47 protein-coding genes and 1 tRNA gene (2 of these 48 running past the window's edge) are annotated in these 57,671 nt (G+C 72.8%); 38 read left to right on the forward strand and 10 right to left on the reverse strand.

The window, feature by feature from the left end:
* The 17 genes from J5Y05_RS03885 to J5Y05_RS03965 form a co-directional block, all read left to right on the forward strand.
* On the forward strand, window positions 1–32 hold the final stretch of the coding sequence (locus J5Y05_RS03885; protein WP_210868307.1) for a GntR family transcriptional regulator. 646 nt of this gene lie to the left of the window's left edge; only the last 32 of its 678 coding nucleotides appear in the window; the start codon falls outside the window, past its left edge; it ends in the stop codon at window positions 30–32.
* 233 nt (window positions 33–265) lie between these two features.
* Window positions 266–1,447: an ROK family transcriptional regulator gene (locus J5Y05_RS03890; RefSeq protein ID WP_210868308.1), complete on the forward strand. Its 1,182-nt coding sequence runs from the start codon at window positions 266–268 to the stop codon at window positions 1,445–1,447.
* A gap of 388 nt (window positions 1,448–1,835) precedes the next feature.
* Complete coding sequence (locus tag J5Y05_RS03895) at window positions 1,836–3,353, forward strand: sugar ABC transporter ATP-binding protein (protein WP_210868309.1); 1,518 nt, start codon at window positions 1,836–1,838, stop codon at window positions 3,351–3,353.
* Window positions 3,350–4,369 (forward strand): ABC transporter permease, encoded by a 1,020-nt coding sequence (locus tag J5Y05_RS03900; protein WP_210868310.1) that lies wholly within the window; start codon window positions 3,350–3,352, stop codon window positions 4,367–4,369. Before J5Y05_RS03895 ends, J5Y05_RS03900 begins: the two co-directional genes overlap by 4 nt.
* A gap of 17 nt (window positions 4,370–4,386) precedes the next feature.
* Window positions 4,387–5,427 carry a substrate-binding domain-containing protein gene (locus J5Y05_RS03905; protein ID WP_210868311.1) on the forward strand — a complete coding sequence of 347 codons (1,041 nt, stop codon included), beginning with the start codon at window positions 4,387–4,389 and terminating at the stop codon, window positions 5,425–5,427.
* Between the two features lie 83 nt (window positions 5,428–5,510).
* Entirely contained in the window at window positions 5,511–6,788 is a 1,278-nt protein-coding gene (locus tag J5Y05_RS03910) for a Gfo/Idh/MocA family protein (protein ID WP_210868312.1), read from the forward strand.
* Window positions 6,789–6,804: 16 nt separating this feature from the next.
* A complete protein-coding gene (locus J5Y05_RS03915; protein ID WP_210868313.1) occupies window positions 6,805–7,803 on the forward strand; it encodes a sugar phosphate isomerase/epimerase family protein in 999 nt (332 codons plus the stop codon).
* 87 nt (window positions 7,804–7,890) lie between these two features.
* On the forward strand, window positions 7,891–10,401 hold the full coding sequence (locus J5Y05_RS03920) for a PQQ-dependent sugar dehydrogenase (protein ID WP_210868314.1): 2,511 nt from the start codon (window positions 7,891–7,893) through the stop codon (window positions 10,399–10,401).
* 17 nt (window positions 10,402–10,418) lie between these two features.
* Window positions 10,419–11,861 carry a ThuA domain-containing protein gene (locus J5Y05_RS03925; protein WP_210868315.1) on the forward strand — a complete coding sequence of 481 codons (1,443 nt, stop codon included), beginning with the start codon at window positions 10,419–10,421 and terminating at the stop codon, window positions 11,859–11,861.
* 107 nt (window positions 11,862–11,968) lie between these two features.
* Window positions 11,969–13,279: an inositol-3-phosphate synthase gene (locus J5Y05_RS03930; RefSeq protein ID WP_210868316.1), complete on the forward strand. Its 1,311-nt coding sequence runs from the start codon at window positions 11,969–11,971 to the stop codon at window positions 13,277–13,279.
* 542 nt (window positions 13,280–13,821) lie between these two features.
* The gene (locus J5Y05_RS03935; protein ID WP_210868317.1) at window positions 13,822–14,793 is read left to right on the forward strand and encodes an SCO3242 family prenyltransferase; all 972 of its coding nucleotides are present in this window, start codon (window positions 13,822–13,824) and stop codon (window positions 14,791–14,793) included.
* Window positions 14,790–15,716: a sugar phosphate isomerase/epimerase family protein gene (locus J5Y05_RS03940; RefSeq protein WP_210868318.1), complete on the forward strand. Its 927-nt coding sequence runs from the start codon at window positions 14,790–14,792 to the stop codon at window positions 15,714–15,716. Before J5Y05_RS03935 ends, J5Y05_RS03940 begins: the two co-directional genes overlap by 4 nt.
* A complete protein-coding gene (locus J5Y05_RS03945) occupies window positions 15,713–16,507 on the forward strand; it encodes an EboA domain-containing protein (RefSeq protein WP_210868319.1) in 795 nt (264 codons plus the stop codon). The genes J5Y05_RS03940 and J5Y05_RS03945 overlap by 4 nt, the downstream gene beginning before the upstream one ends.
* Window positions 16,507–17,358: a TatD family hydrolase gene (locus tag J5Y05_RS03950; RefSeq protein ID WP_210868320.1), complete on the forward strand. Its 852-nt coding sequence runs from the start codon at window positions 16,507–16,509 to the stop codon at window positions 17,356–17,358. The genes J5Y05_RS03945 and J5Y05_RS03950 overlap by 1 nt, the downstream gene beginning before the upstream one ends.
* Before the next feature lie 2 nt (window positions 17,359–17,360).
* Complete coding sequence (gene eboE, locus J5Y05_RS03955; RefSeq protein WP_210868321.1) at window positions 17,361–18,530, forward strand: metabolite traffic protein EboE; 1,170 nt, start codon at window positions 17,361–17,363, stop codon at window positions 18,528–18,530.
* The gene (locus J5Y05_RS03960) at window positions 18,527–19,915 is read left to right on the forward strand and encodes an alkaline phosphatase family protein (protein WP_210868322.1); all 1,389 of its coding nucleotides are present in this window, start codon (window positions 18,527–18,529) and stop codon (window positions 19,913–19,915) included. The genes eboE and J5Y05_RS03960 overlap by 4 nt, the downstream gene beginning before the upstream one ends.
* A gap of 174 nt (window positions 19,916–20,089) precedes the next feature.
* Window positions 20,090–21,331 (forward strand): sugar phosphate isomerase/epimerase family protein, encoded by a 1,242-nt coding sequence (locus tag J5Y05_RS03965; RefSeq protein WP_210868323.1) that lies wholly within the window; start codon window positions 20,090–20,092, stop codon window positions 21,329–21,331.
* 173 nt (window positions 21,332–21,504) lie between these two features.
* Here the strand turns inward: J5Y05_RS03965 and J5Y05_RS03970 are convergent, their stop codons facing one another.
* A complete protein-coding gene (locus J5Y05_RS03970) occupies window positions 21,505–22,896 on the reverse strand; it encodes an OFA family MFS transporter (protein WP_210868324.1) in 1,392 nt (463 codons plus the stop codon).
* A gap of 298 nt (window positions 22,897–23,194) precedes the next feature.
* Between J5Y05_RS03970 and J5Y05_RS03975 the strand changes: the two genes are divergently transcribed.
* The 12 genes from J5Y05_RS03975 (at window position 23,195) to J5Y05_RS04030 (ending at window position 31,640) form a co-directional block, all read left to right on the forward strand.
* Window positions 23,195–24,355 (forward strand): ATP-grasp domain-containing protein, encoded by a 1,161-nt coding sequence (locus J5Y05_RS03975; RefSeq protein WP_210868325.1) that lies wholly within the window; start codon window positions 23,195–23,197, stop codon window positions 24,353–24,355.
* 133 nt (window positions 24,356–24,488) lie between these two features.
* Window positions 24,489–24,573 (forward strand) — tRNA-Leu (locus J5Y05_RS03980).
* A 361-nt stretch (window positions 24,574–24,934) separates the two neighbouring features.
* On the forward strand, window positions 24,935–25,357 hold the full coding sequence (locus J5Y05_RS03985) for a WXG100 family type VII secretion target (RefSeq protein ID WP_210868326.1): 423 nt from the start codon (window positions 24,935–24,937) through the stop codon (window positions 25,355–25,357).
* Window positions 25,358–25,419: 62 nt separating this feature from the next.
* Window positions 25,420–25,734, forward strand: coding sequence for a WXG100 family type VII secretion target (locus tag J5Y05_RS03990; RefSeq protein WP_210868327.1), 315 nt, complete (start codon window positions 25,420–25,422; stop codon window positions 25,732–25,734).
* The gene (locus J5Y05_RS03995; protein ID WP_210868328.1) at window positions 25,734–27,482 is read left to right on the forward strand and encodes an RNase A-like domain-containing protein; all 1,749 of its coding nucleotides are present in this window, start codon (window positions 25,734–25,736) and stop codon (window positions 27,480–27,482) included. Before J5Y05_RS03990 ends, J5Y05_RS03995 begins: the two co-directional genes overlap by 1 nt.
* 66 nt (window positions 27,483–27,548) lie before the next feature.
* Window positions 27,549–28,175, forward strand: a complete 627-nt coding sequence (locus J5Y05_RS04000; protein WP_210868329.1) for a hypothetical protein — start codon at window positions 27,549–27,551, stop codon at window positions 28,173–28,175.
* On the forward strand, window positions 28,168–28,887 hold the full coding sequence (locus tag J5Y05_RS04005; protein ID WP_210868330.1) for a Fic family protein: 720 nt from the start codon (window positions 28,168–28,170) through the stop codon (window positions 28,885–28,887). The genes J5Y05_RS04000 and J5Y05_RS04005 overlap by 8 nt, the downstream gene beginning before the upstream one ends.
* The gene (locus tag J5Y05_RS04010) at window positions 28,880–29,197 is read left to right on the forward strand and encodes an RNase A-like domain-containing protein (protein ID WP_210868331.1); all 318 of its coding nucleotides are present in this window, start codon (window positions 28,880–28,882) and stop codon (window positions 29,195–29,197) included. Before J5Y05_RS04005 ends, J5Y05_RS04010 begins: the two co-directional genes overlap by 8 nt.
* Before the next feature lie 22 nt (window positions 29,198–29,219).
* A complete protein-coding gene (locus J5Y05_RS04015; RefSeq protein ID WP_210868332.1) occupies window positions 29,220–29,885 on the forward strand; it encodes a contact-dependent growth inhibition system immunity protein in 666 nt (221 codons plus the stop codon).
* 274 nt (window positions 29,886–30,159) lie between these two features.
* On the forward strand, window positions 30,160–30,303 hold the full coding sequence (locus tag J5Y05_RS04020) for a hypothetical protein (RefSeq protein WP_210868333.1): 144 nt from the start codon (window positions 30,160–30,162) through the stop codon (window positions 30,301–30,303).
* A gap of 194 nt (window positions 30,304–30,497) precedes the next feature.
* Window positions 30,498–30,713, forward strand: coding sequence for a hypothetical protein (locus J5Y05_RS04025; protein ID WP_210868334.1), 216 nt, complete (start codon window positions 30,498–30,500; stop codon window positions 30,711–30,713).
* Window positions 30,714–31,034: 321 nt separating this feature from the next.
* On the forward strand, window positions 31,035–31,640 hold the full coding sequence (locus tag J5Y05_RS04030) for a class I SAM-dependent methyltransferase (protein ID WP_210868335.1): 606 nt from the start codon (window positions 31,035–31,037) through the stop codon (window positions 31,638–31,640).
* A 21-nt stretch (window positions 31,641–31,661) separates the two neighbouring features.
* Here the strand turns inward: J5Y05_RS04030 and J5Y05_RS04035 are convergent, their stop codons facing one another.
* The 4 genes from J5Y05_RS04035 to J5Y05_RS04050 all read right to left on the reverse strand — a co-directional run bounded on the left by J5Y05_RS04035 (window position 31,662) and on the right by J5Y05_RS04050 (window position 36,116).
* Window positions 31,662–32,951 carry an MFS transporter gene (locus tag J5Y05_RS04035; RefSeq protein ID WP_210868336.1) on the reverse strand — a complete coding sequence of 430 codons (1,290 nt, stop codon included), beginning with the start codon at window positions 32,949–32,951 and terminating at the stop codon, window positions 31,662–31,664.
* Between the two features lie 115 nt (window positions 32,952–33,066).
* Window positions 33,067–33,219, reverse strand: coding sequence for a hypothetical protein (locus J5Y05_RS04040; protein ID WP_210868337.1), 153 nt, complete (start codon window positions 33,217–33,219; stop codon window positions 33,067–33,069).
* Window positions 33,220–33,426: 207 nt separating this feature from the next.
* Window positions 33,427–34,053 (reverse strand): DUF4291 domain-containing protein, encoded by a 627-nt coding sequence (locus tag J5Y05_RS04045; RefSeq protein ID WP_210869685.1) that lies wholly within the window; start codon window positions 34,051–34,053, stop codon window positions 33,427–33,429.
* 239 nt (window positions 34,054–34,292) lie between these two features.
* Window positions 34,293–36,116 carry a pectate lyase-like domain-containing protein gene (locus tag J5Y05_RS04050; protein WP_210868338.1) on the reverse strand — a complete coding sequence of 608 codons (1,824 nt, stop codon included), beginning with the start codon at window positions 36,114–36,116 and terminating at the stop codon, window positions 34,293–34,295.
* 265 nt (window positions 36,117–36,381) lie between these two features.
* On the opposite strand from J5Y05_RS04050, the gene J5Y05_RS04055 reads away from it, so the two are divergent.
* From J5Y05_RS04055 to J5Y05_RS04070, 4 genes are all read left to right on the forward strand, one after another.
* The gene (locus tag J5Y05_RS04055; RefSeq protein WP_210868339.1) at window positions 36,382–37,494 is read left to right on the forward strand and encodes a DUF1996 domain-containing protein; all 1,113 of its coding nucleotides are present in this window, start codon (window positions 36,382–36,384) and stop codon (window positions 37,492–37,494) included.
* A 185-nt stretch (window positions 37,495–37,679) separates the two neighbouring features.
* Window positions 37,680–39,431 (forward strand): discoidin domain-containing protein, encoded by a 1,752-nt coding sequence (locus J5Y05_RS04060; RefSeq protein WP_210868340.1) that lies wholly within the window; start codon window positions 37,680–37,682, stop codon window positions 39,429–39,431.
* 112 nt (window positions 39,432–39,543) lie between these two features.
* Entirely contained in the window at window positions 39,544–42,051 is a 2,508-nt protein-coding gene (locus tag J5Y05_RS04065; protein ID WP_210868341.1) for a glycoside hydrolase family 3 C-terminal domain-containing protein, read from the forward strand.
* 462 nt (window positions 42,052–42,513) lie between these two features.
* Window positions 42,514–43,554 carry a LacI family DNA-binding transcriptional regulator gene (locus tag J5Y05_RS04070; RefSeq protein WP_210868342.1) on the forward strand — a complete coding sequence of 347 codons (1,041 nt, stop codon included), beginning with the start codon at window positions 42,514–42,516 and terminating at the stop codon, window positions 43,552–43,554.
* A 37-nt stretch (window positions 43,555–43,591) separates the two neighbouring features.
* Here the strand turns inward: J5Y05_RS04070 and J5Y05_RS04075 are convergent, their stop codons facing one another.
* From J5Y05_RS04075 to J5Y05_RS31540, 3 genes are all read right to left on the reverse strand, one after another.
* Window positions 43,592–43,969: a hypothetical protein gene (locus J5Y05_RS04075; protein WP_210868343.1), complete on the reverse strand. Its 378-nt coding sequence runs from the start codon at window positions 43,967–43,969 to the stop codon at window positions 43,592–43,594.
* A gap of 42 nt (window positions 43,970–44,011) precedes the next feature.
* Window positions 44,012–44,686, reverse strand: a complete 675-nt coding sequence (locus tag J5Y05_RS04080) for a chloramphenicol phosphotransferase CPT family protein (RefSeq protein ID WP_210868344.1) — start codon at window positions 44,684–44,686, stop codon at window positions 44,012–44,014.
* A gap of 251 nt (window positions 44,687–44,937) precedes the next feature.
* Complete coding sequence (locus tag J5Y05_RS31540; RefSeq protein ID WP_247614021.1) at window positions 44,938–46,449, reverse strand: ROK family protein; 1,512 nt, start codon at window positions 46,447–46,449, stop codon at window positions 44,938–44,940.
* Window positions 46,450–46,636: 187 nt separating this feature from the next.
* Between J5Y05_RS31540 and J5Y05_RS04095 the strand changes: the two genes are divergently transcribed.
* The 5 genes from J5Y05_RS04095 to J5Y05_RS04115 all read left to right on the forward strand — a co-directional run bounded on the left by J5Y05_RS04095 (window position 46,637) and on the right by J5Y05_RS04115 (window position 53,648).
* Window positions 46,637–47,956, forward strand: coding sequence for an ABC transporter substrate-binding protein (locus tag J5Y05_RS04095; protein WP_210868345.1), 1,320 nt, complete (start codon window positions 46,637–46,639; stop codon window positions 47,954–47,956).
* Between the two features lie 32 nt (window positions 47,957–47,988).
* Entirely contained in the window at window positions 47,989–48,987 is a 999-nt protein-coding gene (locus J5Y05_RS04100; protein ID WP_210868346.1) for a carbohydrate ABC transporter permease, read from the forward strand.
* Window positions 48,980–49,885 (forward strand): carbohydrate ABC transporter permease, encoded by a 906-nt coding sequence (locus J5Y05_RS04105; protein ID WP_210868347.1) that lies wholly within the window; start codon window positions 48,980–48,982, stop codon window positions 49,883–49,885. Before J5Y05_RS04100 ends, J5Y05_RS04105 begins: the two co-directional genes overlap by 8 nt.
* A 255-nt stretch (window positions 49,886–50,140) precedes the next feature.
* Window positions 50,141–51,499 (forward strand): GH1 family beta-glucosidase, encoded by a 1,359-nt coding sequence (locus J5Y05_RS04110; protein ID WP_210868348.1) that lies wholly within the window; start codon window positions 50,141–50,143, stop codon window positions 51,497–51,499.
* Window positions 51,500–51,665: 166 nt separating this feature from the next.
* Window positions 51,666–53,648, forward strand: a complete 1,983-nt coding sequence (locus J5Y05_RS04115; protein WP_210868349.1) for a discoidin domain-containing protein — start codon at window positions 51,666–51,668, stop codon at window positions 53,646–53,648.
* A 137-nt stretch (window positions 53,649–53,785) separates the two neighbouring features.
* On the opposite strand, the gene J5Y05_RS04120 is transcribed toward J5Y05_RS04115, so the two are convergent.
* Together J5Y05_RS04120 and J5Y05_RS04125 are read right to left on the reverse strand one after the other, a co-directional pair.
* A complete protein-coding gene (locus J5Y05_RS04120; protein ID WP_247614251.1) occupies window positions 53,786–56,620 on the reverse strand; it encodes a DUF5682 family protein in 2,835 nt (944 codons plus the stop codon).
* A 104-nt stretch (window positions 56,621–56,724) separates the two neighbouring features.
* Window positions 56,725–57,671, reverse strand: partial view of an ATP-binding protein gene (locus J5Y05_RS04125; protein WP_210868351.1) — the 3' portion only. It continues 178 nt past the right edge of the window; 947 of the gene's 1,125 nt are visible here — the last part of the coding sequence; its start codon lies off the right edge, out of view; the stop codon is at window positions 56,725–56,727.

Raw genomic sequence — 57,671 nt, forward strand, 5'->3', positions numbered from 1 at the left:
GCCGCTCGTACCACGCCCGGTCCACGGCGTAACGCACCAGAACACCCCAGGCCGCCCGGCATCCGCGCCGGGCGGCCTCGTCGTGCCCGCACCGCTCCGCCACGCGAGGCTTTGTCCACTCAGTGGAGAAAGTCGGCACCGATTCATGCGCTACTTCTTCCCCTCCCCGGCGTCCACTGCTACGTTCCCTCCGAAAGCAGGCCACCGAAGGCGGCCGGAGACCGGCGCCGCGGCCGATCGAGGCGGGGAGGGGATCGTGAGACGCATGACCGCACGACCCGCCAACTCCCATCAGGCCCGGCTGCTGCGCCTGTTGCGCGACGGCGGCCCCAACTCCCGTGCCCAGCTCGGCGACCAGGTCGACCTGTCCCGGTCCAAGCTGGCCGTGGAGGTGGACCGGCTGCTGGAGACGGGCCTCGTGGTGGCCGACGGACTCGCCGCCTCGCGCGGCGGACGCCGCTCCCACAACGTCCGGCTCCACCCCGAACTCCGCTTCCTCGGCGTCGACATCGGCGCGACCTCGGTCGACGTCGCGGTCACCAACGCCGAACTGGAGATCCTCGGACACATCAACCAGCCCCTCGACGTCCGCGAGGGACCGGTCGCCGTCTTCGAGCACGTGCTCTCCATGACGGCGAAGCTGCGGGCCTCGGGCCTCGCGGACGGTTTCGACGGCGCCGGCATCGGCGTCCCGGGACCGGTCCGCTTCCCCGAGGGCGTCCCCGTGGCCCCGCCGATCATGCCGGGCTGGGACGGCTTCCCCGTCCGGGAGGCGCTCAGCCAGGAACTGGGCTGCCCGGTCATGGTCGACAACGACGTGAACCTGATGGCGCTGGGGGAGCAGCACGCGGGCGTCGCCCGCACCGTCGCCGACTTCCTCTGCGTCAAGATCGGCACCGGCATCGGCTGCGGCATCGTCGTCGGCGGCGCCGTCTACCGGGGGACCACGGGCAGCGCCGGCGACATCGGGCACATCCAGGCCGTGCCCGACGGTCGCCCGTGCGCCTGCGGCAACCGGGGGTGCCTGGAGGCCCACTTCAGCGGCGCCGCGCTCGCCCGCGACGCCGTGGAGGCCGCCCGGCAGGGCCTCTCACCCGAACTGGCGCACCGGCTGGAGGCGAACGGGGCCCTGAGCGCCGTCGACGTCGCCGCCGCTGCCGCCGCCGGCGACGCCACCGCCCTGGAGCTGATCCGGGAGGGCGGCCGGAGCACCGGCCAGGTCATCGCCGGACTCGTCAGCTTCTTCAACCCCGGCCTGGTGGTGATCGGCGGCGGGGTGACCGGCCTCGGCCACAACCTGCTCGCCGCGATCCGTACCCAGGTGTACCGCCAGTCGCTCCCGCTGGCGACCGGCAACCTCCCCATCGTCCTCGGCGAACTGGGCCCCACCGCCGGCGTCATCGGCGCGGCCCGGCTCATCAGCGACCACCTGTTCTCCCCCGCGTAACCGGCCCCACCGCACCCGTACGACGTACGACAGCACCGCCGCAACGCCCCGCTCGACGCGGTGAGTTCCCGTGCACCGCCGTAATACCCGGTACCCGCCGGTGAGTTCCGACGCACCGCCGTAACAACCCGCATCGCCCTGCGAGTTCCAGCGCACTGCCGCAACACCCGGCTCCATTCAGCGAGTTCCGCCGCACCGCCGCACCGCCGCACCGCCGCACCCCCGGGGACACCCCCGCGCCACCCCACGACCCGTCAGCCCCCCCACGTACGCGACACAGCGCCACCCCCACCCCGTCCACCGCGCCGCGCCGTACCGCCCGCATCGCCCGCCCCCGTGCTCCGCCCTGCCCTGACACCGGCCCGCACGCCCGCCGAGGGGACCTCACATGGCACCTGAACCACCGCTGCTCAGCATGACCGGCATCACCAAGTCCTTCCCCGGAGTCCGGGCCCTGGACGGCGTCGACCTCGACGTCCAGGCCGGTGAGGTGCACTGCCTGCTCGGCCAGAACGGCGCCGGCAAGTCCACCCTCATCAAGGTGCTGGCCGGCGCCCACCAGCCCGACACCGGCACCATCCGCTGGCGCGGCGACGACGTCACCCTGCGCTCGCCGATCGCCGCCATGCGCCTCGGCATCGCCACCATCTACCAGGAACTCGACCTGGTGGAGCACCTGTCCGTCGCCGAGAACGTCCACCTGGGCCACGAGCCGACCGCCGCGGGCTTCGTCGTCCGCACCCGTGCCGCCCGGGAGTCGACGGCCGCGCTGCTCGCACGGCTCGGCCACCCCGAGATCGACCCGGGCCGGCTGGTCGGCGAACTCTCCGCCGCCCAGCAGCAGATCGTCTCCATGGCGCGCGCCCTCTCGCACGACGTCCGGCTGATCGTGATGGACGAACCCTCCGCCGCGCTCGACCCCGACGAGGTCGACAACCTCTTCCGCATCGTCGGCGACCTCACCGCCGCCGGGGTCGCCGTCGTCTACATCTCGCACCGCCTGGAGGAGATCCGCCGCATCGGCGACCGGGTCACCGTCCTCAAGGACGGCCGCGCCGTCGCCGGCGGACTACCCGCGCGGTCCACCCCCACCCGCGAGGTGGTCGCGCTGATGACCGGCCGCACCGTCGAGTACGTCTTCCCCGAGCGGCCGTCCGCCCCGCCGCCCGGCGAACCGGTCCTCAGCGTGCGCGGGCTCTCCCGCGCGGGCGAGTTCGCCCCCCTCGACCTGGACGTGCGCGGCGGCGAGATCGTCGGCCTCGCCGGACTCGTCGGCTCCGGCCGCTCCGAGATCCTGGAGACCGTCTACGGCGCCCGCCGCCCCGACACCGGCCGCGTGTACGTCGACGGAAGCCCGCTGCGGACCGGCAGCGTCCGCGCCGCCGTCCGCGCCGGACTCGGCCTCGCCCCCGAGGAACGCAAGGCCCAGGCCCTGCTGATGCTGGAATCCGTCACCCGCAACGTCTCGGTCTCCGCGCTCTCCCGCTTCTCCCGCGCCGGCTGGATCGACCAGCGAGCCGAACGGGGCGCGGCCCGCGCCGCCACCCGCGAGCTGTCGCTGCGCCCCGACAACCCGTCCGTGCCGGTGCGCACCCTGTCCGGCGGCAACCAGCAGAAGGCCGTCCTGGCCCGCTGGCTGCTGCGCGGCTGCCGGGTCCTGCTCCTCGACGAACCCACCCGCGGCGTCGACGTCGGAGCCCGCGCCGAGCTGTACGCGGTCGTCCGCCGCCTCGCCGACGAGGGCCTCGCCGTCCTGATGGTCTCCAGCGAGGTGCCCGAGGTGCTCGGCCTCGCCGACCGCGTGCTGGTGCTGCGCGAGGGCAGCGTCGTCCACGAGGCACCCGCCCGCGACCTCGACGAACACCGCGTACTCGACCTCGTGATGGAAGGAAGCCCGGCGTCATGACGCAGCACGTGTCCCCGCCGCGGGGAGGCACCGGCAAGGTGATCCCGGCAGGCGAGCCGCCCGCCTGGCGCGGCCTGGCCGCCCGCGCCGACGTCCGCACCCTCAGCCTGCTCGGCGTCCTCGCCGTCCTGGTCCTGATCGGCGGCGTCACCCAGCCCGACGCGTTCCTCGACACCCGCAACCTGCAACTGGTGCTCACCCAGGCGTCGGTGATCGGCGTCGTCACCGTCGGCATGACCTTCGTGATCGTCTCCGGCGGCATCGACCTCTCCGTCGGCGCCATCGTCGCCCTCGCCTCGGTGTGGGCCACCACGGTCGCCACCCAGGACTTCGGCTTCGGCGGCATCCTCTTCACCGCCGTCCTGGTCGGCGTCGGCTGCGGACTCGTCAACGGCGTCCTCATCGCCTACGGCGGCATGGTCCCCTTCATCGCCACCCTCGCCATGCTGGCCTCGGCCCGCGGACTCGCCCTCCTGATCACCGACGGACGCACCCAGGTCGTCACCGTCGACTCCGTCCTCGACCTCGGCGAACGCGACGCATACCTGCTCGGCGTGCCGCCCCTGGTCCTGGTCTTCGCCGCCGTCACCGTCATCGGCTGGCTGGTCCTCAACCGCACCACCTTCGGCCGCCGCGCCGTCGCCGTCGGCGGCAACGCGGAGGCCGCCCGGCTCGCCGGCATCGACGTCCGCCGCCAGCGGCTCTACCTCTACCTGCTGTCCGGACTCTGCTGCGGCATCGCCGCCTTCCTGCTGATCGTCCTGGCCGGCTCCGGCCAGAACACCAACGGCAACCTCTACGAACTCGACGCCATCGCCGCCGCGATCATCGGCGGCACGCTCCTCACCGGGGGCCGCGGCACCATCACCGGCTCCGTCCTCGGCGTCCTGATCTTCACCACGATCACCAACATCTTCGCCCTGAACAACCTCCAGAGCGACGTCCAGCAGATCGCCAAGGGCGCGATCATCGTCGCCGCCGTGCTGGTCCAGCGCCGTACCGCGAGCACCACCTGAGGAAAGGGAACCCCGCCATGCAACAGCACAACGCGAGTCGCAGAGGACTGCTCTTCGGAGCCGCCGCCGTGTCCGCCGGTGCCTTCCTCACCGGGTGCACGAGCAACGAGTCCGACGACAAACCCGCCGCGAACGACCAGCCGGTCGCCGACGACAAGCCCGGCAAGCAGGTCACCATCGGCTTCGCCGGCCCGCAGGCCGACCACGGCTGGCTCAACGCCATCAACGACAACGCCAGGAAGCGCGCCAAGAAGTACTCCGACGTGACCCTGGACATCACCGAGGGCTCCAACGACACCGCCCAGCAGATCGGCCAGATCGAGACCCTCATCAACAAGAAGGTCGACGTCCTGGTCGTGCTCCCTGCCGACGGCAAGGCGCTCACCCAGGTCGGCCTGAAGGCGATGCGCGCCGGCATCCCCGTAGTCAACCTCGACCGCGTCTTCAACTCCCCCCAGGCGTACCGCTGCTGGATCGGCGGCGACAACTACGGCATGGGCCTGAACGCCGGCCACTACATCGGCGAGAAGCTCAAGGACAAGGCCGGCGCCCGCGTCATCGAACTGGCCGGCCTGGACAACCTGGAGCTGACCAAGCAGCGCACCCAGGGCTTCGACGACGCCCTCAAGAACTACCCGAACATCAAGAAGGTGGCCCGCCAGGCCGCCGACTTCACCGTCGAGTCGGGCCAGGCCAAGATGGCCCAGCTCCTCCAGGCGCAGTCGGCGTTCGACGCCGTGTGGAACCACGACGACGACCAGGGCGTGGGCGCCCTGCGCGCCATCGAGCAGGCCGGACGCGACGGCTTCCTCATGGTCGGCGGCGCGGGCGCGCTCTCCGCCTTCCAGGCCATCAAGCGGGACGACGGCGTCCTCAAGGCGACCGTCCTGTACCCGCCGACCATGGCCGCCTCGGCGATCGACCTCGCCCGCGCCCTCGGCCAGGGCAAGGGCGTCGGCGGCCTCGCCGAGTTCGAGATCCCGACCTCGCTGACCTGCTACTCGGCCGTCGTCGACAAGGACAACGTCGACCAGTACATGTCCACCGGCTTCGAGTGAGGCCCCGCCCGCGCGGGCCCGGCCGGCCCGCCGGGGCGGAGCGACGCCGACACCGTGCCACCACGAACGAGGAGGACATCCGCATGGGACAGCCGCAGCAGCCCGAGGGGGCCGAGGTGGCGGCAGCAGCCACCGAAGCCGGCACCGGGGCCACGGGGGCGTCCGCGACCAGACCACCGCTGCGGGTCGGCATGGTCGGCTACGCCTTCATGGGCGCCGCCCACTCCCAGGGCTGGCGCACCGCGGGGCGCGTCTTCGACCTGCCGCTCGACCCGGTGCCCGCCGCGATCTGCGGCCGGGACGCCGACGCGGTACGGGAAGCGGCCCTGCGGCACGGCTGGGCGAGCGCCGAGACCGACTGGCGTGCCCTGGTCGCGCGCGACGACATCGACCTCGTCGACATCTGCACCCCCGGCGACAGCCACGCCGAGATCGCCCTCGCCGCGCTCGCCGCCGGCAAACACGTCCTGTGCGAGAAGCCGCTGGCCAACACCGTCGACGAGGCCGAGGCGATGACCCGGGCCGCCGAGGCCGCCGCCGCCCGCGGCCAGGTGGCCATGGTCGGCTTCAACTACCGCCGGGTGCCCGCCACCGCGCTCGCCCGGCGGATGGTCGCCGAGGGCCGCGTCGGCCGGCTGCGGCACGTGCGGGTCGTCTACCTCCAGGACTGGCTGGTGGACCCCCAGGCCCCCATGACCTGGCGGCTGCGCCGGGAACAGGCCGGCTCCGGCGCGCTCGGCGACCTCGGCGCCCACATCGTCGACCTCGCCCAGTACCTCACCGGCGAGCGTCTCGCGGGCGTCTCCGCGCTCACCGAGACCTTCGTCCGCGAACGCCCGCTGCCCGGCGGCGCCGCCCGCGGACTGGGCGCGGCGTCCGCGGACCCCGCCGCCACCGGCCAGGTCACCGTCGACGACGCCGCCGTCTTCACCGGCCGCTTCCCCTCCGGCGCCCTCGCCTCCTTCGAGGCGACCCGCTACGCCACCGGCCGCAAGAACGCCCTGCGCATCGAACTCAACGGCGAACGCGGCTCGCTCGCCTTCGACCTGGAACGCCTCAACGAACTCCAGTACCACGACGCCACCGAGCCCGGCGAGCACGCCGGTTTCCGCCGCATCCTCGTCACCGAGCCCGAACACCCCTACCTGGACGCCTGGTGGCCGCCCGGCCACGGCCTCGGCTACGAACACACCTTCGTCCACCAGGCCCGCGACCTCGTCCACACCATCGCCGAGGGCCGCCGCCCCGACCCCTCCTTCGCCGACGGACTGCACGTGCAGCGCGTCCTGACGGCGGTGGAGGAGAGCGCCGGGAAGAACTCCGTCTACACCCCGATCGCCGCCGACCCGGCAGCCGTCTGAGGAGACCACGAGCGACATGCCGCGCACCTTCACGCTGTTCACCGGCCAGTGGGCCGACCTCCCACTGGAGGAGGTCTGCCGCCTGGCCCGCGACTTCGGCTACGACGGCCTCGAACTCGCCTGCTGGGGCGACCACTTCGAGGTCGACAAGGCCCTCGCCGACCCCTCCTACGTGGAGTCCCGCCACCGACTGCTCGACTCCTACGGCCTGGTGTGCCGGGCCGTCTCCAACCACCTCGTCGGCCAGGCCGTCTGCGACGCCATCATCGACGAACGCCACCGCGCCATCCTGCCCGCCCGCGTCTGGGGCGACGGCGAGCCCGAGGGCGTGCGCAAGCGCGCCGCCGCCGAGATGCGGGACACCGCGCGGGCCGCCGCCCGCTTCGGCGTCGACACCGTCATCGGCTTCACCGGGTCCGCGATCTGGCACCTGGTCGCCATGTTCCCGCCCGTGCCCGAGTCGATGATCGAGCGCGGCTACCAGGACTTCGCCGACCGCTGGAACCCGATCCTGGACGTCTTCGACGCCGAGGGCGTGCGCTTCGCCCACGAGGTCCACCCCGGCGAGATCGCCTACGACTACTGGACCACCCGGCGCGCGCTGGAGGCCGTCGGCGACCGGCCCGCCTTCGGCCTCAACTTCGACCCCTCCCACTTCGTCTGGCAGGACCTCGACCCGGTCGGCTTCCTGTGGGACTTCCGCGACCGCATCTACCACGTCGACTGCAAGGAGGCCCGCAAACGCCTCGACGGGCGCAACGGCCGGCTCGGCTCCCACCTGCCCTGGGGCGACCCGCGGCGCGGCTGGGACTTCGTCTCCGCCGGCCACGGCGACGTCCCCTGGGAGGACGTGTTCCGGATGCTGCGCTCCATCGACTACCAGGGCCCCGTCTCCGTGGAGTGGGAGGACGCCGGCATGGACCGGCTCCAGGGCGCCCCCGAGGCCCTGACCCGCCTCAAGGCATACGACTTCGACCCGCCGACCGCCGCCTTCGACGCGGCCTTCGGCAACTGACCCGACCGGCCCACCCTCCGGGATGACGGCGCATCCCGGCGCTCGCCCCCCCGCCCCGTACAACCGGCCCCTCTTCTGGAGGCATTCGTGCACGGGAACGACCGCACCACCCCCACAGCCACCGAGTTCCGCAGACGGCGCCTGTCCTTCCGGCAGTCCGTCGCCCTGTTCAGCGGCGCCCTGCTCGCGGGCACCTCGCTCACCCTGGCCGCCCCGCAGGCGGGCGCCGCCGCCGACCCGGGGAAGGCCGCCGCGCCCGCCCCGGCCGCCGAGGACTTCCAGCAGATCACCCTCGCCAAGGGCGAGGCGGAGGTCGGCGAGCCCATGTCGCTCGCCGTGCTGCCGGACCGCTCCGTCCTGCACACCTCCCGCGACGGCACCCTCCGCGTCACCGACGCCTCCGGCACCACCACCATCGCCGGCAAGCTCGCCGTCTACACCCACGACGAGGAGGGCCTCCAGGGCGTCGGTGTCGACCCCGGCTTCGAGCAGAACCGGTTCGTCTACCTCTACTACGCGCCCCCGCTGAACACCCCCGACGGCGACGCCCCCGAGAACGGCACCGCCGCCGACTTCGCCCCCTTCGACGGCGTCAACCGGCTCTCCCGGTTCGTGCTGAACGAGGACGGCAAGCTGGACGCGTCCAGCGAGAAGAAGATCCTCGACGTCCAGACCTCCCGCGGCACCTGCTGCCACGTCGGCGGCGACATCGACTTCGACGCCGACGGCAACCTGTACCTGTCGACCGGCGACGACACCAACCCGTTCCAGTCCGACGGCTACACCCCGATCGACGAACGCGCCGGGCGCAACCCGGCCTTCGACGCCCAGCGCAGTTCGGGCAACACCAACGACCTGCGCGGCAAGATCCTGCGCATCAAGGTCCAGGACGACGGCTCCTACACCGTCCCCGAGGGCAACCTCTTCCCGCCCGGCACCGACCGGACGCGGCCCGAGATCTACGCCATGGGCTTCCGCAACCCCTTCCGCTTCAGCGTCGACCAGCAGACCGGCATCCTCTACGTCGGTGACTACGGGCCCGACGCGGGCGCCGCCGACCCCGCCCGCGGCCCCTCCGGCCAGGTCGAGTTCGCCCGCGTCACCGGCCCCGGCAACTTCGGCTGGCCGTACTGCACCGGCGACAACGACGCCTACGTCGACTTCGACTTCGCCACCAGGAAGTCCGGCGCCGCCTTCGACTGCGACGCCCCGAAGAACGACTCCCCGAACAACACCGGCCTGACCGACCTGCCCCCGGCCCAGCCCGCCTGGATACCGTACGACGGGCCGTCCGTACCCGAGTTCGGCGACGGCTCCGAGTCCCCGATGGGCGGCCCGGTCTACCGCTACGACGCCGCGCTGGACTCCCCGGTCAAGTTCCCGCAGGCGTACGACGGCGACTTCTTCGCGGGCGAGTTCGGCCGCCGCTGGATCAAGCGCATCTCCTCCGACGCCGACGGCACCGTGCGCTCCATCGGCGACATCCCCTGGAGCGGCACCCAGGTGATGGACATGGCCTTCGGCCCCGACGGCGCGCTGTACGTCCTGGACTACGGCACCGCCTGGTTCGGCGGCGACGAGTTCTCCGGCCTGTACCGCATCGAGAACGCCACCGGCGGACGGTCCCCGTCGGCACGCGCCGGCGCCGACCGCACCTCGGGCCAGGCCCCGCTGAAGGTGGCCTTCTCCGCCGACGGCACCTCGGACCCGGACGGTGACGCCCTCACGTACCACTGGGACTTCGGCGACGGCGCCACCTCCACCCGCGCCAACCCGAGCCACACCTACCGCGTCAACGGCACCTACACGGCGACCCTGACCGCCGAGGACCCCACCGGCCGCACCGGCAGCGCCAGTGTCCGCGTGGTGGTCGGCAACACGGCGCCCAGCGTCACCCTCGAACTGCCCCGGGACGGACAGCTCTTCAGCTTCGGTGACGCCGTGCCGTTCAAGGTGAAGGTCACCGACCGCGAGGACGGCAAGAAGATCGACTGCTCCCGCGTCAAGGTCACCTTCGTCCTCGGCCACGACACCCACGGCCACCCGCTCACCTCCGCCAACGGCTGCTCCGGCACCATCCAGACCAGCGCCGACGGAGGACACGACGAGAACGCCAACATCTTCGGGGTCTTCGACGCCGAGTACACCGACAACGGGGGCGGCGGCCAGGCCGCGCTGACCACCCACGACCAGAACGTCACCCAGCCCCGGAAGCGGCAGGCCGAGCACTTCGGCGACTCCTCCGGCATCTCGGTGATCGCCAAGGAGGCCGCCCACGGCGCCAAGACCGTCGGCGAGATCCACGACGGCGACTGGATCTCCTTCACCCCCTACATCCTGGAGAACGCCGAGAAGATCACGGCACGCGTCTCCTCCGGCGGCTCCGGCGGCACCCTGGAGGTCCGCGCCGGCTCGGCCAAGGGCAAGCTGCTCGGCAAGGCCACCGTGCCGGTGACCGGCGGCTGGGAGACCTTCCAGGACGTCAGCGCCAAGCTGTCCCACGCCCCGAAGGGCACCACCACCCTCTTCCTGGTCTTCAAGGGGAGCGGCGGCGGAGCACTCTTCGACGTGGACGACTTCACTTTCACGACGCGCTGAGAGGCGGTGACGACCCGATGGCACCCTTCCCACGATCCGGCGCCACGACAGAGAGACGACCCCAGGGCCCCGCACGGCGCGGCGTCCTGAGGCCGGGCACCGCACGGCTCGCGACCACCGCCCTCGGCGCCGCCCTGGTCCTGGGCTGCGTCTCGGGGCCCGCCGCCTCCCAGGCCGGCGGGCACCCGGCGAACGGCCGGCAGGACGGCAGACACGTCCTGGTCTTCTCCAAGACCGCCGGCTTCCGCCACGACTCCATCCCCGAGGGCATCACGGCGATCCGGGAACTCGGCGCGACCGGCGGCTTCGCCGTCGACGCCACCGAGGACGCGAACGCGTTCACCCCGGGCAACCTCCGGAAGTACGACGCCGTCGTCTTCCTCTCCACCACCGGCGACGTCCTCGGACCGGCCCAGCAGCGCGCCTTCGAACGCTACATCCGCGACGGCGGCTCCTACGTCGGCGTCCACGCCGCCGCCGACACCGAGTACGACTGGGAGTTCTACGGCGGCCTCGCCGGCGCCTACTTCCGCTCCCACCCGGCCGTCCAGAGCGCCACCGTCGACGTCGAGGACCGGGCCCACCCGGCCACCTCGGGCCTGGAACGCGCCTGGAACCGTACCGACGAGTGGTACGACTACCGCACCAACCCGCGCGAGCGGGCCCGTGTCCTCGCCTCGCTCGACGAGTCGTCGTACACCGGCGGCACGATGGGCGAGGACCACCCCATCGCCTGGTGCCAGGAGTACCGCGGCGGCCGGTCCTTCTACACCGGGGGCGGCCACACCAAGGAGTCCTTCGCCGAACCCGCCTTCCGGAGCCACCTGCTGGGCGGCATCCGGTGGGCGATCGGCGACGCCCAGGCCGACTGCCGCCCCGAGAACGGCTACCGCCCGCTCTACGACGGAACCTCCCTGGAGGGCTGGCGACAGGCCGGTCCGGGCTCCTTCGAGGCGGACGCCGACGGCACGCTCACCTCCTCGGGCGGCATGGGCCTGCTCTGGTACGCCGCCCAGGACTTCGGGGCCTACTCCCTGAAGCTGGACTGGCGCATGTCCAGTGAGTCGGGCGACGACAACTCGGGCGTCTTCGTGGGCTTCCCGCCCTCCGACGACCCCTGGTCGGCCGTCGACCGCGGCTACGAGATCCAGATCGACGCCACGGACACCCCCGACCGCACCACCGGCTCCGTCTACGGCTTCCAGTCGGCCGACCTGGCGGCGCGCGACCGCGCCCTGAACCCGCCGGGGGAGTGGAACACCTACGAGATCCGGGTGGAGGGCGAACGGCTCCGCATCTGGCTCAACGGCGTGCGGATCAACGATTTCACCAACACCGACCCGGCCCGGAGCCTTCGGGACGGACACATCGGCATCCAGAACCACGGTGCCGGGGACCGGGTGTCCTTCCGCGACATCCGGATCAAGGAACTGCCCGCGGCGACCGCCACGGGCCACTGAACGACGGCGGGCGGAGGACGCCGGACCTCCGCCCGCCGTCTCCCTCCCCCCACGGGGAGCGCACCGCTGGGACTACGTGTACGACGCGCTCGACAAGGAGGCTGCCCATGTCCGCGTCCCCTTCTGGTTCCCGTACCGCTTCTCACCCCGCCGCCCGCACCGGTGTCTGGCTGATCGGAGCCCGCGGCTCCGTGGCCACCACGGTGGTGGCGGGCTGCGCCGCCGTGACCGCCGGGCTCCACCCGGCCACCGGCATGGTGACCGAGACCCCCGACTTCGCCGACGCCGTGCTGCCCGCACTGGCGGACCTCGTCTTCGGCGGCCACGACACCGTGGACTGCCCCCTGCCCAAACGCGCCGAGGCCCTGGCCGCGGGCGGTGTGCTGCCGCCCGGCCTGCCCGCCGCCGTCCACGCCGAACTGGCCGCCGCCGACCGCGAGATCCGCCCCGGCGGACCCCTGCCCGGCGACCACCGCGACGACGCCGCGCTCGTCGCCGCCTTCGCCGCCGACCTGCGCGACTTCGTCCGCCGCAACGGTCTCGACCGGGCGGTCGTGGTCAACGTGGCCTCCACCGAACCGGCCGCGGCCGACGGCGCCCTGCCGCCCAGCACGCTCTACGCGCTGGCCGCCCTCGACGCCGGCTGCCCCTACGTCAACTTCACCCCGTCGGCCGGACTCCACCACCCCGTGGCGGCCCGGCGGGCGGAGCGGAGCGGCCTGCCGTACGCGGGCCGCGACGGCAAGACCGGCCAGACGCTGCTGCGTTCCGTGCTGGGCCCGATGTTCGCCCAGCGGGCCCTGGCCGTGCGCGCCTGGTCCGGCACCAACCTGCTCGGCGGCGGCGACGGCGCCGCCCTGGCCGATCCGCAGGCCGCGGCGGCGAAGAACGCCGGCAAGGAACGCGTCCTCACCGACACCCTCGGCACCGCCGTCGAAGGCACCGTCCACATCGACGACGTGCCCGCGCTCGGCGACTGGAAGACCGCCTGGGACCACATCGCCTTCGACGGCTTCCTCGGCGCCCGCATGATCCTCCAGACCACCTGGCAGGGCTGCGACTCGGCCCTCGCCGCGCCGCTCGTCCTGGACCTGGCCCGGCTGACCGCCCGCGCCCACGAACAGGGCCGCTCCGGCCCGCTCTCCGCCCTCGGCTTCTACTTCAAGGACCCGGTGGGCGAGGGCCCCGCGGGCCTCACCGAGCAGTACACGGAACTACGGCGCTTCGCACGGACGCTGGGCACGGGGGAGACGGGGCCTGAGCCTGAGGGGGACACCGAGGGTGGGGGCTCGGCCGGTGGGGGTGGTGGGGGCGGTGCCCTCGGCTCCGGTGACGGTGTGAGGGGTGGCCTCCTCGGCTCCGGTGAGGGCGGTGGCGCCGGGCGGGGACGGGACGGCGCGGCGGGGGAGGAGCGGTGAGCCCCCTCGCGCCTCGGGCGCGACCCGAGAACCCGGCAGGCGGGCCGCCGTTGGGGGCTGCGGGGGGCGTGGGGGCTGCGGGGGGCGTGGAGTCGGGGGCGTCTGTGAAGGGGGTGGACCCGGGGGAGTTCGCGGAGGCCGGCGAGCCGGGTGAGCCGGAGGCGGCCGTGCAGTCGGGCGAGCCGATGGAGTCGGGGGAGCCAGTGGCGGCCGTGGAGCCCAGTGGGGCTGGCGAGGCTGGTGAGCCCCGCGAGCCCCGCGAGCCCCGCGCGCAAGGGCAGTTCGTACCGCCCGCCTCGGCGGCTCCGTCCACCCCGGCTTCCCCAACTGGCCCGGCTTCCCCATCCGTCCCGGCTTCCCCATCCGTCCCGGCTGCCCCATCCACCTCTGCTGTTCCGTCCGGCCCGGCTGCTCCGTCCGCGCCGGATGTTCCGGGGGGCGGTACCCCGGGCGTCGGCGCCCCGGCCGTCGGTTTCCCGAGCGTCGGCACCCCGGCCGTCGGCACGACTGGCGTCGGCACCCCCAGTGCCCGAGCCCCCGGCGTGGACCCCGCCGGGGCTGCCGGCCCGCGACCCGCGACCGGGCGGGCCCGACTCGTCGCCTGGGCCGAACTCCTGCGTCTCCCGGCGCTGTTCACCGTCCCCGGCGACGTCCTCGCCGGGACCGCGGCCGGCGGCGCCCCCGTCGGCCCCCGCACCCTGCTCGCCATCGGCTCCTCCGTCTGCCTCTACGAGGCGGGCATGGCCCTCAACGACTGGGCCGACCACGCGGAGGACGCCGCCGAACGCCCGCACCGTCCGCTGCCCTCCGGCCGGGTCCGCCCGGCCGCCGCCCTCACCGCGGCCTGCGGACTCACGGCAGCCGGCCTCGCCCTCGCGGCCCGCGCCGGACGGCCCGCCCTCGCCGTCGCGGCCCCGCTCGCGGCAACCGTCTGGGCGTACGACCTCGGGCTGAAGCGGACCCCCGCCGGCCCCCCGGCCATGGCCCTCGCCCGCGGCCTCGACCTGCTCCTCGGCGCCGCCGCGACCGGCGGCCGGGTCCGTACGGCGATGCCGTCCGCGGCCCTGCTGGGCAGCCACACCCTCGCGGTGACCGCCGTCTCCCGCGAGGAGACCCGGGGCGGCTCCTCCCGCGCCCCGCTGGCCGCCCTCGCCACCACCGGCCTCCTCACCGCCCTGCTGACCCGGCGCCGACCCACCCGACTCCCGGCAGGCCGAGGGGTAGCAGCCACCCCCGGCCTGCCGGGCTCCACCCGGCCCCGGCTCCCCGCCCCCGAGGTGCTCACCACCGCCCTCGGCGTCGGCTACGCCCTCACCGCCGGACGCCCCTACCTCCACGCCGCCCTCAACCCCTCACCCCCGCTCACCCAACGCGCCGTCGGCGGCGGCATCCGCGCCACCATCCCCCTCCAGGCCCTGCTCGCCGCCCGCGCCGGCGGTCCGGCCCGCGCCCTGCTCATCGCCGCCCTCGCCCCGCTCGGCCGCTCCACCGCGAAGAAGGTGAGCATCACATGAGCCCCGGCCCCGGCACCCCGCCGCGCACCCCCCTCCGCTTCGGCTACGGCACCAACGGCCTCACCGACCTCCGGCTCGACGACGCCCTCGCCCTCCTCGCCGACCTCGGCTACGACGGCGTCGGCCTCACCCTCGACCACATGCACCTCGACCCGCTCGCCGCCGACCTGCCCGCCCGCACCCGCCGCGTCGCCCGCAGGCTCGACACGCTCGGGCTCGGCGTCACCGTGGAGACCGGCGCCCGCTACGTCCTCGACCCGCGCCGCAAACACGGCCCCTCCCTCCTCGACCCCGACCCGGACGACCGCGTCCGCCGCACCGGCCTCCTGGTGCGCGCCGTCGAGGTCGCCGCCGAACTCGGCGCACACGCCGTGCACTGCTTCAGCGGCACCACCCCGCCCGGCACGGACACCGACACCGCCTGGAAACGGCTGGCCGACTCCCTCGACCCCGTCCTGGACGCCGCCGCCCGCGCCGGTGTCCCGCTGGCCGTCGAACCCGAACCGGGCCACCTCCTCGCCACCCTCGCCGGCTTCCACCGGCTGCGCGGCATCCTCGGCGACCCCGCGCCGCTCGGCCTCACCCTCGACATCGGCCACTGCCAGTGCCTCGAACCGCTCCCGCCCGCCGACTGCGTACGCGCCGCCGGCCCCTGGCTGCGGCACGTACAGATCGAGGACATGCGCCGCGGCGTCCACGAACACCTCCCCTTCGGAGAGGGCGAGATCGACTTCCCGCCCGTCCTGGAAGCCCTCGCCGCCACCGGCTACCAGGGCCTGACCGTCGTCGAACTGCCCCGCCACTCCCACGCCGGGCCCCACCACGCCGCGACCTCCCTCCCCTTCCTGCGCGCGGCGGCCGGCGACCCCGCGGACCACCCCGGCGATCCCTTGGCCACCCCCCGAAGGGAGCCACAGCCATGACCCACCCCGACGCCACCCCCACCACCCCGGACGCCGCCCCCACCACCCCGGACGCCGCCCCGACCACCCCCGCTCCGGACGGCACCCCCACGGACGGCGTCACCCCCGCCCCACGCGACCCGCTGGGCACCGGCACCACCCCCGCCCACCTCCCGCCGGACGCCCTGCGCACCGCCCTCGCCGAACGCCTCACCCCCGCCGCCCGCACCTGGCTCGACCACGCCCTGGACGAGGCCGCCACCCACCCCGGCACCCACGGCCCCATCGCCGTATGGGAACTGCGCCTCGCCGAGGCCGGCCGCCGCTGCGGCCCCGACCACGCCGACGCCGCCCGCGTCCTCATCCTGCACGCGGCCCGCGCCGACGCCGACGCCCTCACCCGGGCATATCAGCAGGGCACCGCCGACGAACGCCGCGCCGTCCTGCACGCCCTGCCCCACCTCGTGCCCGGCCCCGGCGCCCTCCCCCTGGTCGAGGACGCCCTGCGCACCAACGACACCCGCCTCGTCGCCGCCGCCGTCGGCCCCTACGCCGCCCGGCACCTCGATGCCCACTCCTGGCGCCACGCCCTCCTCAAGTGCCTTTTCACCGGCGTCCCCGTGGACCACGCCGCCGACCTCGCGCGGCGGGCCCGTGCCGACACCGAACTCGCCCGGATGCTCACCGACTACGCCGCCGAACGCACCGCCGCCGGCCGCACCGTCCCCGAAGACCTGCACCGTGTCCTGGCCCTGACCGAGTCCGGGACCGCCGCGTCCGGCCCGGCCGCCCCCCACGCCGAGGAGTCCTGATGCGCATCTTCGACCCCCACATCCACATGACCTCCCGCACCACCGACGACTACGAGGCTCTCCACGCGGCCGGCGTCCGCGCCGTCGTCGAACCCTCCTTCTGGCTCGGCCAGCCCCGCACCTCGCCCGACTCCTTCCGCGACTACTTCGACGCCCTCCTCGGCTGGGAACCCTTCCGCGCCGCCCAGTACGGCATCGCCCACCACTGCACCATCGCCCTCAACCCCAAGGAGGCCAACGACCCCCGCTGCACCCCCGTCCTCGACGAACTCCCGCGCTACCTCGTCAAGGACCGGGTCGTGGCCGTCGGCGAGATCGGCTACGACTCCATGACCCCCGCCGAGGACACCGCCCTCGCCGCCCAGCTCCAGCTCGCCGCCGACCACGGGCTGCCCGCCCTCGTCCACACCCCGCACCGCGACAAGCTCGCCGGGCTGCGCCGCACCCTGGACGTGGTCCGCGAGTCCGCCCTGCCCACCGACCGCGTCCTCGTCGACCACCTCAACGAGACCACCGTCAAGGAGGCCAAGGACAGCGGCGCCTGGCTCGGCTTCTCCGTCTACCCGGACACCAAGATGGACGAGGTCCGCATGGTCGCGCTGCTCCGCGCCCACGGACCGGAACGGGTCCTGGTCAACTCCGCCGCCGACTGGGGCCGCAGCGACCCCCTCACCCCCCGCAAGGTCGGCGACCTGATGCTGGCCGAGGGCTTCACCGAGGACGACGTCGACCGGGTCCTGTGGCGCAACCCCATCGACTTCTACGGGCTCAGCGGACGCCTCACCCTCGACCCGGCCGGCACCGGCGAGGCCACCCACGAGGGCAACTCCATCCTGCGCGGCGGGGAGTGAGCATGCGCTTCCGGCACCCCGACGGCTCCACCGTCCACCTCGCCTACTGCACCAACGTCCACCCCGCCGAGACCCTCGACGGCGTTCTCGCCCAGCTCCGCGACCACTGCGAGCCCGTCCGCCGCCGCCTCGGCCGCGACCGGCTCGGCATCGGCCTGTGGCTCGCCCACGACGCCGCCCACGCCCTGGTCACCGACCCCTCCGCGCTGCGCCGGCTCCGCACCGAACTGGACCGGCGCGGACTGGAGGTCGTCACCCTCAACGGCTTCCCCTACCAGGGCTTCGGCGCCGAGGAGGTCAAGTACCGCGTCTACCGCCCCGACTGGGCCGACCCCGAGCGCCTCGACCACACCACCTCCCTGGCCCGCGTCCTCGCGGGGCTGCTGCCCGACGACGTCACCGACGGCACCATCTCCACCCTCCCGCTCGCCTGGCGCACCGCCTACGACGACGCCCGCGCCGAGAAGTCCCGTACCGCCCTCGTCACCCTCGCCGAACGCCTCGACGCCCTCGCCGAACTCACCGGCCGCTCCATCCGCGTCGGCCTCGAACCCGAACCCGGCTGCGTCGTCGAGACCACCGGCGACGCCATCGCCCCGCTCACCGCCATCGGCCACGACCGCATCGGCATCTGCGTCGACACCTGCCACCTCGCCACCTCCTTCGAGGACCCGCACACCGCCGTGGACGCCCTCACCACGGCCGGCATCCCCATCGTCAAGTCCCAGCTCTCCGCCGCCCTGCACGCCGAACACCCCCATCTGCCCGAGGTCCGCGACGCCCTCGCCGCCTTCGCCGAGCCCCGCTTTCTGCACCAGACCCGCACCGTCACCGGCACCGGCCGGCACGGCACCGACGACCTCGGCGAGGCCGTCGCCGGCGGCGCCCTGCCCGACACCGCGCCCTGGCGCTCCCACTTCCACGTCCCCCTCCACGCGGCCCCCGCCGCACCGCTCACCTCCACCCTCCCCGTCCTGCGCACCGCCCTGGCCCGCCTCGTCGGCGGCCCCCACCCGCTCACCCGCCACCTGGAGGTCGAGACCTACACCTGGCAGGCCCTCCCGCCCGAACTGCGGCCCCGTGCCCGCGCCCAGCTCACCGAGGGGATCGCCGCCGAACTCACCCTCGCCCGCGACCTGCTGACCGACCTCGGCCTGAAGGAACTGCCATGACCCGGCCCGACGGGCCCACCCCCCTCCTGGTCCTGGACGTCGTCGGCCTCACCCCCCGCCTCCTCGACCACATGCCCCACCTCAGGGCCCTCTCCCGCTCCGGCTCCCACGCCCCCCTCGGCACCGTCCTGCCCGCCGTCACCTGCGCCGCCCAGTCCACCTTCCTCACCGGCCTCCCGCCCTCCGGGCACGGCGTCGTCGGCAACGGCTGGTACTTCCGCGAACTCGGCGACGTCCTGCTCTGGCGCCAGCACAACGGCCTCGTCTCCGGCGACAAGCTCTGGGACGCCGCCCGCCGCGCCCACCCCGGCTACACCGTCGCCAACATCTGCTGGTGGTACGCGATGGGCGCCGACACCGACATCACCGTCACCCCCCGCCCCGTCTACTACGCCGACGGCCGCAAGGAACCCGACTGCTACACCCGCCCCCCGGACCTCCACGACGAACTCACCGCACGATTCGGCACCTTCCCGCTCTTCCACTTCTGGGGGCCCGGCGCGGACCTCGTCTCCAGCCAGTGGATCATCGACGCGACCCGTCACATCCAGCGCACCCGCCGGCCCGACCTGACCCTGTGCTACCTCCCTCACCTCGACTACGACCTCCAGCGGTACGGTCCCGACGACCCCCGCTCCCTGCGCGCCGCCGCCGACCTCGACGCGGCCATGGCCCCGCTCCTGGACGACGCCCGAGCCGAGGGCCGCACCGTCGTCGTCCTCTCCGAGTACGGCATCACCCCCGTCAGCCGGCCCGTGGACATCAACCGCGCCCTGCGCCGCGCCGGACTGCTGGAGGTGCACACGCAGGACGGCATGGAGTACCTCGACCCGATGGCCTCCCGTGCCTTCGCCGTCGCCGACCACCAGATCGCCCACGTCTACGTGCGCCGCCCCGAGGACCACGACGCCGTCCGCGAGGCCCTCGACGGACTGCCCGGCCTTGAGCGGCTCCTCGACGACGAGGGCAAGAAGGCCCACCGGCTCGACCACCCCCGCGCCGGCGAACTCGTCGCCGTCGCCGAACCCGACGCCTGGTTCACGTACTACTACTGGCTCGACGACGACCGCGCGCCCGACTTCGCGCAGCTCGTCGAGATCCACCGCAAACCCGGCTACGACCCGGTCGAACTGTTCATGGACCCCCACGACCCCTATGTCAGGGTCAAGGCGGCCACGGCGCTCGCCCGCAAGAAGCTCGGCATGCGCTACCGCATGGCGGTCGTGCCCCTGGACGCCTCACCCATCCGTGGCAGCCACGGGCGCCTTCCCGCGAGCGACGACGACGGTCCGCTCCTCATCTGCTCCACCTCCCACTCCCTCGGCGACCGCGTCGCGGCCACCGACGTCAAACGGCTCCTGCTCCAGCTCGCCGGACTCGGCTGAGGCTGACACCACGGCCCTGTACCGCCGCGCCGTACTGCGCCCGACGGGCTCACGGTCCGTGAAGCCCGCCGGATTTCTAGCTACAGAGAGTGAAACACGCGCCACTGACAACGGCCCGCCCCGCGGCGCATCCCGCGGCATCAGGGCAGGCCACGACCCGGAAGGCAGGCACTCGTGACCCCGTACCCCGACCCGTCCCGCACCGACGCCACCCCGAACGGACCCGCTCCCGACGGCGCGGCCGGAGGACCGGACGACGGACTGCGCCGCGCCCTCGGCATCGGCCGCCGCGGTCTCCTCGGCACCTGCACCGCCGTCGCCGCCGGCGCCATCGCCGCCCCCGTCTTCGGCGCCGGCCCGGCCCTGGCCCATGGCGGTGGAAGAGACCACGACGGCCACGGGCACGGCCACGGCCATGGCCGCGGCGACGCCAAGGACGTCCTCGTCCCCGCCGCCAAGCGCGGCATCATCCTCTACACCGTCCGCGACGCCACCGGCCGCGACCCCCTCGCCACCGACCTGCCCTCCGGCTTCCGCGAGGTCTTCCGCCAACTGGCCCGATTCGGCTACCGCCAGGTCGAGTTCGCCGGCTACGGCCAGCACCCCAACGCCCCCGGCGGAGCCAGCCTGGAGTCCGTCGCGGGGGCCAAGCTGCTCCGCCGCTGGCTCGACGAGTACGGCCTGCGCGCCCAGGGCAACCACGGCTTCATACCGTCCTCCTGGCCGCTGACCACCGCCGACCTGGACACCTTCAAGAAGCACCTGGAGATCGCCAACATCCTCGGCCTGGCCCACATGGGCACCGGCGGCGACCCCACCGGCAGCTCCCACCGCGCCGACTGGGACGTGGCCGCCGACAAGTGGAACGCCCTCGGCCGGATCGCCCGGCGCGAGGGCATCAAGCTCTACACCCACAACCACGACGGTGCCTACGGCTTCCTGCTCGACGGCGGCCCCAAGGACGACCAGGGCCGCCCCACCCGCAGCTCCGGCATCCGCAAGCTGGAGTACTTCCTCAAGGTCACGGACCCGAAGTACGTCTGGCTGGAGATGGACGTCTTCTGGGCGCACGTCGCCCAGTACAAGTTCCACACCTACACGGCGCACGACGGCTCCACCCGGCGCGACGTCTTCGACCCCGCCGGCCTCGTCGTCCGCCACAACAAGCGCTACCCCCTCTTCCACGCCAAGGACGGCGTCGTCTCCACGACCAACGGCATGGGGTACGAGATGGTGCCCTTCGGCACCGGGGTCATCGACTACACCAGCTTCTTCTCCCGGGTCGGGGAGCGCGACTACCACCACCCGATGGTCGAGGACGACAACGCCCCGAGCGCCACCGACCCCGGCCAGTCGCTGCGCTACGCGAAGATCAGCTACGACAACATGGCGGCCCTGCGCAGGCGCCGCCGCTAGACCGCGTCCGCGAAACGGCCCGGCCCGGAGCGGGCCGGGTCCACCTCGCGGAGCGGGCCCGGCGACCGCACGCACACGACGGCGGCCCTTCCCCTGAGCGCGGGAACGCGTCCTCGGGAAGGGCCGCCGTCGTGTCGCGGGCCGCCCGGCGTGCGGCCGGCCCCGGCGTCACCTCACGCGCCCTCCTCACCGAGGGCGCGGGTGCCGGCCGCGCCCGCCGGCGTCGCCTTCGGCCTGCCCGGGGCCTTCAGGAACACCGCCAGCACCGCTGAGGCCAGCCCGATCGAACCGGCCAGGACGAACGCCCCCTCGTAGTCCCAGACGGAGACGACGACCGCGCCCATCCCGGAGCCGACCAGCCCGGAGATCAGCTTCGAGCTGTACACCATGCCGTAGTTGGTGGCGTTGTTGTTCTCGCCGAAGTAGTCCGCCGTCATCGCCGCGAAGAGCGGGAAGATCGCCCCGCCGCCGAAGCCGGAGATCATGGAGCAGACCAGGAAGAACGGCATGACGCCCATCTGCCCGGAGATCAACACGCCGTACTGGGCGCTGCCCAGCACCACACAGACGATGATCAGCGTGTTGCGGCGGCCGTAGCGGTCGGAGATCCAGCCGATGACGCCGCGCCCGGTGCCGTTGACGATGGCCTTGAGGGACATCGCCGTCGCCACGATGCCGCCCGCGAAGCCCATGTCCTTGCCGAACGGCACCTGGAAGGCGATGCCGAAGATGTTGATCCCGGCCGTGCAGAGCAGGCAGAACCACATCATCCACAGGACGGGAGTGCGAGCGGCCTCCTTCGGGGTGTACTGCTTCACGGCGGGCGGGTTCTTCTCCAGCGCCCGGCGGATCTTGGGATTGTCGGTCTGCCGCAGCGGGTCGATGTTCGAGGGCCACCAGTTCTTCGGCGGGTCGCGGAAGAACCAGCCGGCCACCGCCACCACCAGGCAGAGGAAGACGCCTACCGAGGCGAGCACCGTCCGGTAGTTGCCGAGGTCCATGTAGGAGGTGAAGAGGAACACGAAGGGCACCGAGCCGTAGGCGAAACCGCCGTTGACGAAGCCCGTCTTGCCGCCCTTGCGCTCCGGATACCACTTGCCGACCATGTTCACGCAGGTCGCGTAGACGAGGCCGGCGCCGATGCCGCTCCCCATGCCGAAGCCCAGGTACGCGACGGTCACGTGCGGCGCGTAGGCCAGGGACAGATAGCCCAGGAGGGTCCCGACCGCGCCGAGCAGCATCGCCGTGCGGGCCGGGAGCTTCCCGCTCTCCCGCAACTGCCCGGCCGGGAAGGCCACGGCCGCCTGGAAGAACACCCAGACGCCCATCAGCCAGAAGATGTGCCCGCTGCTCCACAGATGAGCCTCGTGGAGCGTCTCCTCCGCCGACGTGAACGCGTACTCGGCGGAACTGATGCCCATCATGCCGACCCAGGGCAGGATGACCATCCACTTGCGAGGTCGTCCCATGAGGTCGATGTCGGACTCGCCGATCCGGTACACCCGACCGTTGTGGTCCCTCACCTCCCGGAAAGGGACGGAGGTCGTGAGATCGGTGGTTGTCATGTAGGTCAACACCCCTTGCGTTCGAAAGATCTGGCCAGCGCCCCCTGTCCATGTCCTTTCGTGCGCGCACGGGTCTCGGGGCGGACCGACGCGCACCGCCGGCCGGCCCCGCTCTCGCTCATCTCATGAACCGCCCCCCAACGGGCTCGCGTACATTGCATACAGTCGACGCATACTGTATGAAGCTCGTTTATCCCGCATCCGGTGGGTGGTGTCCAGGGGGTGTGCGGCACTTTCGTGCGCGGCGCGTGCGGTGGTGCGGCTCCCGGCGGCGCGGCGCACCGGCAAGGAGCCCGAGATGGATCTGTACGAACACCAGGCGAGGCAACTCTTCGCTCGGCACGGCATCGTCGTACCGAGAGCCGAGGTCACCGACACGCCGCGACGCGCACGCGAGATCGCCCGGAGCCTCGGCGGGCGTGTCGTCGTCAAGGCCCAGGTGCGCACCGGCGGCCGGGCGAAGGCGGGCGGCGTACGCCTCGCCGCCGACCCGCCCGCCGCCGAACGCGCCGCCCGCCGCATCCTCGGCATGGAGATCAACGGCCACCCCGTGCGCTCCGTGATGCTCGCCGAAGCCGTCGACGTCGACCGGGAGTTCAGCGTCTCCTACGTCCTCGACCGCGCGGCCGGCCACGTCCTCGCCGCCGCCTCCGCCGCGGGCGGCACGGAGATCGAGGAACTGGCCGCCCAGCGGCCCGAAGCCGTCACCCGCGTCCCCGTCGACCCCGCCGAGGGCGTGACCGCCGCAGCCGCCTGCCGGATCGCACGCGCCGCCGGACTGCCTCCGCGCACCGTGGACGTCCTCATACGGCTCTGGCGCGTCCTGGTCCGCGAGGACGCCCTCCGCGTCGAGGTGAGCCCCCTCGCCCGCACGGCACGGGGCGCGTTCACGGCCCTCGACGGCAAGGTCACCCTCGACGACACCGCCTTCTTCCACCGCCCTGACCTCGCCCCGCAGCCGCCCGGCGACCCACTGGAGGCGCGCGCCGCCGCCCGGGGCCACGTTTACGTACGGCTGGACGGCGAGGTCGGCGTCCTCGGCGACGGCCCCGGCCGGGTCATGTCGACGCTCGACGCGCTCGCCCGCCGGGGCGCCCGTCCCGCCGGCTTCCTCGACACCGGCGGCACCCTCACGGCCCCCGCCCTGGCCGACGCCCTCGCACTCGTCCTCGCCGACCCGTCCGTACGGTCCGTCCTCGTGGACGTCTCCGGCGACCCCGGCGTCCCCGCCGCCGGCGAGGCGGTCACCGACGGCGTCCTCGCGGCGCTGGACCGGACCCGCCGTGCCGTCCCGGTCGTCGTCCGCCTCGCGGGTGGCCGGGCCCGCTCCATCCCGGCCGCCGCAGCGCACCCGCTGGTCGAGCACGCCGTGACCTTGGACACCGCGGCGGACCGCGCCGCGACCCTGGCCGCCGCCCCACGCCGCCGAGCCGCGCCCCCGGCCCACGGAAGAGGCTGACCGGGGCCCGTGCGGAGCCACCGGGGGACAGGTGCCGAAGCGAAGGAAACGCAGGTGAAAGGCACTGCGAAACCTTGGTACAGTTGTCCCTGTCACCGCGGGGCACACCCCGGGAAACGGCGACAGACACCTGGTCCGGGTGGCGGAATGGCAGACGCGCTAGCTTGAGGTGCTAGTGCCCTTTATCGGGCGTGGGGGTTCAAGTCCCCCCTCGGACACTTCAGCGAAATACTGTGAGGGCCCCGACCTTGAGGTCGGGGCCCTCACAGCGTTGTGTCGTCATCCCGCCGACCGCCGACGGTCGGACCCTCTCGACGTGCTCCTCACGCGAGCCCCCGCGGGGTCCGCGAGTACGGCGCCGCTGTCGCCGAGCGGTCCGGCCGGACCGATCTCCAGCGCCATGACGCAGTGCTCCCTCAAGGTGTATGCGACCTCACGCGCCATGTCGTCGGGTCGCCTGCCCGCCGGCTGTCCTTTCCGGGCCCGTGGTCAGGCGCCGGCCCAGAGGGTGCGCATGGGTAGGATCACTGTGCACATGCGGCTTGTCATGCTGAGGCCACGGGGGCGGAGATACGGGGCATGGGCGTACGCGGAGCAGGCGCGGGCCACGAGGGCGGCGTCGATCTGAGCGTGTCGAGCCGGGACCTCACCACACTGGCCGGCGACCTCGACGACATGCAGGAGTACCTGAACAAGCAGGTCAAACGCATGGACGCGATCGTCGACAGCATCGAGGCGGGCTGGCGGGGACCGACGGCGACGGCGTACCGGGAGTTCCATCGGGCGGCGGCCAAGGACGCCGTGCGCATCCGTGAGGTGATCCGGCACATCGAGCAGGCCGTACGTCTCAGCCGGGACGGGTTCACGGAGCAGGAGCTGGAAGTGGTGGCCCGGCTGCGGAGCGTCCAGGTGGACATCGACAGCGAGGTCGACAAGCTGTCGACGCCGAACCCGGAGACGTCCGCTTCCGCCCACCCGCGCAGCAGCCTCGACTCCTTCTGACTCCTACGACCTCTCCGAGGCTCCCTGCCGTGACCGCGACGACACCTACGAAACGGGGAACCATGCCGACCGGGAGTACGGACGACGGTCACATCACCGTCTCCTTCGCCACCCTCCGCGAGCTCGCCGCCGAACTGGAGGACATCCTCAAGAAGCTCAACGGCAGCCTGGACGACCTCCACGACCGGGTCGTGCCGGTCGTGCTGTCCTGGAAGGGGGAGGCCCGGGAGGTCTTCGTCGACAAACTCGACGAATGGGACCGCTCGGCCGAAGACCTCCAGGCGGCCCAGAAGTGGCTGCACGAGTGCGCGACCACGAGCCACGTCAACTACGCGGCGGCGCACGAGGCGGTGCTCCGCGGCTGGGGGGCCGGTTGATGGGCACACCGTCACCGGCGGGCCAGAACGGCACCATCGACGTCAAGCCGTCCGACCTCCACCGCGTCTCCGGCGGTGTGGCGAGCCAGCAGACGGTGCTGGACAGAGGCGCCAGGAGCCTGCTCGACGATCTGCGCAAGTACCCGGACGCCGGCGGATACGGCACCTCGCCCCAGGCGTTCGCGACCTCGTACGTCAAAGTGGGCAACCGCTTCCTCGAAGTGTGGGCCAGGAGCGTCGTCAGCATCGGAGGCGCGGCGGTCGGCTTCGCCACGACGGCCAACACCTATGCCAAGGCCGAGGCGGCCAACGACCCCAAGGGCAAGGCGAAGCCGGCCGTCCAGCCGCCGCCGCAGGTCATCGAGAAGGCGCCCGCCTACGGCTCCGTGCCGAACCTGAAGTGGGGCGACGACGACGGCGGCGACGACTTCATCCGCAGGGTCCTCGAGTGGGTGCCCGAGCCGATCCGGGACGTACTGAGACCGGTGGTGAAACACGCCTTCCGGATGGGCAAGGTCGCTGAGGTCTATCCGTTCCCGCAACAGCACTATCTGAATTCGCTGTCCCAGGCGTGGATGGCGACGACCACCCCACTCTCCACGGCGGAGAGCGCGCTGACCGGGAACGTCGGCAGCATCACCCAGCAGAGCAACAGCGAGTGGCACGACGCGATGCGCCATTTCTGCAGCTCGCTGTGGGGCACGACATCTTGGGGTGGCAACCGCGAGACCTACCAGTGGAGACACGACAGCTCCGCCTCGCAGACCGCCAACCACCCCGTGATGACCGTGCTGTTCGACACGGCTCGGAAAGTCGGCGACCTCCTGTACGAATTCGCGGAGGCGGCCGTATACCTCAACGGCGAGGTGTGGGACGTCTACATCGAAGCCGTGCGCGAGGCGATTCCGAAGGTCGAGGTCAACCTCAAGGACGGCGTCGGCATGGACGACGTCAAGGGCCTGGTCAAAGGGCTGGGCAAGAGCATCGCGAAGGGCGCGTCCCAACTGGGCCAGGGCATCGTCCTGAACATGAACACCGCCAGGCTGAACGCGATCGTCACCGAGTACAACCGACGGGTCGACGCGCTCGTGCCGAAACTCGACGCGCTCATGGGCCCCTTGGACGAGGCACACCGGAGCGCCCCGAAGTTCGAGGCCCAAGAGGCGCGGGCCCAGGGCTTCGGGATGCGGGCGCTCAACGATTTCAAGACCGAGCATCGCTGGACCGACCCGGAGGACACCAAGAACGGTGTCTACAAGGTGGAGCTGGCCGACCATGAATGGATGAACGGGAGCCACACCCTCGACAGGCATGTGGGGAAAACGGACGAGCAGCTTGCTCAGCGACTGCGGGATCAGGGCACCTCTCCGACGCCTGCGTGGCCCCACGGCAGGCCGTCCATCGCCGCCGCGTCCACTTTCACTTCGGCGGAGCGGGCCCAGAAGCTGACTCAGTACAACATCGACCAGAACTCGGCCGAGATCAGGGAATGGCTTGGGCGTCCCCCGAAGGCGGAGAACAACGATCTCAGGCTGCCGGTCTACACGACCGCGCCGAACGGCGAATACAGTGGCCGAAGTGTGACCAAGAAACCCAATGACGTGAACAACGAGGGATTCAAGAACAAGGGCTTGGAGGCCGAGGCCATCGACGTAAAGGGTGTGAAAACCATCGTTAAGTACGATGAGTCGCTCGACCCTCCGTTCGTCGTCCTGACGTCGATGCCGGAAAAGCCGTCACAGTCCTAGCGGCACCCATGCGCAGATATGCAGACACCAGGAGTAATCATCAGTTCCGAGTGGTACCCGACATCGATGACGTGGCGGGACGTCGATCCGACCACGCATCCGTTCGACTCCGATCAGGCGCCCGACGTGGTGCGTGGGGTGGTGTCCTCGCCGGACTCCGAGTCAGGGAGACCGCGGGGTCAGCGGTCGGCCAACTCGATCGCCCGGGGTCTTGCCGAGCACTACGGTTCGTGGGCCTTCGGCTGGTACAACGCCGTGGACGAGCACCCCGACTCAGGGGCGATCATCAGAAGCCTGCCGACGAGCGGTCTCGGCAGCGGTGAACTCGATCAGCAGGTGAAGCGGTACACCAGCGCCCTGCTCCAATGGCGCGCTTGGCTTGAGGAACTCGCCTCTCTCTTTGCGGAGTTCGCTCCCGGACCGGACGTGGATGACGAGGAGACACGGCGGTTGCGCGAACGCGCCGTCGCGCCGCTCGTGACACTCGTCGTGGAACGCACCGGAGCCGGCGAGACATGGCTCGGCGCCTGTGCGCAAGCGCTCACCTGGTACCTCGAGTCGACAGGAATGTCTCCCGCGGAGGCCGAGGAACTGGCCGATGAGGTTGTGGACTTCGAGTTCGAAAGCTGGGTCGCCCCCGACGCGGAGGTGGTCGGCCGCGCTGGGCAGGTCATCGGAGGGCACGGTGCATGACGACCTCCAGAGCTGGCTCCGGGTGCGCTCGCAGATCGCATGGCACGACGCCTCGGACGAACTGGTCGGCCCGGTTCGGGGCACTCGTGACGCCATCGACGCGGTCGCGGGCGCGCGCGACGGACGCGGTGACACGACGCGGGGGGACCGGATGCGGGCAGCCTGGCGGTTGGCTCAGTCGGACGCTGCGGCCGACCGGCGGCTCGGCCTCGGCCTCCTCGTCGGATGGCAGAAGCTGATCCTCGGCCGCCCGGACGTGGCGTTCCGCAGACTCCCGGCCTTCGCCAAGAGGGGACGTGAACGGTACGGCGTGTGCGGGGAGACACCCGGGCAGTTCGAAGAGTGCCTTTCCCAAGCCACCGCGACCGTCACGAACGTCCCTCTTCCGGCTCGGGCAGCACGCGCCTACCTGGACGTGTGCTTCTTCCACCCGTTCGACGACGGCAACGGCCGGGCGGCCCTGCTCACGATGGGATTCGTCCTGGCACGCGAGGAAGTGTTCCTGGACGAGGTCGGTCCCGTGCAAATGCCAAGGTATGCGGATGATCCGGTCGGTGCGCTGTCACTGGCTCGCTTGATCCACATCCTCGCCGGCGCGGCGGCGAGGCGAGGTGAGGTACGCATGCACTCGGACCCCGGGGAAGCGGGATCTCCTGATCACATCGGCGGCGTCCGTTCGCCTCTTCCCGTGCAAGGTGGTAACCGTGCCTGAGAGTCGCCCCGTACGTACGGCCACATCAACCTATCCGGACCGCGAAACCGCCCAGTGGGCCACCCAACGGGTCGTCACCGCGAACGAGCAGGTCATCCACCGCTGGCTCGCCCGGTCCACACGTCCCCGCCTGACCATCGAGGCGTCCTGGCCGTCCCGGGCGGAGCCGGTCGGCCGGGTGCTGCTGCAGGCGATGATGCTCGCGGGGCGGGAGCCCGTCGACGTACGGGCCGCCCGCGTGGTCCTCAAACGGGACGCGTCCCGTCCGCACGGCTTCGTCGTACACGCCACGTTCCCCATCTACCTTTAGCGACCCGTAGAGGCTGATCACCATGCCCCTGAGCCCCCGAGAGCACGACCGCCGCTACGGCGAGCTGGACCAGGTGATCCGCGCCTACGCCGGACAGCCGGCCGACGACACCCCGCAGCGCCCCAGCCGGGCGCTGATCGCCTACCTGCGGCACACCTGGCACACCCGCCCGTGGGCGCTGGCCGTCGCCGAGCGACAGTTGCGCGAGTACGCCGAGCACCCGCCGGGACGGCTGCGCCTGAGGCTGGGGGAGTTCTATGCCCTCCCCGATGTGGGGCTGCCCCAGAGCGAGATCCAGCAGTGGCTCCACTGCCTGGCCGACCACATCGAGCACAGCATCACGGAGGGTGCGGTGCCGCCTCCGGCCGTGCCCGAGACCCGCTGGGAGTGGTCCGCGCGCTTCCCGGAACTCGGGCAGTTCCTCGGCGGCTGGTTTTCCCAGGACATGCCGGACGAGTTCGATGACCACGACGCCGCTGTCGACGACTACCGCACGACCACCGCCCCGCAACTCGTCGCCCGGCTCGTCGGTGAGCTGCATGAACTCCTCGCCCTGGACTTGGACGAGTCGGACTGCGCCCTGGCCGCCGCCGAGCTGGGAATGGAGATCGATCCTCCGGCCCCGTACGGCCCCAGCGGCTGGTTCGCCTCCGTTGCCGCCCGGCTCACGATGCCGCAAGCCGAGTAGGGGCAGCCGGTGCCCGGTGCCCGATGGTCGATGGCCGGTGTCCGGTGGCCCGTCCAGTCGTGAAGGGCCGGGGAACGACTGGTGACGCATGACGGAAGCGAAACCTGCTCCGTGATCGTCCGGCGCCCGCGACGGATACTCCGAGTCACCCTGTCCGAGGGCACGGCACGGTTCACGTGGCCCCGGTCCCGGGCGTTCCGGCGGGGGAGCAGGTTTGGCCGGCGTGGTGTCGACCGCGGCCCACACCGTCTTGCCGGGGCCGGAGCGTAGGTCGGTGACGCCGCAGTACGAGGGCCCGGCGATCGGGTACGACCTCCCCCTGACCGTCACCGGGAAGCCACCGCGCGCCGTCCAGGCGAATATGGTCCACCTCGCTCCCGACGGCCGCCGCCTCACCGCGACCGCGCCGAAGATCTAAGGGCACGTCTTCCACACCCTGGACTCCTCAGGACCGCTCACCGCCGCATCGGGCCGCTCCGCCACCCTTTTCAGTGGGTGCGTCGGCGTCGTCGGCTGGGTCGGGGACGAACGGGTCCTGTGCCGTACTCAGTCCGGCAATTTCCGGACCGTGGATGCCCGTAGTGGCCGTGCGCCGAGGGGAATGCCGTCACCGTGGTCCGCGAGGACGACCGGAGGGCCGCCGAGGGGATGGTGGTCTCGGCGGATGGTGAGAAGTTCATCGCGTCCGTTCACTCGCCCAACGACCGCTCGGGGCAGCCGTTGGGCCTGTGCGACTTCAGGGTGGTGTCGACCTTGGGAGAACGGTCTGCGGTTCCTGTCTCCGCTGATTCCTTGACCAACGACACCGTGTTCCTGGAGTGGCGTTGAAGCACACAGAGGCTGCTGAAGTGACATGGAAGTCGCTCTGTATAACTGTATTGAGCTGAAAGTGACGGTGGGGGTGCCTGACCCGCCGTATCCGCGCCGAGACGAGTCCGCACTGTGCGGCTACGGCTGGGCCGCCGAGGACGCGAGCGACGTTTGTCATGGCTCATCCCCATGGCAGCCACCCGCACGGAGTTCCGGCGTCACGTAGTCCCTTGGCGCGCTGACCAGCGCGGTAGCGTGGCGAGGACCCGGTCGGCGGCTCGGTCCTCGTGCCGCATCGGCCCGGCTTCCGGCGTGACGGCCCGACCTATAGTGGGCGTCATGAGTCGATGGAGGCAGCTCACCGGGGAGAAGACCGGCCAGGACTACGCCGAACGCTTTGCGGCGCTGGCCCGCAGTGGCAAGGACATGCACGGCGAGGCTCGGTTCTGCGCGGCCCTCGTACCGGAGGGGGCCCGGGTGCTCGACGCCGGGTGTGGTACCGGGCGGGTCATGATCCGGCTCGCCCAGCTCGGCTACGACTGCGTCGGCGTGGACCTCGACGCCTCCATGCTCGCCGTCGCCCGCGAGCGAGCCCCCGAACTCCCGTGGCACCAGGCCGACCTGGCCGAGTTCGAGGCGGACCGGCTCGGCCTCGCGGCCGACTTCGGCCTCGTCGTCGCCGCGGGCAACGTCCTCCCGCTGCTCGCCCCCGGCACCGAGGCCGAAGTCGTCCGCCGGCTCGCCTCGGTCCTGCGCCCCGGTGGCCTGTTCGTCGCCGGCTTCGGCCTCGACGAGGCCCACCTGCCCGTCCCGCCCGGCCTCACCCTGCCCGAGTACGACGACCACTGCGCCGCGGCCGGCCTCACCCTCGTCGACCGCTTCGCCACCTGGGACGCCGACCCCTACGACAACGGCGGCTACGCGGTCACCGTCCACCGCCGCTGAGGAGGCCGCCCGCCCTTCTCGTCAGCCCACCGCCTCGCCACCCGCGGGCTGGGCGTCCGGGGACCCCAGGGGCAGGGGCGCGGGCCGGTCGAGCGGGGCGCGGGTGCGGAGAGCGCGTACCTGCGGGGCCGCCAGGGCCGCCAGCGTGGCGACGACGATCACGGCGGAGCAGGCGACGAGGACCGGCCCGGTACCCCAGGTCGCGGCGGCCGGCCCCGCCACGAGCAGGCCCAGCGGCGCGAAGGCGAGGGAACCGAACCAGTCGTACGAGATCACCCGGGACAGCACCTCCTCCGGCACCTCCCGCTGCATGGTGGTCGACCACAGGACGGCGAAGACGTCGGTCGAGAGACCCGAGGCGAACATCGCCGCCGCGATCAGCCACACCGGCGCCCCCGCTCCCATCAGGGCCATCGGCGCGGCCATCGGCAGCGTCGCCAGCACCGCCACCAGGATCGGCCGCCCCACCCGCACCCGAGCAGCCAGACCGGCGCCCACGACGGCCCCGAGGGCCTGCGCGGCGACGATCACCGACCAGGCACGCGCCCCTCCCAGCCCCTCCTGGGTGGCCAGCGGGCCCAGCACCCCCGCGAAGGCGTTCAGCGCGGCCACCACGAGGGTGTACTGGCCGACCACCACCCACAGCCACTGGCGCGAGGCGAACTCCCGCCAGCCCTCCCGCAGATCCGTCCACCCGGACGTCTTCCTCGGCGGACGCTCACCGATCCGCAGCAGCCATGTCAGCACCGCGCTGACCCCGAAGGAGAGCGCGTTCAGGGCGAGTGCCCAGCCGGCGCCCATCGAGGCGACCGCCACGCCGGAGAGGGCGAGGCCCAGCAGCAGGGAGATGTTGGTGCCCACCCGGAGCAGGCCGTTGGCCTCCTGGAGCCGCGCGGCCGGCACGACCAGGGGCACGGCGCCGTCCATCGCGGGGGAGAAGAGCGCCGTGGCGGTACCGGCGGCCACGGTGAGCGCGCAGAGGAGGAGCAGCGGTGCGTCCCCGGTGAGCACCAGCGCCGCCAGTCCGCCGTACGCCCCGGCGCCGAGGATGTCCGCCATCGCCATGAGCCGTGAGCGGGACATGCGGTCGGCGAGCACGCCGCCCCAGAGGATGAACAGCAACTGGGGCACGGTCTGGCAGGCCAGCACCAGCGACAGCCGCCCCGGACTGGCTCCCGGCAGGGACAGGACGGCGAAGGCGAGCGCCACCCGGGCGAAGCCGTTCCCCATCACCGACACGACCCGGGCCGATGCCAGGAGGAGGAACTGATGGTTGCGCCAGAGGGAGGGCCGGTGCAGGGGTTCGGGCATGGCCCGGGACTATACGGCGGGCCTCTCCGCCCGGAGTCCCCTTCCGGCCACGGCGGTCCACCGGTCAGCTCGCCTCCGTGCTCTTCTTCGTACGCGGCTGTCCCGCCACCCGCCGTTACCCGGCATACCGCGCCTCCACCGCGAGCAGCGCGGAGGTCGCCGTCATCATGCCGGTCCCCCAACACAGCAGCCGTACGTTCCAGTTGGGCAGTCGCCCCGGCAACGCGAGGGACATCAGCTCGGCGGGGGCGCCCTCAGGCGAATTCATCGCCGCGCGGCGAGCCATCTGGCGGGCATCCGGCTCACGGCAGCCGACCGCCCCCCCGCCTCGCCCGCAGTGAAGGCAGACCTGGCGCCCACACGCCCGTCGGCCGCCTTCGGAGTCGACCTCGCCACGGCTTCCGGAGGCACGCTCATCCTCGGCTGAGGAGACTCCCGCGATATCCGCGCCCCGAGGCACGAGGCGGTACCCAGCTCACCCGGCGGAGCGGGCGACGGCCTCCGGTCGACCGGGTCCCGACGGGCACAGGTGATTCAGCAGCCCGTCGCCCGCCGGGTAAGGCCGTTCCCCCGGCAGAAGCCGCCGGGCGGCGTCGAGGTCGCCGTCCTTCACGTGCCGGTGGATCTCGTGGGCGAGGTCGGTGACGTCGGTGATGGAGACCGTCCATTCGTCGGCGTAGCGGCGTGCGGCTTCGCCGGAGAGCCCGAGTTGCAACGACCGGTGCGGAAGCGGACGCAGGTGCAGATCGCGCTCGGGGTCCCACTGCACCCGCGCCGACGCCCGCCTCAACTCCCTTTTCCAGGCGTGCCGGTCGGCGTGCGGCCCCGGCGCGTAGTGCGACAGACAGGCCCGTTCCAAGGCCCACTCGAACCCGGCTCGCTCGATCTCGACCGCGAGCACGACCTCCTGAGCCTCCTTGGTCCCCCACCCGCACCGATACATCATCCAGAGGAAGGACGGCTTGACCCACGTCATCCGCCCCCGCCGCCACGCCCCGGGAAACCGCCCGTCCCGAGCGGACGGGAGCCCGATCTCCGGCGCGTACGCCTGGTAGACGGTGACGGTGGAGTCGGTGTACCGGGCGCGGATCTGGTGCTTCATCTCTGTCACGGTGACAGGGTGTGGGCTTCGTTTCGCCTACGCCACCGGATTACCTGGCGGTTGAGGCGTCGGCCAACAGCCCGGAGCGCGCGGGTGACGTCCGGCGGAGGCCGGTGGTGTCCCCGGTTCCGGCGGCGGCCGGCCCTGCTCCGGACCGGCCGCCGCTCGCGGGATCGTTGGTGGTGCGCCGTGGGCCGGCCGCTCCCCGGTGGGGCGGGCCGGTCCAGGCGAGCGGCTCGTCAGGGGTACGAGACCACCGTCGACGGGATGGTGGAGTCGCTCGAGGTTGGGGCGCCGGTGTTGTTGATGACGTGTTCGTACTGGCCGTTGCCGCTCAGGGAGACGACCAGGAGGCCGTGGAAGCGGACGCCGGGGCGTTCGGGGGCGGCGAAGCCGTGGTGCTGGACGATGGACGGGTTGACGTTGTAGTAGCAGTAACTGCCCATCCCCCAGCCCTCGTGCTCGGTCACGTGGTCGCCGACCTTGTACGCGGCGTACCCGTTGAGCGAGCCGTTCTGGATGGCGGCCTGGTCGGGGGCGTCGTACGCCTTCTCGTTCTGGTAGAAGATCGTGCGGCCCCGCTCGCCGTTCCACTGGACGTCGTACTTGTTGAAGTGCTCGACGAACAGCCCGGTGCACAGCACGTCGTCACCGTTGACCACGACGCCGTAGTCGGCCCGGTTGGTCTCCCAGCCGACGCCGTCGCCGTGGTCGGCACGCCAGATCCAGGTGTGGTCGACGATGGTGTGCCGGCTGTTGACGACCAGGCTGTGCGTCGCCTTGCCGGGGCCCGCGCCGCCGATGCGTACGAAGACGTCCTGGACGGTGGTCGGGTTGGCCGAGTGGTCCCGCGAGGCGCCCTGCGGCCCGACCTCCACCAGGACCTCGGAGTTGACCGGGCCCGCGTCGACGAGGAAGCCGGCCAGCCGGACGCCGTCCACGTCGGCGACCCGCACCGCGGTGACCCCGTTGTCGGGGATGAGCGTGGCGTAGCCGAGTCCGAGGACGACGGTGTCGGCGCGGTCCACCTCGATCGTGCCGTCCAGCCGGTAGACGCCCGGCGTCAGCAGCAGGTGGAGCCCTTCTCGGAGCGCCTGGTTGAGGGTGGCCGCCGAGTCGCCGGGGCGGGCCACGTGGAACTGGGTCAGTGGCAGCGAGGTGCCGCGCGGGGTGCCGTTGCCCCAGGAGACGCCGCGGGCGTTGGTCCGCTTCTCCGGCAGGAAGACCCGGAACTCCTCGCCGTCGAGGTACAGGAACGGCTTCTCGCGGGAGACCGGCGTGGTGTCCAGCGTCGTGTACGGCGGGTCGGGGAAGCTCTGGCCGGGGGCGCCCTCGACGCCGGAGAAGACCATGTTCCAGACGGCGTTGATCCAGCCGCCGACCGAACTGTCCCGCGTGTACCACTGCTGCTGCGAGTACGGGCCGACCGCGCCGTCGATGCGGCTGTCGGCGATGTAGCCGCCGCTCGCCCAGCCGTAGCCGTCGGGGGCGAGGTTGAGGCCGCCGCGCACGTGCATGCGCCGGAAGGGCGCCGCCTGCGAGACCGCCCAGCGGTTGGTGCCGCTGACCGGGACCAGGGCGAGGTTCTCCGCCGAACGCCAGAAGTTCTGGGTGGCGTTGCCGTCGAACCAGCCCGCGTCGACCGTGACGTCACCGTTGATCGTCGTGTCGTCGGGGGAGAGGCCGAGGCCGGCGATGGAGGTGTAGAAGCCGAGCTGGGCGTTGAGGCCGTGGTAGGTGCCCGGCTTGAAGAACAGCGCGTAGCGGCCGGTGCCGAACTGCGCCGACTCCTGCTGCCGGAAGATCCGGTCCAGCGTGCCCTGGATGTCGGGCGTCGACGGGTCGAAGACCAGGACGTTGGGCCCGAGGTCGCCACCGCCGGCCAGCGTGCGCGGGCGTGCGCCGGAGCCCGCGGCGGACGCGGGCGCGGCGCCGGCCAGACCGGCCAGCACCGGGGCCGCGGCGGCGGCGCCGAGGAGCGTACGCCGGCGCAGGGAGGGGGTCCGGGCGGCGTCGGAGTCCCGGGAGGGGCCCGTGGGGGAGCCCGTGGGGAAAGAGGACATGGGGGGCGGCTCTCCTGTTCGGAAAATGAACGATGTGGGGGTGGGGGAGCGCTCTCTTGGCAGGCATGCTTCATCCATGTGAACGACACGTCAAGGGCCGCGGACGTTTCCGCTGTCCTGCGTTCAACAAGTGGGGGCTAAAAGCCCGTTGACTCCCCGTTGATCCTTCTGCCGGAACCCTTGACACCCTCCCGCCGGGGCCTCAACACTCCGGCACTGGGAGAGCGCTCTCCCGGAGACTCATCGACGAGTTCAGGAGGTCTCCATGCCACGGAGATCGAAAGTCCTTTCCGGCACCCTCATCGCGAGCGCACTGCTGCTGACCTCGATCGGCATCGGCACCGTCGCCACCACCGCCGGGGCCACCGCCCCCACCGCCTCGGACGTCCCGGCCGTGCAGACCCTGCAGGCCGCTCAGGCCGGGCACGGCGGGCACACCATGGCCGCCTCCGCCGACCACTCGGCCGAGGACCCCGACGGCGACGGCTACATCCCCGCCGTCCCGCCGGTCACCGGCGTCACCCCGTCCAAGAAGGAGCCGCCCCACCGGTACTTCCACGAGTTCCAGGCCAACTGCTCGGTGACGCACACCGCACCCGACGACCCGATCGTCTTCCCGCGGCAGCCCGGCGCGTCGCACGACCACACCTTCATGGGCAACACCACCACCAACGCCCACAGCACCACGGCCTCGCTCGCCGCCGGCGGCACCACCTGCGTCGCGCCCGGCGACCGGTCCGGGTACTGGATGCCGACCCTGTTCGACAACGGCCGCCCGGTCCTGCCCGTCGGACCGCAGGTCATCTACTACAAGGCCGGCGTCACCGACTACACCAGCGTGCGGCCCTTCCCGCAGGGGCTGCGGTTCCTCGTGGGCAGCCCGATGCAGAGCGCCGCCGAGTTCCGCTCCCACCCGGGCTTCGTCGAGGGATGGGAGTGCGGCGACAGCTTCTTCAACGTCGAGTTCCCGACCAACTGCCCCGACCGACGGGACGTCCAGCTCAACATCCGTTTCCAGGCGCCCAGTTGCTGGGACGGCCGGTACCTGGACACCCCCGACCACCTGAGCCACATGGCGTACCCGGTGGTCAACCCGGGGACGAACAACAACATCTGTCCGGCCGACCACCCGGTCGCCCTGCCGATGATCGAGTTCAAGATGGCGTTCCCGGTCAACGGCGATCTCTCCCGGGTGACCCTGGCCAGCGGTCCCAGTCACTCGTTCCACTACGACTTCTTCAACGCCTGGGACGTCCCCACCCTGAAGGCCATGGTCGACCACTGCCTCGTCGGCGGACTGCAGTGTGACGCGCGTGGCTACGACCAGAACCACCCCGAGGCCGGGGCGGCCCTGAACGAGCACTACGAACTGCCCTGACCCACCGGCCGGTTCCGTACCCGGCGCGGCGGCAACGCCCGCCCTGCCACGGAACCGGCCGTACCCCGACGCCCCCTCCCGCGCCGACCTGGCAACGCCCCCCACCGACGCCCCGCCCCGCAACTCGGCACCGCCCCCAGCAGTACGGCACCGCCCCCACACCCCCGTACCCGAAAGGGACCCCCGTGAGCCGACCCCGTACCCCCCACCGCAGAGCAACCGCCACCCTGACCGCCGGGCTGCTCACCCTCGGCGCCCTCACCGCCCTTCCCGCACCGGCGGCGCAGGCCGCGGGCAGCGTCGTCCGGGTCACCGGCGGCCAGGGTGACTGGCAACTGACCGTCGACGGCCGCCCGTACCAGATCAAGGGCCTGACCTGGGGACCGTCCCCGGCGGACGCCGGCCGGTACCTGCCCGATCTGGTCTCCCTCGGCGCCAACACCATCCGCACCTGGGGCACCGACGCGAGCAGCCGGACCCTGTTTGACTCCGCCGCCGCCCACGGCGTCAAGGTCATCGCCGGCTTCTGGCTCCAGCCCGGAGGCGGACCGGGCAGCGGCGGCTGCGTCGACTACGTCAACGACGCCGACTACAAGGGCCGGATGCTCGACGAGTTCCCGCGCTGGGTCCAGGAGTACAAGGAGCACCCCGGCGTCCTGATGTGGAACGTCGGCAACGAGTCCGTCCTCGGTCTCCAGAACTGCTACGGCGGCGACCAACTGGAGCGCCAGCGCAATGCCTACACGTCCTTCGTCAACGACGTCGCCCGGAAGATCCACGCAGTCGACCCCAACCACCCCGTCACCTCCACCGACGCCTGGGTGGGAGCCTGGCCCTACTACCAGCGCAACGCGCCCGACCTCGATCTGTACGCCGTCAACGCCTACGACGCCGTCTGTGACATCAAGTCGGCCTGGGAACGGGGCGGTTACACCAAGCCCTACATCGTCACCGAGTCCGGCCCGGCCGGCGAGTGGGAGGTCCCCGACGACGCCAACGGCGTCCCGCGCGAGCCCACCGACCGGGCCAAGGCCGACGGTTACACCCGGGCCTGGAACTGCGTCACCGGACACCGGGGCGTCGCCCTCGGCGCGACCCTCTTCCACTACGGCACCGAGTACGACTTCGGCGGCATCTGGTTCAACCTGCTGCCCGCCGGACAGAAGCGGCTCTCCTACTACGCCGTCAAGCGGGCCTACGGCGGCGACACCTCCCGGGACAACACCCCGCCCGTCATCACCTCGTTCGGCGTCGAGGGCGACCCGGGCCGGGTGCCTGCCGGCAAGGACCTCGTCCTCACCGTGAACGTCACCGACCCCGACGGCGACACTCTCTCCCACGAGGTGCTGGCGAACAGCAACTACATCGACCAGAGCAGCCAGTTGACCCCGCTGCCCGTCACGAACCTCGGCGGCGGCCGGCTCCGGGTCACCGCGCCCGACCGGCCCGGCGTGTGGAAGCTGTACGTCAAGACCACCGACGGCAAGGGCAACGTCGGCGTCGAGACCCTCTCGGCGCGGGTCGTGCCGCCCCCGGTCGACGGCACCAACCTCGCCCTCGGCCGGCCGGCCACCGCCTCCTCGTACCAGGCGAGTTACGGCGACTGCCCCTGCACCGCGGCCAACGCGGTCGACGGCAACCTCGCCACCCGCTGGGCCAGCGACTGGAGCGACCCGCAGTGGCTCCGCGTCGACCTCGGCACCCGCACCACCTTCCGGCACGTCCAGCTCGTGTGGGAGACCTCGTACGCACGGTCCTACACCGTGCAGACCTCCGACGACGGGCAGAACTGGACCACCGTACGCACCGTCACCGGCGGCGACGGCGGAGTCGACGACCTCGACGTGACCGGCACCGGCCGCTACGTCCGCGTCCACGGCACCGAACGCGGCACCGGATACGGCTACTCGCTGTACGAGTTCGGCGTCTTCGGCTGACAGCGGCGCCGATACGCAGCGGTCGCGGGCGTACCCGTCGTCCGATTCGGCGCAGCCACAGTCGTCCCCGCCATCGATACGGCAGACCACAGGAGAGGGAGGGAGACCCCGGGTGGGGACGAGCGACGAGGAGACCGAGCGGCTGCTCGGCACGCTGGCACCGCGCACCCGCGCGCTGCTGCCCGGCGGCGCCACGACCTGGCGCACCCGCGCCGAACCGGCCGTCGGGCTTGGACCTTTGGTGCTGTCGGACGGGCCGGCCGGGATACGGGGGGAGGCGTGGGACGAGCGGGTCACCTCCCTCCTGCTGCCCTCCGCCACGGCGCTCGCCGCCACCTGGGACGAGGACCTGGTGGAACGCCTCGGCGGTCTCCTCGCCGCCGAGGCCCGCCGCAAGGGCGTCCACGTCGTCCTCGCCCCCAACCTCAACCTGCACCGCAGCCCGCTGGGCGGCCGGCACTTCGAGTGCTTCTCCGAGGACCCGGAGCTGACCGGCCGCACCGGCGCCGCCCTGATCCGTGGCATCCAGGCGCACGGCGTCGCCGCCACCGCCAAGCACTACGTCGCCAACGACTCCGAGACCGACCGGCTCACCGTCGACGTACGCGTCGGCGAACGGGCCCTGCGGGAGGTGTACCTCGCCCCCTTCGAGACGGCCGTCGCCGCCGGGGTCCGGCTCGTCATGGCCGCCTACAACGCGGTCGACGGCATCACCATGACCGCGAGCACCCTGCTCACCGACCCGCTCAAGACGGAATGGGGCTTCGACGGCGTCGTCGTCTCCGACTGGGGCGCCGTCCGCGACACCCACGCCACCGCACGCGCCGGGCTCGACCTCGCCATGCCCGGCCCGGAAGGCCCCTGGGGCGAGACCCTGGCCCGCGCCGTCGCCGCCGGGGAGGTGCCCGGTGCCGCCGTCGACGACAAGGTACGCCGCCTGCTGCGGCTCGCCGCCCACTGCGGCGCCCTCGGCCCGGGGCTGGGACTGGGGCCGGGGCCGGGGCCGGGACCGGACTGGGCGTCAGCCTCATCGCGCCCGGGGTCCGCCCCACCGCGCCCGGCGCGCACGCGGGGCGCGCGGGCCCTGTTGCGCCGTGCGGCTGCCGCGGGCGCGGTCCTGCTCGCCAACCGGGACGTCCTCCCCCTGGACGCCGACCGGCTCGGCACCGTCGCCGTCATCGGCGCGCACGCGGCCCGTACCCGGGTCCAGGGCGGCGGCAGCGCGGGTGTCTTCCCGCCGCGGCAGGTCTCCGTCCTGGACGGCGTCCGCTCCGCGCTGCGCGGCCGGGCCCGCGTCGTCCACGTCCCCGGCCCCCGCCCGGACGGCCCGCCGCCCCCGCTGGACGCCGACACCGCCACCGACCCGCGTACCGGACAACCCGGCGTCCTGCTGCGCCTGCTGGACGCCGACGGCGCCGAGCTGTACGCCGAACACCGGGGCGGGGGACGCCTTCTGGAGCCCCGCCTCGTACCCGGCGCGCACACCGTGGAGATCAGCGCCCGCCTGCGCCCCCGTACCGCGGGCCGCTGGACGCTGGGCGTCGCCGGATTCGGACGGATGAGCCTCAGCCTGGACGGACGCCCCCTGCTCGACGGCGACTTCCCGCCCGACACCGATGATCCCGCCGTCATCCACGTCGACCCGCCCGTCCGGTGCGCCACCGCCGAACTCGCCGTCGGACAGGACGCGTTGCTCGTCGCGCGCCGCCAACTCGCCCCCGGCACCGGCCGCGCCACCGTCGTCAGCGCCGCCCCGCCCGCCCCGGACACCGCCGACTGCCTCGACCAGGCTGCCCGCGCGGCCCGGTCGGCGGACGCGGCCATCGTGGTCGTCGGCACCACCGAGCACGACGAGTCCGAAGGCCACGACCGCACGAGCCTCGCCCTGGGCGCCGCCCAGGACGCCCTGGTACGCGCCGTCGCCGCCGCCAACCCCCGTACGGTGGCCGTGGTCAACAGCGGCGGCCCCGTCGAACTGCCCTGGCGCGAGGAGGCGGGCGCGGTCCTGCTCGGCTGGTTCCCCGGACAGGAGGGCGGCGCCGGACTCGCCGACGTCCTCTTCGGCCGGGCCGAGCCCGGCGGACGGCTGCCCACCACCTGGCCCGCCCGGCTCGCCGACGCCCCCGTCACCCGTGTCCGTCCGACCGGCGGACGACTCGACTACGCCGAGGGAGTGCACGTCGGACACCGGGGCTGGCTGCGCCGACACCGCACGCCCGCCTACTGGTTCGGGCACGGCCTCGGCTACACCACCTGGGCCTGGGAGGAGGTGCGGGTCGCGCCCGCCGTCCGCGCCGGCGACGACCTCACGGTGCGCGTGCGGGTACGCAACACCGGCACCCGGTCCGGACGCGAGGTCGTCCAGGTCTATCTGGCCCGCCCCGGCGGAGCCGTCGAGTACCCCGAGCGGTGGTTCGCCGGGTACGCGGCCGTGCACGCCGGTCCCGGCCGGACGGTGACGGCCCGGGTGCGGGTGCCGGCGCGGGCGCTGCGCCACTGGTCGGTGCGGGAGCACGCCTGGCGCACCGAACCGGGCCGCGTCCGGGTGCTGGCCGGGCGGTCGGCGGGGGATCTGCCGCTCACCACGGAGACGGAGGTGGTGGTTCCGGGGGCCGGGTAGGTGGGGCGAGCCTGCTCCGTGGCCGGGTAGGTGGGGCGAGCTTGCTCCGGGCCGGGTGAGGGGGCGGCGCTTGCTCCGGGGCCGGGCGAGGGGGCCGAGTCTGTTTCGGGGCTTGGGTCAGGGGGCCCGCGTCCGCCTCGGGGCTTGGGTGATGTGGAGGCCGGCCCCCGTTCCGTTCTGGGACCCGGGTCGGGAAGGCGACGTCACCTCCGGGGCCTGAGTGAGGGTCCGAGCCCGCTCCGGGCCCGGCCGATGGGGACCCGCGACCCGCCCCGGGGCCCGCGTGAGGGAGGGCCGAGCCCACCCCACGCCCCGCGTGAGGGAGGGCCGAGCCCATCCCAGGCCCCGCGTGTGAGGGAGGGCCGAGCCCATCCCAGGCCCCGCGTGAGGCGGGCGCACCCCGCCCCGGCCTGCGGGAGAGCGCTCTACCACGGCTGCCGTACGGCCGGTTAGGGTGCGGGCATGAGCAGACAGGCCCCGACCCTGGAGGACGTGGCGCGCGAGGCCGGCGTCTCGCGGGCCACCGTCTCCCGGGTGGTCAACGGCGTCCGCAACGTCGACCCCGCCATCCAGGACCTGGTCCGCCGGGCCATCGAACGCACCGGGTACGCGCCCAACCAGGCCGCCCGCCAGCTCGTCACCCGGCGCACCACCACCGTCGCCCTGGTCGTCTCCGGCGCGGGCGACGCCTCCGACGCGGAGCAGAACGCCTTCGCCACCCGGGTCTTCGCCGACCCGTTCTTCGGCCGTGTGGTCGGCGGGGTCGTCGGACACCTGCGTCCGCGTTCGATGCACCCGGTGCTCATGTTCGCCGAGACGCCCGAGGCACGCCGGGAGGTGGTGGCGTACCTGCGCCAGGGCGGCGCGGACGGCGCCCTCGTCGTCTCCACCCACCCCGAGGACCCGCTGCCCGAGCTGCTGGCCGACGCGCGGCTGCCCGCCGTCCTGTTCGCCCGGCCCGCTCGCCCCGTGCCGCTCAGCCACGTCGACCTCGCCCACCGCGACGGCGGGCGGCTCGCCGCGGACCACCTGCTGGCCCGGGGCTGCCGGCGGATCGGCACGGTGACCGGGCCCCTGGCGGTGCCCGCGAGCCGGGAGCGCCTCGCCGGGTTCCGGGAGACCCTGGCCATGCACGGGCACACCGGGGTGCCGGTGGCCGAGGGCGGCTTCACCGTCGACAGCGGCATGGCGGCGATGACCGAGCTGCTGGCCGAACACCCCGATCTGGACGGAGTGTTCACCGCCAACGACCTCATGGCACAGGGCGCCGTCCAGATCCTGCGCGAGCACGGGCGGCGGGTCCCCCGGGACGTCGCGGTGATCGGCTTCGACGACTCCAGCGTGGCCGTCACCTGCCGGCCCCGGCTGACCACCGTCCGCCAGCCGGTGGAGGAGATGGCGGCCACCATGGCCCGCCTCCTCGACGACCACATCAGGGGCGACCGCACCGAACCGGCGTCGGTGATCTTCGCCCCGGAGCTGGTGGTACGCGACTCGGCCTGACCGCCCCGGGCACGCGCGTCCCGGCCGGAGGGCCTGGTCAGCGGTCGGACACCCAACGGGCGTCGGCGGGCCAGGCGCCTTCGCCGACGAGGTGTTCCACGATCCGGAACGCCTCGTCGAGCGGGATGGTGTCCTCGTCCGGGTACTCGTCGTCCTGCCCGTTGGCGAGGACGTAGCCGTCGCTCCAGCCCTCGGCTCCCGGGTCCACCGCGTGCTCGCCGGGATCGCCCTCCCGGGCGAGGAGCACCACCATCGCGCGCTCGGTGTTCGTCACGACGGCCAGCGACCGTCCGGACGAACCGGTCAGCCACGTCTCCAGCCGCCCTCGGGCGATCCTCGCCCGAAGAACGTCCCGCACCGCCCCGGACGGCACGGTGGCGGGGCCGTCCTCCTCGATCACCCAGGATTCGCTCACGGCGACGACTGTCTCACGGCGGGCCGGGGAGACGGACCCCGCTCAGGCGTCCACGGGCGGCAGTTCGGGACGGAGCGCCGCCCGGAGCCGTTCGAACGCGGTGGGCAGCGGGCGGTGGGGGAGGAAGGCGCTGATCCGCCGGGCGCACTCCCGGGCGTCGGCGGTGGTGGTGTCGCACTCGATGTCGTACAGGCCGTGCGCGTGGACCCGTCCGTACTGACGGGCCGCGAGCCCGGCTGGGCGGTCACCGCGCGCCCGTTCACGCCGCTCCAACTCCTCAAGGGAGCAGCGCACCCCGACGAGGACGACGTCCCTCGGCGGGAAGAGACCGAGGCAGTCCGGCAGCCGCCAGTCCTCACTGAGGACGTGGTCCACCACCACGTTGTTGCCGCCCGCGGCCATTCCGGCGACGGCCCGGTGGTAGCCGCGCCAGGTGCGCCGCAGGATGCCGGGCAGCTCGGCGGGGTCGGCCTCCCCGCGGGTGCGCATCGCGTGGAAGGCGTCCACGGGCAGGTGGAAGTACGGCTCCTCCAGCACCGCCAGCAACTCCCGGGCGATGCTGGACTTGCCCGAACTGGACGTCCCGTTCAGGAAGATGATCAGTCCGCCGGAGGTATCGACCTCACCCCCGGCGGAGGCCGCCCCTCCTGCGGGGGCCGCGCTGGTGGCGCGGGCCTCGCTCCCGGCCGGGGACGGTATCTCGGCACTTACGGGCATACGAGCGGCTCCTCCGGTCGGCGGACGGTCCAGCATCATCGCGCACCGGAGGGGCGGGGACGCACCCGCCCCGGCGTGCGGTACGGATGGGGGCGCCTTTGACCCGGTGTCCCGTACGGGCGGGCACGCAGTGCTCCAACGTCCGCTGCGGCTGCGGGCGTACCTCCGGCATCCCATCCCGTACGGGCGCCGGGGCACACCCCTCCCGTACGGACATGGGACGCACCCCAAGGCCCTCCGTGACCCGGCGATCAGCCGTCCGGCGTGGCGCCCCGTCGCCCCGTGCCGGACAGGCGCCCCGTGCCGGACAGGCGTCCGTCGAGGGCCGTCCGCCAGGCCGGGGGCGGTGTGGGGGAGTCGGGTGGCGGGCGCCTGCCGCCGCGGGCGAAGAACGCGGCGAGCGGCAGGATCGCGGCGCCCACCGTCACCGCGTCCGGGCCGAGCCGTCCGAGCGCGATGCCGGTCCGGGCCGCCGGATGGCGCAGGGCCTGAGCGAGGGCGTGGGCGCGGACCGACTCCAGGAAGGCCGGGCCGAGTTGGAGACCGGCCCAGCCCCCGACGAGGACCCGCTCGGGCTGGAAGAGGTTGATCAGGTCGGCCAGCCCCGCGCCCAGGTACTCGGCGGTCTCGGCCAGCACCGCCGCCGCCACCGGGTCGGGTGCGCCACCGTTGACGGGCCGGGCGGCAGCCAGCATCGCGGTGAGCGCGGCCTCCTCACCGGCACCGGAGGGCGGCCGTCCGCCCGCCTCCCGCCAGCGCGCCAACAGCGCTTCCGCACCGGCGTACGCCTCCAGGCAGCCCCGCGCCCCGCACCGGCACCGGCGCCCCCGCACCCGTACCGTCAGGTGGCCCCACTCCACCGCGCGGCCCCGCTCCACCTCGTCGGCGACGACGCACGCGCCGACTCCGGAGCCGAAGAGGACCACCACGGCGTTGCGCGCCCCGCGACCGCCGCCGAACCACATCTCGGCCTGCCCCAGCGTCTTGGCGCCGTTGTCGACGAAGAGCGGCACGCCCTCGGGCAGCCGCCCCGAGCCGCGCAGCAGGGCCTCCAGCGGTACCGCGTCCCAGCCGATGGTCTGGCCGTGCACGACGGCGCCCCGGGCGGTCCGCTCCACGATGCCGGGCACACCGACGCCGACGCCCAGCAACTCGCCCTCCACCGGCCCGGCTTGGCCCGCCGAGCCGACCTGCTCCACTGCCCCCGCTCGCCCCGCCGAGCCGACCTCCTTCCCCGGACCCACGCGCCCCGCCGCACCCCCCAGACCCGCCACACCCCCCTGCCCCACACCCCCTACAGCCCCAGCCTCCTCACCCCCCACCGCCTCGGCCACCCCCACCGCCCCCAGCACCTCCGCCACCCCGTCCAGGATGTGCCCCGCGACCACGTCGACGTCGTACGTGCGGGTGCCATGACCCGGCAACGGGCGTTCCGCGCGGGCCAGTTCGACCATGGTCAGGTCGAACAGCTCGACGCGGACCCGCGTTTCGCCGACGTCGACGCCGATCAGGCGGCCCCGGCCGGGCACGATCCGCAGCAGGGTGCGCGGCCGGCCGCCGTCCGTGCCGAGGCTGCCCGCCTCCTCCACGACGCCGTCGGCCAGCAGTTCGGCCACCACGTTGCTGACGGAACCCGAACTCAGCCCGGCCGCGGGGCCGAGGGCGAGCCGGCTCATCGGCCCGTCGAAATACAACCGTTGCAGAACGGCGGTGCGGCTCTCCCGCCGCAGGTCACGGACGGTCCGCCCGCGGTGACTGGCCATCCGGCCCCCTCCTGTACGGCCCCGACCGCCCGCCGACCGTGCGCGGGCCCTTGACGGGCCCTTCTCCCGGGGTTTAACTCACGTCCTAAATTAAGCCATGAGGGGCTTCGGGAAGCGAACGGGGACTCCGCCGCCTCCCGCCAGCCGTCCTCGGACTTCTCGACTCCCGGAAAGGGACCCAGAAGCCATGCGCAGCATCCGAGCCGCGGCCGTAGGCGCCGTCACCCTGTCTCTCGCTCTCGCCGCGTCGGCCTGCGGAGGGGGCTCCGCCACCGGCGGCGGGTCCGGCGACTCGCCCAAGACGCTGACCTACTGGGCCTCCAACCAGGGCGCCAGCATCGAGGTCGACAAGAAGGTGCTCCAGCCCGAACTCGACAAGTTCGAGAAGGAGACCGGCATCAAGGTCAAGCTGGAGGTGGTCCCCTGGTCCGACCTGCTCAACCGCATCCTCACCGCCACCACCTCCGGCCAGGGCCCCGACGTCCTCAACATCGGCAACACCTGGAGCGCCTCCCTCCAGGCCACCGGCGCGCTGCTGCCCTGGGACGGGAAGAACTTCGACGCGATCGGCGGCCGGGACCGCTTCGTGGACTCGGCGCTCGGCTCGACCGGCGTCCAGGGCGAGGACCCCGCGGCGGTGCCGCTGTACTCGATGGCGTACGCGCTCTACTACAACAAGAAGATGTTCGCCGACGCCGGCATCAGCGAGCCGCCGGCCACCTGGGACGAACTCGTCGAGACCGGACGGAAGATCTCGAAGGACGGCGGCAAGTGGGGCCTGGGTGCGGAGGGTTCCAACCTCTCCAACAACATCCACCAGGTCTTCGTCCTCGGCAAGCAGCACGGCGCCGACTTCTTCACCGCCGACGGCAAGCCCGACTTCACCTCCGACGGAGCCGTCGCCGCCGTCAAGCAGTACGTCGACCTGATGGCCAAGGACAAGGTCGTGGCGCCCGGCAACGCCGAGTACGCGCAGAACCAGTCCCTGAGCGACTTCGCCAAGGGCAAGACGGCGATGGTGCTGTGGCAGACCGCCTCGGCCACCTTCAAGTCCCTGGGCATGAAGGACGACGAGTGGGGCGTCGCCCCCGCCCCCGTCCCCTCCGGCGCCCCCGGCACCGGCAAGGCCACCAACTCCATGGTCGCCGGCATCAACCTGGCCGTCTTCAAGAACACCCACAACCGCGACGGCGCCACCGAGTTCGTGAAGTTCATGACCAGCGACGCCGAGCAGAAGATCCTCAACCAGGCGTACGGCTCCATCCCGCCGGTCAAGGCGGCCCAGGCGGACCCGGCCTTCGGCGCCCCCTCCACCGCCGTGCTGCGCGAGACCCTCGCCACCAGTGCCGCCGCGCTGCCCCAGGTGCCCGACGAGTCGCAGTTCGAGACCGCGGTCGGCACCGCCGTCAAGGAGCTGTTCGCCGACGCCGCCGCGGGCCGCGCGGTGACCACCGAGTCGGTCAAGGCCCGGCTCGCCAAGGCCCAGCAGCAGATGCTGGCGAAGTGAGCGGACCGGCGACCACGACCACGGACCCCGCCATGACCACCACGACCGCCACGGCCCGGCCGGGCGCGCGGGCGGCCGGCACGGGCACCCCCGGGGCGGCGCGCGGAGGCCGCCGCCCCGGCCGCCTGCGCCGCATCGGCCTGCCCTACCTGCTGCTCCTGCCCGCCCTGCTCCTCGAACTCCTCGTCCACCTGGTGCCGATGGTCATCGGCATCGTGATGAGCTTCAAGGAGCTGACCCAGTTCTACATCCGGGACTGGGGCACGGCCCCCTGGACCGGCCTCGACAACTACCGGGTGTCGGTGGACTTCGACGCCCCCGTCGGCGAGGCGCTGCTCCACTCCTTCCTGGTCACCTGCGTCTTCACCGTCCTGTCGGTCGGCCTGTGCTGGCTGATCGGCACGGCGGCGGCCGTCTGCATGCAGGACGCCTTCCGCGGCCGGGGAGTGCTGCGCGCCCTCTTCCTCGTCCCGTACGCGCTGCCCGTCTACGCGGCCGTCATCACCTGGGCGTTCATGTTCCAGCACGACAACGGGCTGGTGAACCACGTCCTGCACGATCAGCTCGGCCTCACCGACAAGCCCTCCTTCTGGCTGATCGGCGACAACAGCTTCATCGCCCTGCTGGTCGTCTCGGTGTGGAAGGGCTGGCCGTTCGCCTTCCTCATCGTCATGGCGGGGCTCCAGAACATCCCCCGCGAGCTGTACGAGGCCGCCGCCCTGGACGGCGCCGGCACCTGGCAGCAGATCCGCCGCATCACCCTGCCGTCGCTGCGCCCGGTCAACCAGGTCCTCGTCCTGGTCCTGTTCCTGTGGACGTTCAACGACTTCAACACGCCCTACGTCCTGTTCGGCAAGGCGGCCCCGGAGGCCGCCGACCTGATCTCCATCCACATCTACCAGTCGTCGTTCGTCACCTGGAACTTCGGCACCGGCTCCGCCATGTCGGTCCTGCTGCTGCTCTTCCTGCTCCTGGTGACCGGCGTGTACCTGTTCCTGACGTCGAGAGGGAGGAAGACGGCCGATGTCTAGCACCCTGCCGGCCGAACGCCCGCCGCTCACCCGCCCGAAGGCGCCGGCCCGCTCCCCGATGGCGGCGCCGCGCTCCTTCCTGTGGACCCGCCGCGTCTTCCTGACCCTGCTGACCGGCTTCGTGCTGCTGCCGGTGTACGTGATGGTCTCCAGCTCGCTCAAACCGCTCCAGGACGTCTCCGGCGAGTTCCGCTGGCTGCCGAGCGGGCTGACGATCCGCCCGTACATCGACATCTGGTCGACGGTCCCGCTCGCCGACTACTTCGTGAACTCCCTCATCGTGGCGGGCGCGGCCACCGTCTGCTCGGTGGTGATCGCGGTCTTCGCGGCCTACGCCGTCAGCCGCTACGACTTCCGGGGCAAGCGGGTCTTCTCGGTGACGGTCCTGTCGACCCAGATGTTCCCCGGCATCCTCTTCCTGCTGCCCCTGTTCCTCATCTACGTGAACATCGGCAACGCCACCGGCATCGCCCTGTTCGGCTCGCGCGGCGGGCTGATCCTCACGTACCTGACCTTCTCCCTGCCCTTCTCCATCTGGATGCTGATCGGCTACTTCGACTCGGTGCCGCGCGATCTGGACGAGGCGGCCATGGTGGACGGCTGCGGGCCGCTGCGCGCGCTGATCAGCGTCGTGGTCCCGGCGGCCGTCCCGGGGATCGTCGCGGTCGCCGTCTACGCCTTCATGACCGCGTGGGGCGAGGTGCTGTTCGCCTCGGTGATGACCAACGAGACGACCCGCACCCTCGCGGTCGGCCTCCAGGGCTACTCGACCCAGAACGACGTCTACTGGAACCAGATCATGGCCGCCTCCCTGGTGGTCAGCGTGCCCGTGGTGGCGGGCTTCCTCCTTCTCCAGCGTTACCTGGTCGCCGGCCTGACCGCCGGAGCCGTCAAGTGACCGCCCCTCCCACGGCCACGTACCGCCGGGCCGCGACCGGCCTCCGGACGGCCGGCCACGCTCCGCCGGTCGGCGGCCCGGTCGGCGGCCTGCACGGCGGCCCGATCAGCGGCCCGCACGGCGGCCCGACCGCCAACCGCCCCCCGTCCGACCGCCGGTGGCCACCAGCCGCCGGACGGCCGGTGATCCGGCCCGACCCGCCCCGGCGGCCACGAGCCGCCCAGCGACCCACCCCGTGACAACGAGAGGAACCCCGTGACCATCGACCTCGCCGCACTCCCGCACGACTTCCTGTGGGGCACGGCCACATCGGCGTACCAGATCGAGGGAGCCGTGGCGGAGGACGGCCGTTCGCCGTCGATCTGGGACACCTTCTCGCACACCCCCGGGAAGATCGACAACAACGACCACGGCGATGTCGCCTGCGACCACTACCACCGCTGGCCCGAGGACATCGACCTGATGCGCCGGCTCGGCACCAACGCCTACCGCCTGTCGGTCGCCTGGCCCCGGGTCCGGCCGGGCGGGGACGGCCCCGTCAACGACAAGGGCCTCGACTTCTACGACCGGCTCATCGACGGCCTGCTGGAGGCCGGCATCACCCCGTCCGTCACCCTCTACCACTGGGACCTGCCGCAGGCGCTCCAGGACCGGGGCGGCTGGCCCGAGCGGGAGACCGCCGAGCACTTCGCCGCGTACGCCTCGGCCGTCGCCGCCCGCCTCGGCGACCGGGTCGGCCACTGGGCCACCCTCAACGAGCCCCTCTGCTCGGCGTGGATCGGCCACCTCGACGGCGTGATGGCGCCCGGCTGGACCGATCTGACGGCGGCCGTGCGCGCCTCGTACCACCTGCTGCTCGGCCACGGGCTGGCGATGGCCGCGATCAAGGCGGAGGCCCCCGGTGCCCAGGTGGGGATCGTCAACAACCTCTCCACCATCCACCCCGCCACCGACCGCGACGAGGACCGGGCCGCCGCCCGGCGCATGGACGGCCACACCAACCGCTGGTGGCTCGACCCGGTCCACGGCCGCGGCTTCCCCGCGGACATGCGCGAGGTGTACGGCGTCGAACTCCCCGAGAAGCCCGGCGACATGGACCTCATCGGCACCCCGCTGGACTGGCTCGGCCTCAACTACTACTTCCCGCAGACCGTCGCCGACGACCCCGCTGGACCGGCCCCCCACGTCCGTACCGTCCGCCGCGTCGGCGTCCCGCGCACCGGCATGGACTGGGAGATCGACGCCGGCGGCCTGGAGGCCCTGCTGATCCGCCTCGCCGAGGAGTACGGCGCGCGGAACCTGTACGTCACGGAGAACGGCTCCTCGTTCCCCGACGAGACGGGCCCCGACGGGGCGGTCGAGGACCCGCGGCGCGCGGAGTACCTCGTCTCCCACCTGGCCGCGTGCGCCTCGGCGGCCCGCAAGGGCGTCCCGCTGAAGGGCTACTTCGCCTGGTCGCTGCTGGACAACTTCGAGTGGGCGTACGGCTACGACAAGCGCTTCGGCCTGGTCCACGTCGACTACGCGACCCAGGCCCGCACCGTCAAGGCCAGCGGCCGGCGGTACGCGGAGATCATCCGCGAGGCCCGCCGGGCGCGGCCCGAGGCCGCCTGACCGCGGCCCGCCAGACCCCGGGGCGGGCGTGGATGCGGGAGTCCGCGTCCGTCCCGGGCACCACCACCGCTGAGCCGCCTGAGCCGCCTGAGCCGCTTGAGCCGCCCGAGGCCCCTGAGTGACAGGTGCATGACATTAATTCGGTCATCGTGCAGAGGAGAGCCGCATGTCATCCCGTGCATCCCGTACGTCCAGTGCGAACCGTGCGTCCCGCACGTCCAGTGCGACCAGTGAGACCCGTGCGACCAGTGAGACCCGTGCGTCCCGCACGTCCCGTACGTCCCGCACCGTCCTGACCGCCCTCGCCGCGCTGGGCCTGCTCGCGGCCGGTCCCGCCCTCGCCGGCCCCGCGTCGGCCCGGCCCGCCGGTGTCTCGGCCGTCGCCTGGGACACCGACCGCGCCGGCGCCGCCTACGCCGCCACCCCCTCCGCCGTCACCGCCTCCGGCAGCGAGAACGCCGGCACCGGCCCCGGCCTCGCCTTCGACGGAGACGGCGCCACCCGCTGGTCCAGCGACTTCGCCGACAACGCCTGGCTCCGCGTCGACCTCGGCGGCGTCCTGCGCGTCGACCGCGTCGTCCTGGACTGGGAGGCGGCCTACGGCAAGCGCTACGTCCTGGAGGCGTCGCGCAACGGCACCGACTGGACGCCCTTCTACACCGAGACCGCCGGCACCGGAGGACGGGTCACCGCCCACACCCACCCCCAGGAGGTGACGGCCCGCTACGTCCGCATGCGCGGCATCGAACGTGCCACCCCCTACGGCTACTCCCTCTGGTCCTTCCAGGTCTACGGCGGCGAACCGGCCCCCGCCTCCACCACCCGGACCAACCTCGCCCTGCACCACCCCGCGTACGCCAACTACTACCAGCACGCCGGGAACTCCCCGGCCTACGTCACCGACGGCGGCTGGCCGGCCGACCTCCGGGGCGACGTCACCCGCTGGGCCAGCGACTGGAACGCCGACCGGTGGGTCGCCGTCGACCTCGGCGCCCCCTCCGTCATCGACACCGTCGACCTGTACTGGGAGGCGGCCTACGCCGTCGACTACGAACTCCAGGTCTCCGACGACAACCGCTCCTGGCGCACCGTCCACCGCCCCTCGGCCGCCGAGGTCGCCGCCCGCCGGGCCGACGTGACCTCCCCCGGCGAGGCCGCCGGCCGCCACGACTCGGTACGGCTCGCCCAGCCGGCCACCGGCCGCTACGTCCGCATGCTCGGCAAGGAACGCCGCTCCTTCCACAACCCGGCCCCGGCCACCGCCCAGTTCGGCTACTCCCTCTACGAGTTCCAGGTCTGGGGCACCGGCGGCAGCGCCGCAGCGGCGTACCCGCCCCTGCCCGCCGAACAGCCCGGCGCCTACCGCACCACCTTCTTCGACGACTTCACCGGCCCGTCGCTGGACCGCTCGAAGTGGCGTGTGGTGCGCACCGGCACCGAGATGGGCCCGGTCAACGGCGAGTCCCAGGCGTACGTCGACTCCCCGGACACCCTCCGCACCGAGAACGGCTCGCTGCTCCTGCGCGCCCGGCACTGCAAGGGCTGCACCCAGGCGGGCGGCACCACCTACGACTTCACCTCCGCCCGCATCGACACCAACACCCGTTTCGACTTCACCTACGGCCGGGTCAGCGCGCGGATGCGGCTGCCGGTCGGGGACGGCTTCTGGCCCGCCTTCTGGCTGCTGGGCAGCAACGTCGACGATCCGTCCGTCTCCTGGCCGGCCTCCGGCGAGACCGACATCATGGAGAACATCGGCTACGGCGACTGGACCAGCACCGGCCTGCACGGCCCCGGCTACTCGGCCGACGGGAACGTGGGCGAACGGCAGGTGTACCCCGGCGGCGGCCGGGCCGACCAGTGGCACACCTACGCCGTGGAGTGGACGCCGACCGCCATGCGGTTCCTCGTCGACGACCGCGTCGTGCAGGAGACCACCCGCAACAAGCTGGAGTCCACGCGCGGCGCCTGGGTCTTCGACCGGAACCAGTACGTGATCCTCAACCTGGCCCTGGGCGGCGCCTACCCGGCCGGCTGGAACCAGGTCACCAGCCCGTACTGGGGCCTGCCGCAGTCCAGCGTGGACCGCATCGCGGCCGGCGGAGTCCAGGCCGAGGTGGACTGGGTACGGGTGGAACAGAAGGGCTGAGGCCGTCCGGCAACTCCTGCCTCCTCCTTCGGTACGTCGGGACGTCGGGACGTCGAGAGCGGGCGTACGGGGCGAGGGGGCGTACGGGGCGGAGGCGGCGGCCGGGTCCGGGGTGGCTCCCCGGCCCGGCCGTCCGGTCAGGCGTCCGCCAGCAGGGCGCCGACCGCCTCCGCCGCCCCGGGATGCCGGGCGGTCAGCACCGCCCCCGCCGTGCCCGTGCCGGTGCTCGCCCAGCCGCCCTCGCAGCCGAGCAGCGCCGCGACCGCGTCGCAGGTGGCCGGATACCGGGTCGCCGGCACCGCTCCCCGGGCCCCCGCCCCGGCCGGGCCGGTGCTCGCCCAGCCGCCCTCGCAGCCCAGCAGCTCCGCCACCGCGTCGCACGCCGCCGGATGTGCCGCGAGCAGCGCCACGCCCCGAGGACCGGCGGACGCGGCCCGGCCGGTGCCGGGGGGCAAGGACGGCGACCGCCACGGCGGCACCCACGCGTCCAGCGCCTCCAGCCGGCCCGGGAAGATGCGCCCCGCCTCGCGGATCAGCAGCGGCGCCAGCTCGGCCGCCCCCGACCGCAGCGTGGTGATCAGCAGCGGCAGCCACGGCAGCAGCACCGCGTCCGGCAGCCGCCCGAAGGCGTTCGACACCGCCTCCACCACCACGTCCGCCAGCCCCGGCACCGGCTCCAGTGCGTGCACGAACCCGCTGAGATAGCGCGGGTAGGCGGGGACCACCAGCGGATTGTCCAGCAGCTCGCCGCACCGCGCGCGCAACTCCTCCCGGGACAACGTGCCGAGCTGCACCTGCGCCGCCCACAGCAGCGCCGTCTTCGCGGGCTCCTCCGGATGCGACTGGGCCACCGACAGCTCCAACTGGGCCCGGTCACAGCCGAGCGACAGCGCCAGCGACTCCATGCCGAACAGGAACCCGAGCATCGCCGCGACCTGCCTCACCGTCGCGTCCTGGTCCCGGAACGCCGTCGGCAGCAGCGTGCAGTAGTGCGCGTACCCCGTCTTCACGAAGGACTCGATCCAGGCCGGCAGCACCGGCTCACCGGTCCGGTAGTACGCGAGCAGGGAGCGCACCCGGCGCAGCACCTCCGGCGCCCCGTCGACGCTGCGCTCGGTGGCCAGCACCTTCAGCGCGTGCGCGCCGAGTTCGTCGGCGAGACGGCCGCCGCGCAGGTACAGCACGGCGTCCTCCACGGCGGCCAGCACGGTCGCCGTCGTCGCCTGCGGCCCGTACGCCTCGCGCCGCAGCCGCTGCTCCAGGACCTGTTCGAGGCTGACGCCCTCGTAGCCCAGTTCGATCAGGGAGCGCTGGTGGGTGCCGATGGCCACGTCCCAGGACTCCTGGATCGACCGCTCGCCGAGCCGCCGCTCGCCCATGATGGGGCGGGCCGCGCCGTGCGGCAGCAGCCGCCGCAGCATCCACAGCACGTCGGAGCAGGCCCGCAGCTCCGGCCGGGACACCATGTCGAGCAGGGCCCGCTGCACACCGCGCTGCTGGAGCTTCAGTCCCAGGGGTGCCAGCCGGTCGTGCACGTCCCGGGCGAGCGGCGGCAGGGCCTCGTACCCCACCCGGCCGATCCGGTCGCCGCCCATCAAGATCTCGACCAGCCGCCGCACGTCCCGCCGCCCCGGCACGGCGTCCTTCTCGATGCAGGTGACCGCCGCGTCCTGGAAGTCGTACGGCGTCGGCTTGGCCCGGTCCCGCAACCCGGCGAGCAGGATCGACGTCTCGAAGACCGCGATGGCGTCGGCGGTCGAGGCGAGGTAGCCGCTTCGCCGGGCCGCGCGGACGATCTCCACCGACCAGCCCAGCAGTTCGGCCTCGTCCAGCCCGTCCAGCACCGGCGGCCGGCGCAGGAACCCGGAGAGCCGGTCGGGCGCGGCCGGCTCTCCGGCGCCGGTCGCGGGGGCGATCGCTGCCGGTGACGCGGTACGGGGGGCGAGCGCGGCCGGGGCGGTCTTCTTCGCCGGCGCCTTCCTCTTCGTACCGTCCTGGCCCGCCAGCCGGTACGGACGCACCCGGGTGCGCTTCAGGCTCTTCGTCCACTGGGTCGAGGCGATCGACACCGACCCCGCGGCGAGGCCGAATTGCGCCTCGATCGCCGCGTTGCTGGACGGGATGAGCCCGTACTGCCACGTCGTCCCCGTCCGCGGGGAGACCGAGAAGGCGCCGGCCGTGCCGTCCACGCCGAACTCCTCGACGCGGCTGGCCGCGTGGAACGCGCCGCACACGTACACACACTCCGCCGGATCGGCGCCGGAGGCCGCCAGGTGCTCGCGCATCCGCGTCCACATGTACCGCTCGCGGTCCTCGTCGATCCGGACGCGCTCCCCGTCGCCGGGCGCGAGCCGCCGGAAGAGGCTGCCGATGAGGAACATGACCTGGCGGTAGGTGTCGTGGTCGCTGCTCGCGAGCGGTACCTCCACGTACTGGTGCCACCACTCCGACCAGTGCCGCACCCGGCCGTGGCGCAGCAGGTGCTCCTCCAGCTCGGCGAAGCGGGGCCTGAGGTCGCCGATCTCCACGCCGACCGCCTCGCCGTGCAGCGCGGCCTCCGCGTCGCCGGGCTCGGGCAGGCGCGGTTCCGGCTCGTGGCGCGGGTCCCACTGGAAGACGTGGTCGGCCGAGCGGTCGACGAGGACCAGCTCCACGCCCGGGGTGTCCAGGGCGTACGCGATGGCCTGGTACTCGGCGGACGCCTCCGTCATCGGCGCGATCACCGACAGCGGCGCCCACTCCGCCGGGAAGCCCTCGACCTGCCCGGCGAACGCCTGCACCGCCACCGGCAGCCGGCAGTTGCGCAGCTCGGTCAGGAGCGGCGCCATGTCCTCGCACAGCTCCAGGTACACCACCTTCGGCTGCTTCTCGCGCAGCCGCCGGGCCATGGCGAGCGCCGAGGCGGGGGAGTGGTGGCAGACGGGGAAGATCTCCAGCGGCTCGCGCACCGCGCGGTCGACGTCGTCCACCATGCCGAGGAGGATGCCTTCCAGGGCGTCCGGCCCGCCCGCGAAGGCGGACGCCGCCTCCTGGAGCTGTCCGCGCAGCGCGTCGAAGGCGCCGTCCCGGGAGCCGGTCACGACAGCGTGGCGATCGCGTCGCGGCCGCCCTCCAGGAACTCCGGCCAGGAGCCGCCCTCTTCCTTGCTGCGCGGTTCGACGACACCGTGCAGGTACTTGTTGAGGATGGCCAGGTCCTCCGGCTCGCGGCGGGTGAGCGAGCCGACCAGCGAGGAGGCGAGCGTGCGGGCGCTCAGGGCGCGTTCGCCGAAGAAGTTGCCATGCAGCACCGCGTCCTCCAGCACGCCGATCTGCTCGGCCGTCGACAGGGCCGACTCCAGCTTCTCGTCGTTGCTGCCGGCCGCTGCGGCGGAGGCCCGCAGGTCCGCGAAGCTCTGGAGCAGCACGTCGAGCAGGGTCGGGGGCACGTCCAGGTCGATCGAGTGGCGGCGCAGCAGCTCCTCGGTGCGGAAGCGGACGATCTCCGCCTCGCTCTTCTTGTTGGTCACGACCGGGATGCGGACGAAGTTGAAGCGGCGCTTGAGCGCGGACGACAGGTCGTTGACGCCCCGGTCGCGGCTGTTGGCGGTGGCGATGATCGAGAACCCGGGCTTGGCGAAGACGATGTTGTCGTCACCCTCGCCGCTGCCCAGCTCGGGGACGGAGATGTACTTCTCGGACAGGATCGAGATCAGCGCGTCCTGCACATCGCTGGTGGAGCGGGTCAGCTCCTCGAAGCGGCCGATGGCGCCCGCCTCCATCGCCGTCATGATCGGCGAGGGGATCATCGACTCCCGCGACTGCCCCTTGGCGATCACCATGGAGACGTTCCAGGAGTACTTGATGTGGTCCTCGGTGGTGCCGGCCGTGCCCTGCACCACCAGGGTCGAGTTGCGGCTGATCGCGGCGGAGAGCAGCTCGGCCAGCCAGCTCTTCCCGGTGCCGGGGTCGCCGATGAGCAGCAGACCGCGGTCGGAGGCGAGGGTGACGATCGACCGCTCGACGAAGCTCCGGTCGCCGAACC

Source organism: Streptomyces tagetis (assembly GCF_018069565.1).
GTDB classification, from domain to species: Bacteria; Actinomycetota; Actinomycetes; order Streptomycetales; family Streptomycetaceae; genus Streptomyces; species Streptomyces tagetis.

Excerpts from the sequence above, each read along its gene's own strand:
- J5Y05_RS03890 (WP_210868308.1), top strand. The coding sequence starts at position 266 with ATGACCGCACGACCCGCCAACTCCCATCAGGCCCGGCTGCTGCGCCTG.
- J5Y05_RS03895 (WP_210868309.1), top strand. The coding sequence starts at position 1,836 with ATGGCACCTGAACCACCGCTGCTCAGCATGACCGGCATCACCAAGTCC.
- J5Y05_RS03900 (WP_210868310.1), top strand. The coding sequence starts at position 3,350 with ATGACGCAGCACGTGTCCCCGCCGCGGGGAGGCACCGGCAAGGTGATC.
- J5Y05_RS03905 (WP_210868311.1), top strand. The coding sequence starts at position 4,387 with ATGCAACAGCACAACGCGAGTCGCAGAGGACTGCTCTTCGGAGCCGCC.
- J5Y05_RS03910 (WP_210868312.1), top strand. The coding sequence starts at position 5,511 with ATGGGACAGCCGCAGCAGCCCGAGGGGGCCGAGGTGGCGGCAGCAGCC.
- J5Y05_RS03915 (WP_210868313.1), top strand. The coding sequence starts at position 6,805 with ATGCCGCGCACCTTCACGCTGTTCACCGGCCAGTGGGCCGACCTCCCA.
- J5Y05_RS03925 (WP_210868315.1), top strand. The coding sequence starts at position 10,419 with ATGGCACCCTTCCCACGATCCGGCGCCACGACAGAGAGACGACCCCAG.
- J5Y05_RS03930 (WP_210868316.1), top strand. The coding sequence starts at position 11,969 with ATGTCCGCGTCCCCTTCTGGTTCCCGTACCGCTTCTCACCCCGCCGCC.
- J5Y05_RS03940 (WP_210868318.1), top strand. The coding sequence starts at position 14,790 with ATGAGCCCCGGCCCCGGCACCCCGCCGCGCACCCCCCTCCGCTTCGGC.
- J5Y05_RS03945 (WP_210868319.1), top strand. The coding sequence starts at position 15,713 with ATGACCCACCCCGACGCCACCCCCACCACCCCGGACGCCGCCCCCACC.
- J5Y05_RS03950 (WP_210868320.1), top strand. The coding sequence starts at position 16,507 with ATGCGCATCTTCGACCCCCACATCCACATGACCTCCCGCACCACCGAC.
- eboE (WP_210868321.1), top strand. The coding sequence starts at position 17,361 with ATGCGCTTCCGGCACCCCGACGGCTCCACCGTCCACCTCGCCTACTGC.
- J5Y05_RS03960 (WP_210868322.1), top strand. The coding sequence starts at position 18,527 with ATGACCCGGCCCGACGGGCCCACCCCCCTCCTGGTCCTGGACGTCGTC.
- J5Y05_RS03970 (WP_210868324.1), bottom strand. The coding sequence starts at position 22,896 with ATGACAACCACCGATCTCACGACCTCCGTCCCTTTCCGGGAGGTGAGG.
- J5Y05_RS03975 (WP_210868325.1), top strand. The coding sequence starts at position 23,195 with ATGGATCTGTACGAACACCAGGCGAGGCAACTCTTCGCTCGGCACGGC.
- J5Y05_RS03985 (WP_210868326.1), top strand. The coding sequence starts at position 24,935 with ATGGGCGTACGCGGAGCAGGCGCGGGCCACGAGGGCGGCGTCGATCTG.
- J5Y05_RS03990 (WP_210868327.1), top strand. The coding sequence starts at position 25,420 with ATGCCGACCGGGAGTACGGACGACGGTCACATCACCGTCTCCTTCGCC.
- J5Y05_RS03995 (WP_210868328.1), top strand. The coding sequence starts at position 25,734 with ATGGGCACACCGTCACCGGCGGGCCAGAACGGCACCATCGACGTCAAG.
- J5Y05_RS04000 (WP_210868329.1), top strand. The coding sequence starts at position 27,549 with ATGACGTGGCGGGACGTCGATCCGACCACGCATCCGTTCGACTCCGAT.
- J5Y05_RS04015 (WP_210868332.1), top strand. The coding sequence starts at position 29,220 with ATGCCCCTGAGCCCCCGAGAGCACGACCGCCGCTACGGCGAGCTGGAC.
- J5Y05_RS04030 (WP_210868335.1), top strand. The coding sequence starts at position 31,035 with ATGAGTCGATGGAGGCAGCTCACCGGGGAGAAGACCGGCCAGGACTAC.
- J5Y05_RS04035 (WP_210868336.1), bottom strand. The coding sequence starts at position 32,951 with ATGCCCGAACCCCTGCACCGGCCCTCCCTCTGGCGCAACCATCAGTTC.
- J5Y05_RS04040 (WP_210868337.1), bottom strand. The coding sequence starts at position 33,219 with ATGAATTCGCCTGAGGGCGCCCCCGCCGAGCTGATGTCCCTCGCGTTG.
- J5Y05_RS04045 (WP_210869685.1), bottom strand. The coding sequence starts at position 34,053 with ATGAAGCACCAGATCCGCGCCCGGTACACCGACTCCACCGTCACCGTC.
- J5Y05_RS04050 (WP_210868338.1), bottom strand. The coding sequence starts at position 36,116 with ATGTCCTCTTTCCCCACGGGCTCCCCCACGGGCCCCTCCCGGGACTCC.
- J5Y05_RS04055 (WP_210868339.1), top strand. The coding sequence starts at position 36,382 with ATGCCACGGAGATCGAAAGTCCTTTCCGGCACCCTCATCGCGAGCGCA.
- J5Y05_RS04070 (WP_210868342.1), top strand. The coding sequence starts at position 42,514 with ATGAGCAGACAGGCCCCGACCCTGGAGGACGTGGCGCGCGAGGCCGGC.
- J5Y05_RS04080 (WP_210868344.1), bottom strand. The coding sequence starts at position 44,686 with ATGCCCGTAAGTGCCGAGATACCGTCCCCGGCCGGGAGCGAGGCCCGC.
- J5Y05_RS31540 (WP_247614021.1), bottom strand. The coding sequence starts at position 46,449 with ATGGCCAGTCACCGCGGGCGGACCGTCCGTGACCTGCGGCGGGAGAGC.
- J5Y05_RS04095 (WP_210868345.1), top strand. The coding sequence starts at position 46,637 with ATGCGCAGCATCCGAGCCGCGGCCGTAGGCGCCGTCACCCTGTCTCTC.
- J5Y05_RS04100 (WP_210868346.1), top strand. The coding sequence starts at position 47,989 with ATGACCACCACGACCGCCACGGCCCGGCCGGGCGCGCGGGCGGCCGGC.
- J5Y05_RS04105 (WP_210868347.1), top strand. The coding sequence starts at position 48,980 with ATGTCTAGCACCCTGCCGGCCGAACGCCCGCCGCTCACCCGCCCGAAG.
- J5Y05_RS04115 (WP_210868349.1), top strand. The coding sequence starts at position 51,666 with ATGTCATCCCGTGCATCCCGTACGTCCAGTGCGAACCGTGCGTCCCGC.
- J5Y05_RS04120 (WP_247614251.1), bottom strand. The coding sequence starts at position 56,620 with ATGGTGGACGACGTCGACCGCGCGGTGCGCGAGCCGCTGGAGATCTTC.